48 protein-coding genes and 1 tRNA gene (1 of these 49 only partly in view) are annotated in these 57,671 nt (G+C 60.7%); 6 read left to right on the forward strand and 43 right to left on the reverse strand.

Features of this window, described 5'->3' with window-relative positions:
* Nucleotides 1–12: 12 nt before the first annotated feature.
* The 11 genes from ACTQ05_RS00265 to ACTQ05_RS00315 all read right to left on the reverse strand — a co-directional run bounded on the left by ACTQ05_RS00265 (nt 13) and on the right by ACTQ05_RS00315 (nt 12,437).
* On the reverse strand, nt 13–768 hold the full coding sequence (locus ACTQ05_RS00265; RefSeq protein WP_152067317.1) for a GntR family transcriptional regulator: 756 nt from the start codon (nt 766–768) through the stop codon (nt 13–15).
* Between the two features lie 2 nt (nt 769–770).
* Nucleotides 771–2,747, reverse strand: a complete 1,977-nt coding sequence (locus tag ACTQ05_RS00270) for a RecQ family ATP-dependent DNA helicase (protein ID WP_441537674.1) — start codon at nt 2,745–2,747, stop codon at nt 771–773.
* Nucleotides 2,748–3,167: 420 nt separating this feature from the next.
* Nucleotides 3,168–3,887: a GntR family transcriptional regulator gene (locus ACTQ05_RS00275; protein ID WP_441537675.1), complete on the reverse strand. Its 720-nt coding sequence runs from the start codon at nt 3,885–3,887 to the stop codon at nt 3,168–3,170.
* Between the two features lie 142 nt (nt 3,888–4,029).
* Nucleotides 4,030–5,037, reverse strand: a complete 1,008-nt coding sequence (locus ACTQ05_RS00280; RefSeq protein ID WP_441537676.1) for a YitT family protein — start codon at nt 5,035–5,037, stop codon at nt 4,030–4,032.
* 206 nt (nt 5,038–5,243) lie between these two features.
* On the reverse strand, nt 5,244–5,873 hold the full coding sequence (locus ACTQ05_RS00285) for an HAD family hydrolase (RefSeq protein WP_154518552.1): 630 nt from the start codon (nt 5,871–5,873) through the stop codon (nt 5,244–5,246).
* Between the two features lie 155 nt (nt 5,874–6,028).
* On the reverse strand, nt 6,029–7,012 hold the full coding sequence (locus tag ACTQ05_RS00290) for an SIS domain-containing protein (RefSeq protein WP_229770738.1): 984 nt from the start codon (nt 7,010–7,012) through the stop codon (nt 6,029–6,031).
* A gap of 198 nt (nt 7,013–7,210) precedes the next feature.
* A complete protein-coding gene (locus tag ACTQ05_RS00295; protein WP_154518549.1) occupies nt 7,211–8,044 on the reverse strand; it encodes a PTS system mannose/fructose/sorbose family transporter subunit IID in 834 nt (277 codons plus the stop codon).
* Nucleotides 8,045–8,057: 13 nt separating this feature from the next.
* Nucleotides 8,058–8,852, reverse strand: coding sequence for a PTS mannose/fructose/sorbose/N-acetylgalactosamine transporter subunit IIC (locus tag ACTQ05_RS00300; RefSeq protein ID WP_154518546.1), 795 nt, complete (start codon nt 8,850–8,852; stop codon nt 8,058–8,060).
* A 36-nt stretch (nt 8,853–8,888) separates the two neighbouring features.
* The gene (locus tag ACTQ05_RS00305; RefSeq protein WP_427719486.1) at nt 8,889–9,812 is read right to left on the reverse strand and encodes a PTS mannose/fructose/sorbose transporter subunit IIAB; all 924 of its coding nucleotides are present in this window, start codon (nt 9,810–9,812) and stop codon (nt 8,889–8,891) included.
* 183 nt (nt 9,813–9,995) lie between these two features.
* The gene (locus ACTQ05_RS00310) at nt 9,996–11,078 is read right to left on the reverse strand and encodes a DMT family transporter (RefSeq protein WP_427719488.1); all 1,083 of its coding nucleotides are present in this window, start codon (nt 11,076–11,078) and stop codon (nt 9,996–9,998) included.
* Between the two features lie 366 nt (nt 11,079–11,444).
* A complete protein-coding gene (locus ACTQ05_RS00315) occupies nt 11,445–12,437 on the reverse strand; it encodes an SIS domain-containing protein (protein ID WP_441537677.1) in 993 nt (330 codons plus the stop codon).
* A gap of 206 nt (nt 12,438–12,643) precedes the next feature.
* Between ACTQ05_RS00315 and ACTQ05_RS00320 the strand changes: the two genes are divergently transcribed.
* Nucleotides 12,644–13,366: a GntR family transcriptional regulator gene (locus ACTQ05_RS00320; RefSeq protein ID WP_427747834.1), complete on the forward strand. Its 723-nt coding sequence runs from the start codon at nt 12,644–12,646 to the stop codon at nt 13,364–13,366.
* A 21-nt stretch (nt 13,367–13,387) separates the two neighbouring features.
* On the opposite strand, the gene ACTQ05_RS00325 is transcribed toward ACTQ05_RS00320, so the two are convergent.
* The 9 genes from ACTQ05_RS00325 to ACTQ05_RS00365 all read right to left on the reverse strand — a co-directional run bounded on the left by ACTQ05_RS00325 (nt 13,388) and on the right by ACTQ05_RS00365 (nt 25,588).
* Nucleotides 13,388–13,978 carry a GNAT family N-acetyltransferase gene (locus ACTQ05_RS00325; protein WP_118238204.1) on the reverse strand — a complete coding sequence of 197 codons (591 nt, stop codon included), beginning with the start codon at nt 13,976–13,978 and terminating at the stop codon, nt 13,388–13,390.
* A gap of 78 nt (nt 13,979–14,056) precedes the next feature.
* Nucleotides 14,057–15,082: a threonine aldolase family protein gene (locus ACTQ05_RS00330; protein WP_441537678.1), complete on the reverse strand. Its 1,026-nt coding sequence runs from the start codon at nt 15,080–15,082 to the stop codon at nt 14,057–14,059.
* 45 nt (nt 15,083–15,127) lie between these two features.
* The gene (locus ACTQ05_RS00335) at nt 15,128–15,991 is read right to left on the reverse strand and encodes a phosphatase PAP2 family protein (RefSeq protein WP_441537679.1); all 864 of its coding nucleotides are present in this window, start codon (nt 15,989–15,991) and stop codon (nt 15,128–15,130) included.
* 56 nt (nt 15,992–16,047) lie between these two features.
* Nucleotides 16,048–19,680 carry a transcription-repair coupling factor gene (gene mfd / locus ACTQ05_RS00340; RefSeq protein ID WP_441537680.1) on the reverse strand — a complete coding sequence of 1,211 codons (3,633 nt, stop codon included), beginning with the start codon at nt 19,678–19,680 and terminating at the stop codon, nt 16,048–16,050.
* A 185-nt stretch (nt 19,681–19,865) separates the two neighbouring features.
* Complete coding sequence (locus ACTQ05_RS00345) at nt 19,866–20,912, reverse strand: zinc-ribbon domain-containing protein (protein ID WP_441537681.1); 1,047 nt, start codon at nt 20,910–20,912, stop codon at nt 19,866–19,868.
* Between the two features lie 118 nt (nt 20,913–21,030).
* On the reverse strand, nt 21,031–21,696 hold the full coding sequence (nth, locus tag ACTQ05_RS00350; RefSeq protein ID WP_441537682.1) for an endonuclease III: 666 nt from the start codon (nt 21,694–21,696) through the stop codon (nt 21,031–21,033).
* A gap of 63 nt (nt 21,697–21,759) precedes the next feature.
* Nucleotides 21,760–23,562, reverse strand: a complete 1,803-nt coding sequence (locus ACTQ05_RS00355) for an ABC transporter ATP-binding protein (protein ID WP_441537683.1) — start codon at nt 23,560–23,562, stop codon at nt 21,760–21,762.
* A 127-nt stretch (nt 23,563–23,689) separates the two neighbouring features.
* Nucleotides 23,690–25,045, reverse strand: a complete 1,356-nt coding sequence (locus ACTQ05_RS00360; RefSeq protein WP_441537684.1) for a DNA recombination protein RmuC — start codon at nt 25,043–25,045, stop codon at nt 23,690–23,692.
* A 120-nt stretch (nt 25,046–25,165) separates the two neighbouring features.
* A complete protein-coding gene (locus ACTQ05_RS00365; RefSeq protein ID WP_441015560.1) occupies nt 25,166–25,588 on the reverse strand; it encodes a hypothetical protein in 423 nt (140 codons plus the stop codon).
* Between the two features lie 26 nt (nt 25,589–25,614).
* Here ACTQ05_RS00365 and ACTQ05_RS00370 point away from each other — a divergent pair, with 26 nt between their 5' ends.
* Nucleotides 25,615–25,800 carry a hypothetical protein gene (locus ACTQ05_RS00370; RefSeq protein ID WP_154518490.1) on the forward strand — a complete coding sequence of 62 codons (186 nt, stop codon included), beginning with the start codon at nt 25,615–25,617 and terminating at the stop codon, nt 25,798–25,800.
* 239 nt (nt 25,801–26,039) lie between these two features.
* On the opposite strand, the gene rbr is transcribed toward ACTQ05_RS00370, so the two are convergent.
* The 14 genes from rbr to ACTQ05_RS00440 form a co-directional block, all read right to left on the reverse strand.
* A complete protein-coding gene (gene rbr, locus ACTQ05_RS00375; RefSeq protein WP_441537685.1) occupies nt 26,040–26,579 on the reverse strand; it encodes a rubrerythrin in 540 nt (179 codons plus the stop codon).
* A 113-nt stretch (nt 26,580–26,692) separates the two neighbouring features.
* Nucleotides 26,693–27,598, reverse strand: a complete 906-nt coding sequence (locus tag ACTQ05_RS00380) for an adenine glycosylase (RefSeq protein ID WP_441537686.1) — start codon at nt 27,596–27,598, stop codon at nt 26,693–26,695.
* A gap of 21 nt (nt 27,599–27,619) precedes the next feature.
* Nucleotides 27,620–28,105 (reverse strand): RrF2 family transcriptional regulator, encoded by a 486-nt coding sequence (locus ACTQ05_RS00385; RefSeq protein WP_154518481.1) that lies wholly within the window; start codon nt 28,103–28,105, stop codon nt 27,620–27,622.
* 342 nt (nt 28,106–28,447) lie between these two features.
* A tRNA-Asp gene (locus tag ACTQ05_RS00390) sits at nt 28,448–28,525 on the reverse strand.
* Between the two features lie 412 nt (nt 28,526–28,937).
* The gene (locus tag ACTQ05_RS00395; protein WP_441537687.1) at nt 28,938–29,405 is read right to left on the reverse strand and encodes a YfcE family phosphodiesterase; all 468 of its coding nucleotides are present in this window, start codon (nt 29,403–29,405) and stop codon (nt 28,938–28,940) included.
* 94 nt (nt 29,406–29,499) lie between these two features.
* Complete coding sequence (locus tag ACTQ05_RS00400) at nt 29,500–30,216, reverse strand: LytR/AlgR family response regulator transcription factor (RefSeq protein WP_154518646.1); 717 nt, start codon at nt 30,214–30,216, stop codon at nt 29,500–29,502.
* A gap of 72 nt (nt 30,217–30,288) precedes the next feature.
* Nucleotides 30,289–31,632 carry a histidine kinase gene (locus tag ACTQ05_RS00405; RefSeq protein ID WP_441537688.1) on the reverse strand — a complete coding sequence of 448 codons (1,344 nt, stop codon included), beginning with the start codon at nt 31,630–31,632 and terminating at the stop codon, nt 30,289–30,291.
* A complete protein-coding gene (locus tag ACTQ05_RS00410) occupies nt 31,629–32,816 on the reverse strand; it encodes a glycosyltransferase (protein WP_441537689.1) in 1,188 nt (395 codons plus the stop codon). Before ACTQ05_RS00410 ends, ACTQ05_RS00405 begins: the two co-directional genes overlap by 4 nt.
* A gap of 170 nt (nt 32,817–32,986) precedes the next feature.
* On the reverse strand, nt 32,987–34,246 hold the full coding sequence (locus tag ACTQ05_RS00415; protein ID WP_427795252.1) for an MFS transporter: 1,260 nt from the start codon (nt 34,244–34,246) through the stop codon (nt 32,987–32,989).
* Nucleotides 34,247–34,348: 102 nt separating this feature from the next.
* Entirely contained in the window at nt 34,349–35,293 is a 945-nt protein-coding gene (locus tag ACTQ05_RS00420) for a zinc dependent phospholipase C family protein (RefSeq protein ID WP_441054625.1), read from the reverse strand.
* 92 nt (nt 35,294–35,385) lie between these two features.
* Nucleotides 35,386–36,120, reverse strand: coding sequence for a LytR/AlgR family response regulator transcription factor (locus tag ACTQ05_RS00425; RefSeq protein WP_154518631.1), 735 nt, complete (start codon nt 36,118–36,120; stop codon nt 35,386–35,388).
* Nucleotides 36,121–36,159: 39 nt separating this feature from the next.
* A complete protein-coding gene (locus ACTQ05_RS00430) occupies nt 36,160–37,545 on the reverse strand; it encodes a sensor histidine kinase (protein WP_427728891.1) in 1,386 nt (461 codons plus the stop codon).
* Between the two features lie 117 nt (nt 37,546–37,662).
* Nucleotides 37,663–38,940 carry a metal-dependent hydrolase family protein gene (locus tag ACTQ05_RS00435; RefSeq protein ID WP_154518625.1) on the reverse strand — a complete coding sequence of 426 codons (1,278 nt, stop codon included), beginning with the start codon at nt 38,938–38,940 and terminating at the stop codon, nt 37,663–37,665.
* A gap of 131 nt (nt 38,941–39,071) precedes the next feature.
* A complete protein-coding gene (locus ACTQ05_RS00440) occupies nt 39,072–40,523 on the reverse strand; it encodes an APC family permease (protein WP_154518622.1) in 1,452 nt (483 codons plus the stop codon).
* A 723-nt stretch (nt 40,524–41,246) separates the two neighbouring features.
* Between ACTQ05_RS00440 and ACTQ05_RS00445 the strand changes: the two genes are divergently transcribed.
* Nucleotides 41,247–41,879 (forward strand): C39 family peptidase, encoded by a 633-nt coding sequence (locus ACTQ05_RS00445; protein WP_441537690.1) that lies wholly within the window; start codon nt 41,247–41,249, stop codon nt 41,877–41,879.
* Nucleotides 41,880–42,189: 310 nt separating this feature from the next.
* On the opposite strand, the gene arcC is transcribed toward ACTQ05_RS00445, so the two are convergent.
* Complete coding sequence (gene arcC / locus ACTQ05_RS00450; protein ID WP_006235166.1) at nt 42,190–43,152, reverse strand: carbamate kinase; 963 nt, start codon at nt 43,150–43,152, stop codon at nt 42,190–42,192.
* Nucleotides 43,153–43,754: 602 nt separating this feature from the next.
* On the opposite strand from arcC, the gene ACTQ05_RS00455 reads away from it, so the two are divergent.
* The 3 genes from ACTQ05_RS00455 to ACTQ05_RS00465 all read left to right on the forward strand — a co-directional run bounded on the left by ACTQ05_RS00455 (nt 43,755) and on the right by ACTQ05_RS00465 (nt 46,301).
* On the forward strand, nt 43,755–44,171 hold the full coding sequence (locus tag ACTQ05_RS00455; protein ID WP_154518619.1) for a DUF3830 family protein: 417 nt from the start codon (nt 43,755–43,757) through the stop codon (nt 44,169–44,171).
* A gap of 5 nt (nt 44,172–44,176) precedes the next feature.
* A complete protein-coding gene (locus tag ACTQ05_RS00460) occupies nt 44,177–44,698 on the forward strand; it encodes a hypothetical protein (RefSeq protein ID WP_271758658.1) in 522 nt (173 codons plus the stop codon).
* A 241-nt stretch (nt 44,699–44,939) separates the two neighbouring features.
* The gene (locus ACTQ05_RS00465) at nt 44,940–46,301 is read left to right on the forward strand and encodes an ATP-binding protein (RefSeq protein WP_441537691.1); all 1,362 of its coding nucleotides are present in this window, start codon (nt 44,940–44,942) and stop codon (nt 46,299–46,301) included.
* Here ACTQ05_RS00465 and ACTQ05_RS00470 read toward each other — a convergent pair.
* The 8 genes from ACTQ05_RS00470 to dnaX all read right to left on the reverse strand — a co-directional run.
* A complete protein-coding gene (locus ACTQ05_RS00470) occupies nt 46,298–46,480 on the reverse strand; it encodes a hypothetical protein (protein ID WP_427729279.1) in 183 nt (60 codons plus the stop codon). The two genes, ACTQ05_RS00465 and ACTQ05_RS00470, sit on opposite strands and share 4 nt — an antisense overlap.
* Before the next feature lie 191 nt (nt 46,481–46,671).
* Nucleotides 46,672–50,211 carry a pyruvate:ferredoxin (flavodoxin) oxidoreductase gene (gene nifJ / locus ACTQ05_RS00475; protein ID WP_441537692.1) on the reverse strand — a complete coding sequence of 1,180 codons (3,540 nt, stop codon included), beginning with the start codon at nt 50,209–50,211 and terminating at the stop codon, nt 46,672–46,674.
* Between the two features lie 477 nt (nt 50,212–50,688).
* Nucleotides 50,689–51,627, reverse strand: a complete 939-nt coding sequence (locus ACTQ05_RS00480) for an FHA domain-containing protein (protein WP_441017335.1) — start codon at nt 51,625–51,627, stop codon at nt 50,689–50,691.
* A 3-nt stretch (nt 51,628–51,630) separates the two neighbouring features.
* The gene (locus tag ACTQ05_RS00485; RefSeq protein ID WP_441537693.1) at nt 51,631–53,472 is read right to left on the reverse strand and encodes a serine/threonine protein kinase; all 1,842 of its coding nucleotides are present in this window, start codon (nt 53,470–53,472) and stop codon (nt 51,631–51,633) included.
* The gene (locus ACTQ05_RS00490; RefSeq protein ID WP_441083519.1) at nt 53,469–54,371 is read right to left on the reverse strand and encodes a hypothetical protein; all 903 of its coding nucleotides are present in this window, start codon (nt 54,369–54,371) and stop codon (nt 53,469–53,471) included. The genes ACTQ05_RS00485 and ACTQ05_RS00490 overlap by 4 nt, the downstream gene beginning before the upstream one ends.
* 243 nt (nt 54,372–54,614) lie before the next feature.
* Complete coding sequence (gene recR / locus ACTQ05_RS00495) at nt 54,615–55,211, reverse strand: recombination mediator RecR (protein WP_099432550.1); 597 nt, start codon at nt 55,209–55,211, stop codon at nt 54,615–54,617.
* A gap of 13 nt (nt 55,212–55,224) precedes the next feature.
* Complete coding sequence (locus tag ACTQ05_RS00500; protein ID WP_427719331.1) at nt 55,225–55,545, reverse strand: YbaB/EbfC family nucleoid-associated protein; 321 nt, start codon at nt 55,543–55,545, stop codon at nt 55,225–55,227.
* A gap of 221 nt (nt 55,546–55,766) precedes the next feature.
* Nucleotides 55,767–57,671 carry the 3' portion of a DNA polymerase III subunit gamma/tau gene (gene dnaX, locus ACTQ05_RS00505; RefSeq protein ID WP_441537694.1) on the reverse strand. It continues 591 nt past the right edge of the window, so 1,905 of the gene's 2,496 nt are visible here — the last part of the coding sequence; its start codon lies off the right edge, out of view — the gene reads right to left on this strand; the stop codon is at nt 55,767–55,769.

Consider the following 57,671-nt stretch of genomic DNA (forward strand, 5'->3'; position numbering starts at 1 on the left):
TATCTATGGACGTTATATGTCGAACACGTAGCGCGACCCCACGATCTTTTGGCGCCCGAGCAGCAAGGGCCGCTCGTCCGCATCGGTAAAGTACGCCTCCATATAAAAGAGCGGCTCGCCGACCGGCACCTCCAACAGCGGGGCCGTCTGAGCATCAGCGAGCGCGATCTCCACGGTACAGGGATCGGACTTGAGCGGTGCGCGGCCCGAATGCACGGCAACGAGCGCAAAAATCGAATTGTCGGCGAGGTCCTCGTCGGCAAGCTGCTGCAGATAGGGATGGTCGGCCAGCACAAAGGCGTTGTTCTCGAGCATGACGGGCACGCCATCGGCCGTGCGCACGCGCTCGACCACGATGAGCTCGCAGCCGGGTTCCACGCCAAAAAACGCCGCGTCCTCGCGCGTCGCCGCAACCACCGTGCGCGACACCAGGCGCGCTCCGGCCGCCATGTCGTTGGCAGCGCAGGCCTCGGTAAAACTCTGGACGTCGCCTTTCTGGACAATCTTGCGCTTGAGCTTGGGCGCACACACAAACGTGCCCCTCCCCTGCTGACGGTTGAGATATCCCGCGCGCGACAACTCCTCAATGGCGCGACGCACGGTAATGCGCCCCACGCCGTAGGACTTCGCGAGCTCCATCTCGGAAGGAATGCGCGAGCCGGCAGCGTACACGCCGCGCGCGATCTCGCCCTTTAGGTCGTCCATAACCTGCTGGTACAGCGGCACGGCGGACACGTCAGTACGGTCGGTCTTGCTATCGGCTACCATCGTTACGCTCCATCCCGTGCATGCTCGGATTCAAACTCTTCAATCGCCGCCATAAACTGCTCGCCAAAGGCGTCGGCTTTTTTCTCGCCAATGCCGTTGACCCGGATAAGCTCGTCGCGCGTCTGAGGGCGCAGGCGGCACAGACCGCGCAGCGCCTTATCGGAGAAGACCATGTACGGCGCCATCTCCAGCTCGGTCGAAATCTCCTTGCGGAGTGCCCGCAAGCACTCGAACAGCTCGGCATCGTCGCCCACGCGCGGGCGCTGATCCAGCTCGGCCTCCTCGCGCAGCAGATCCACCGCACGGAGGGCGCGGGCCGAGGCCTTGCGCTTGGATGCACGACGCTTAACGGTAAAGGCAAACGCCTCGTCCTCGACCTCGCCGGCACGCGGGCCCAGTCCCACGACCGGGTACTGTCCCTGTGAGGTTGCCAAATAACCGCGGCCGCACAGCTGCCCGATGATGTCCTTGATGCGCCCGACCGATTCGCTCGACAGCTCACCGTAGCCGCGGTCCTCGTCCAGATGCATCTGGCGAATGCGCTCGGTGTTGCCGCCGTGGAGCACGTCGGCGATCAGCGACTTGCCAAAACGCATGGGACGCGTAGCCACATAGCGCACGGCGGCGCGGGCCATATCGGTGACGTCCTCGACCTCGAACTGCGTGAGGCAGTTGCTGCAGTTGCCGCAGCCCTCGGCTTCGTCCGTGGCGGCACCGCTAGCACCGGCTGCGGCGGTATGCTCGGCCGCAGCCTCGTCGCCAAAGTAGCGCAGCATGTATTCGCGCAGGCAGCCGGTGGTATTGCAGTAGCCCTCCATCTGGCTGAGCAGGCGGTATCGATTCTGGAGCGCCCACGCGCGTTGCTCGTCATCGAGCGCCTCGTCGGCAGCATCGCCGCGATCGATCAAAAAGCGACGCATGCGAAAATCATTGCCGTTCCACAGCAAATGGCAGCTGGCTGGGTCGCCATCGCGGCCGGCGCGGCCCGCCTCCTGGTAGTACGCCTCGATGCTCTCGGGCACGTTGTTGTGAATCACGTAGCGCACGTTGGGCTTGTCGATACCCATGCCAAAGGCGTTGGTGGCAACCATTACCTGGATATCGTCGTCGATAAAGGCGCGCTGGCTTTGCCGGCGGGCGTCGTTGCCCATGCCGGCATGGTAGCGGCCAACGCGAATGCCGCTGGAGCCCAGCGCCTCGGCAAGCTCGCTTGCCAGCGCATCGACGGTCTTGCGAGTCGAGCAATACACGATGCCGCTTTCGCTCGAATGTGCGATCACATAGTCGCGCACCCACGCGGCCTTGGCCTTGTCGCCCATCTCCTCGCAGCCAAAGTAGAGGTTCTTGCGATCGAAGCCCGTCACCACCGTCGCGGGGTTTTGCAGGCCGAGCATCTGCTGAATGTCCGCACGCACGCGCTCGGTCGCCGTAGCGGTAAAGGCCGCCACGATGGGGCGCTGCGGCAGGGAATCGATGAACTCGCGAATCTGCAGGTAGGCGGGACGGAAATCCTGGCCCCACTGGCTTACGCAGTGGGCCTCGTCAATGGCCACGAGCGGCACGCCAATGCCGGCGGCGGCCTCCCGCGCAAAAGCTAAAAAGCGCGGCTCGAGCAGACGCTCGGGCGCCACGTACATAAGCTGGTAGCGGCCCTCGCGCGCCCGCTTGAGCACGGTGTTTTGCTGGGCCGGAGTAAGACTGGAGTTGAGATAGCTGGGTCGCGCACCCGCCGCGAGCAATGCACGGGTCTGATCCTCCATAAGCGACAGCAGCGGACTCACCACAAAGGTGATGCCGGGCAGCATGAGCGCGGGCACCTGGTAGCAAATGGACTTGCCGGCGCCCGTGGGCATAACGCCCAGCGCATCGCGGCCAGCAAGGATCGCATCGACCATGCGGTCCTGCCCCGGGCGAAACGAGGTGTAGCCAAAATAGGCGCCGAGCGTATCGAGCGCCATCTGCTGCATGCTATCGGTCATGGTTTCCTAACGTCCAAGTCATCTGCCGCCGATTATACGCCGCCACGCGGACCGATGCCGCACGGCTGCCGGCCACGGGCAATGTAATCCGATGGGAACGAGCGTGGATAATCTCCCACTTTGAACCCGTCACCAAGCAAAAAACGGGAGATTATCCACGCTCATTCTGCGGGTAGTCATTGGGGACATTCTTGACAAGCGCGGAAACGTCGCTGGTTGAGCATAAGTCAGCGAAAACGCCCCTAAGCGAGCAAGGTGACGTGAAAGAGGAGGGAAGCGTACTTCGGTACGCGACCGACGATTGAACGTCAGATTGCCGCTTAGGGGCGTTTGCAGCGTCGACCGGTCCGCCGTTCGTTAGAACGGCGGAACCAAAGGCGTAGCGTCGAGCCGTTACACGGTTTGGTAAAACCGCGTAACTTATATGACCATGACGTAGCGGCTACCCACGTAGTACTGCTTGCCGAGCAAAACCGGCTCGCCATTGGGACCGGTAAAGCCGGCACGCAGGTTGAGCAGCGGATCGTGCGGAGCGATGCCCAGCTCGGCCGCCTGCTCGGCATTGGCGCGAACGGCCTCGACCGTGCGGTAGCCAACCGAGACAATCGGCGTTCCACCAACACGCTCGACCTCGGCAAAAATCGACTTGTCCTCAAGATCGGCCGTCAACAGCTCACGGTAGGCGTCAAAGGGCACAAAGATGTTCTCCTCAAAGATAGGCTCGCCGTCGGCCGTACGCACGCGCTTGATATGCAGCAGCAGCGCATCCTTCTGCAGGCCAAAGAACTCCATCTCGTTTTGGCGCGCCGGAACGATCTGGCGATCGATCACATGCGCGCCGGCCTTCATGCCATTGTCGGCACACAGCGCGGTAAACGTCTGCAGCATCGAGGCATGAAACTGGCGGTTGATGTGCGGCGTGGAGACAAACGTGCCACGGCCTTGCTGTTTAACCAGATAGCCATCGGAACATAGCTCCTCGACGGCGCGGCGCACCGTAATACGGCTCACCTCGTACTGCTCGGCAAGCTCAAGCTCGGACGGGATACGCTCCTTGGGTGCATAAACACCCTTCTCGATCGAATCCTTGATTTCGTCGTAAATCTGCTGGTACAGCGGCGCATTTTTGGGTGCAGGCATATCTAATCACTCTTATCGAAATATCGGAATAACAAATACGTATATAACGTCTAGTTTTATGTTACCTCATAACGATAAAACGATACACCCTCCCTACCAAAAAGGGACAGGATTGAGCAGAGCCGGCAAAATGCCAAATACCTTACTTGCCGTCGTCCTGCTGCAAGCTGTCCTGTTCGCTGAGGCGCACCTGCCTGCTGGCCATGCGTGCGGGCTTGTCGGGATCGGGAACGGCCGTGGGCATGGGTTCGTCGACATGACCGCCCCACCAACCGCCCACAAAGTTGAGCGTGTGGAACACGTTGATCACGGCGCCGGGATCAACCTCGCATACCAGCCTGATAATGTCCTGGCTCTCGTAGGTCGAGACAACGGTGTGCAGCAGGTACATCTTCTCGCGGCTGTATCCGCCGACGACCTCGGCGCAGCTCATGCCGTGCTGAAAATGGTTTACGTAGGCAGTCATGACCTCGTCTGCCTTACGCGTCGTGATCTGCAGCGTCACACGATCGTAGCGATGATAGAAACTGTCGATGGTCTTGGTCGAAATAAACTGAAACACAATGGAATACGCCGCCTTGTCCCAGCCAAACATAAAACCAAAGATTGCCAGGATAAAGCAGTTAAAGCCAAAGATGACGCCCCAGATGGTCTTGCCTGTGTGGTTGGAGACCCATAACGCGATAAAGTCGGTGCCGCCGGTGGATGCGCCGGACTTAAGCGCGATGGCAGCACCCAGGCCCGAGACCACGCCGCCAAAAATGATGAGCATGATCTTGTCGCCCAAAAATGGAGCGAAGTGAAAGACGTTGAGGAACAGCGACGAGAGCACGACCTGCATCATCGAGAAGATGACGAAGCGCTTGCTAATGCCGCTCCAGCATAGGAGCGCCACGGGGATGTTGAGTGCGAGCATACCGAGCGAGATGTCGATGTGAACGCCACCTAGCGAGGTAACGCGATCGAGAAGGACCGCGACGCCGGTAAAACCGCTCGGAAGCAGGTCAGCGGGCCGAATGAATGCCTGGATCAGAAATGTCTGGAGAACGGCAGAGACCGTGACCGCCACGGCAGTAATGGCACGGCGGACGATGGTGAGGCGGCCGAGTACGAGCACGCGGTCCGTGAGCTGATCGATGGCATCCGCCACGCAGGCTCCTTTCGAAGGCAGATATAGTTGTGGGGCATGCCCGCGATTGTAGCATGGAGCGTGCGGGGGCGCCTCAATTCACCCTCTCTCGACAACCATCAGAAGGACCGTGAGGCCGCTCAAAAGAAAAACGCCGTGAAGAGAGCGATCCCTTCACGGCGAATTCGGCATTTGCCCAGATAAAACCTGCCAAAATAAACCTGTCCCTAAATGGCAGGTAGGATGTCACACAGATTGTCAATGACAACGTCGGCGGCAGACTGGTCCAGGTTGACGCCCTCGTGCGGACGCAGCGCCAGGACGCGGGCGCCAGAGCGCTTGCCAGCCTCGATGCCCAGAGGCGAATCCTCGATAACCAGGCACTCGGCAGGCTCCACCCCCAGCGCCTCCATGGCACGCTGGTAGATCTCGGGGTCGGGCTTAAACGCACTGCACTCGTGACCGCTGATGGTGTAGTCCAGCACGTCGGCGATGCCGGCAATCTCCACCAGCTCGTCGATCAGCTCGCGATAGGACGAGCTCGCGATGGCACACTTCACACCGCGCTCATGCAGCTCACGCATCACCGGCTCTGTCTGCTCGTTGAGAAGCTCGGCATACGGAACGGGGTGGTGCGGGCTGTAGACCTGCTTGTACTCCACGCGCAGGCGCTCACGCAGCTCAACATCGTCGGGCACCAGCGCCTTCCAAATGGCCGGCTCGTTAGACCCCGAAAGGTCGGGGATCTCGTCAAAGTGGAACCCCTTCTCTTCCATAAACGCCACGCGGCGACGGTTGTAGAACCACTCGGTATCGACCAGCACGCCGTCCATGTCAAACAGCACTGCCTTGATCATACGCTCCTCCTTCCACCTGCCAAAAAGGGACAGGTTTATTTTGGTAGGTTTTATCTGGGGTTTGCGGCGCGACAAACACGCCCCAAAGCAAAAAAGGGGACGGGGCGAAAACCCCATCCCCTCTCAATCAACCCGTAAGGTCTACTTACTTGTGATTAGTAGGAAAGCTTCCACATGTAGCGACGCATGGTCAGCGGGTGCTGACGGGCCTCGGCGATCTGGTTGCCGTACTCGCGCATAACGGCGAGGTGCAGCAGCGGGTTGAAGTAGGTGACGACGCTCGCGGGCACGGCGTCAGCCAGGCCGTAGTCCTTGGAGTCGATCAGAGCGACCTTGGCGCCCATGCGCTCAAGGAAGGTGAGGGCGCGGGCGTCCATCGGACGGGTAGCGCCATCGGACATGAAGAAGACGTAGGGCTTACCCTCGGTGGAAACCTCGAACGGGCCGTGGAAGTACTCGCCGGTGTTGTAGGCGGCGGCGTCGATCCACTGCATCTCGGTGAACAGGAAGGCGGCGTGAGAATAAGCCATCTTCTCGGAGGCACCGGAAGCCATGAAGTAGATCATCTTGTCGTCCTTGAAGTCCTCGGCGAACTTCTTGGCGAGCTTCTTGCAGGACTGAGCGGCGTTCTCGCAGAGGTCGAAGACGTTGGTGAGACCGGTGATCATGTCCTCGTAGTGGTCATAGCCCTCGGTCTGCTGAAGGATCTCGAGAGCAAGAGCGATGGCATAGCCGGGCTTCTCGCACTTGGCAGCATAGTTGGCGTGGAAGCCGTGGATGATGACGTGGTCGGCGTCGACGGTCAGAGCGGAGCCGGCCTTGTTGGTGAGGGAGACGACCGGGCAGTTGTGCTTCTTGGCGGTCTTGTTGGCCTCGACGGTCTCGGGCGTGGAGCCACCAAGGGAGCAGGTGATCACGAAGGTGTGCTCGTTGACCCAGGAGGGCGTGTCGTAGTTGAACTCGTTTGCGGTGAAGATCTGAACGTTCAGCTTGTCCGTGTTGTTGGCCAGGAAGTACTTGGCGGGGTAAAGGTCGGACATGGAAGCGCCGCAGCCAACGAAGGCGACGCTGTGGATCTCGTGGTTGGACAGGACGTCAGCGACGATCTGCTTAGGGAGGTTAAGGTCGATCTCGTACATCTGACACATTCCTTTCGATTTTTGCGGCGCCACTTTGCCGGGCGTGCGCAGGATTACCGTGATTTGGACCGAGTCGCCGGCCCATTGAAGATGTGACATAGGGACTGTCCCTTTGACACATTTAGGGATGGAAGCCTGCCTGGGGTATGGGATGCCAGGCAGGCTCCCCGGGGAAAGCGGTTAGACGCTTGGGCGCGACTAGGCCAGGATGCCGGCCGCGGAGAGGGCGATGCCGCCCACGATGGCGATCACAAGAAGCCAACCGGTGTTGACGTTCTTCTTGATGAGCCAGTACATAAGGCCGGTGAGGCCAAGGGAAATCATCTGGGGCATCATGCCGTCCAGGATGTCCTGGATCACGACGGTGCCGTCAGCGAACTGCAGCGGGGTGGTGGCGCCGATCAGCGTAGCGATCATGCCGCCCACGGACATAAGACCCACGATGCCGCAGACATACATGAGCTTCTCCATGAGGTCGCCGCCCTGAAGCTTGCTCAGGTACTCGTGGCCGCCCTGATAGCCCATCTTGGCTGCGAACCACGTGATCAGCACGGAGGGAACGATGGAGATGAGCATGGCCAGGATCGGGCCCATGATGGAGCCCTGCTGAGCAAGCTGAACGCCCAGACCAAAGGCGATAACGCGGATGGTGCCCTGGAAGAAGGAGTCACCAATACCGGAAAGCGGGCCCATGAGGGAGGTCTTGACCGCGTTGATCGAATCGGGATCGAAGTTCTCGGGATCCTTGGCGTACTCCTCCTCCATAGAGGCGGCGAGGCCCAGGACGAAAGCGCTCGTCTGCGGAGTGCAGTTGTAGAACGCCATGTGACGGCGATAAGCCTCTTTCTTGGCAGCAAGCTGCTTGGGGTCGGACTCATCCGGATAGAGGCGATCGAGCGTGGGAACCATGCCATAGAGGAAGCCCATGTTCATCTGACGCTCGTAGTTCCAAGAGGCCTGGATGGCCCAGGAGCGCCAGAAGAACTGGCTGACCTTCTTGTTCAGGGACACGTCCTTGGTTGCGGTTGCCATAGTGTGTTCCTCCTTAGTCTTCGTCGTCTTCGAGCGGATCGTAGTCGGAATCGACACCGGCGGCTGCATGGGAACCGTTGAACTTGAAGCCCATGAAGACGACAGCCAGGCACACACCGATCAGAGCGACCGCGATGACGGACAGGTTGAGGTAAGCGGCGAGCAGGAAGCCGATGAACAGGAACGGAGTCATACCCTTCTTGATCATCATGGTGAGCAGCAGGGCCAAGCCGTAGGCGGTCATGATCTTGGTCGAAACGTTAAGACCAGTGGACAGCCACTCGGGGACCATGTTGACGATGGCCTGAACCAGGTCGGTGCCAACAAAGACGGCGAGGAAGATCGGCAGGAAGTACATGACGGCGTACAGACCAGTGCCGACGCAGATGTGCATACGGTAGGCGGTCTTGAACTTTCCGTTATCGATCGCGCTATCTGCCACATGGGTGAGGGCGGCGATGATGGAACGGAACACGATGCCGAGGAGCTGACCCAGGACGGCGACCGGGATGGCGATCGTCATGGCGGTCTCGGCGGAAGCATCGGTCAGGCACGCAAAGGCAGCGGCCACGATGCCGCCCAGGACCATATCGGGCGGAACGGCAGCACCGACCTGCACCAGGCCCATGGACACGAGCTCGACGGCGGCACCGACGGCAAGGCCGGTGGGCACATCGCCCAGCAGCAGACCGACGAGCGTAGCGCCAACGAGGGGCTGCTCGAAGTTAAGACGACCGAGCAGGCGGGAGTCCCACATGCAGAACACGCCGACGAGGCCGACGAGCACCGCACTGATGAACGTATTCATACCCTTCTCCTTTCAGTCAGGCAAAAGCCTGGTTGACTACAGCTTGGCGTCGATGTCGACGCTCTGATACGTGGGGGTCTGCTGGACATAGAGCTTGATGCCCATGTCGAGCAGCTGGTTGATGTCGGCCTTCTGGGTGGCGTCGAGGAAGACGGAGCTGTCCTTGCCGCCGACCTGATCGGCACCGTCGTGGTTGGCGGTGGCGCCCAGGTTGATGGCGTCGAGCTTGTAGCCCTGGCAGAACTGCAGCATCTCGGCAGTGTTGCCAAAGACGAACATGACGCGCTCGCCGAGGGTGTTGAGCTTGTCCATCTTGGCGAGGGCACGCTCGACGGTGAAGACGTTCAGGCGCACGCCCTGGGGCTTGGCCAGCTTAAGAGCGCCCTTCTTGATGTCATCGTTGGCGGCAGCGTTGTCGACGACGATGATGCGCTCGGCCTGAACCTTGGTGGTCCAGGTAAAGACGACCTGGCCGTGCAGCAGACGGTAGTCAAGACGTGCGAGGACGATCTTGGCGGGACCGGAGCTGTGACGGGACGCCTTGGCCTTCTTGGCGGGAGCCGCGACGGCCTCGACCGGTGCGTTGGGGTTGGTCAGACCAGTGCGGGCCTCGTTGATGAGGGCCGCGAGCTCGGTGCCCTTGACGGGGGCGGGGCTCATAGCGAGCGTGAGCGCCAGCGGGATGTTGAAACCGCTGACAACCGTGAACTTCGTGCCGTTCTTGGAAAGCTCGACCATGCTGTTGTTGACCGAGCTGCCGAGCATATCGGTCAGCACATAGACGGTGTCGTCCGCGTTGAACGTGGCGATCATGGCGTCCACCTTATTGGTGATGGGCTCCTTGTCGTCACGAGCAAGCGACACGACGTGGACGTTCGACACGTCGCCGAGAACCATCTCGAGCGTGTCTTTGGCGCCTGCGGCCAGGCCGCCATGAGATGCGAGAATGATCTGATTCATCTTGCCTCCTCCTTTTCGTTATGGTCATTATAACGTCTTATACGCTACTTACATTAATAATTACTATAAAGACCGTTCGCGGTTAAAAATCGACCGTTTACGGGTTTAACGTACTCGAAACGTTGGGGCTGGGTAGGCGGGCACTGGCTGGATAACCCCAGGTCGGATGCCGCACGCAATTCCCTATCGCACGAAGTACCAGGGACTTTCCTGTACGGTGGGCTCCAGCGCGATGCCGGTGCGTTCCTTAAACAGATCCATGTCCTGCGATTTCTCCGTCCACCACGCGTTGGGCTTAAAGGTCATGCTCTCAATGACATGGCCGACAAACACACTGTTGCGCAGCTTGGAGAAGTCGGTGTTCATGATCAGGATGGACGCGAGCACCAGCACGATGCCCAGGACCTTGATCGCGCCGGCGGGCTCGGCGTAGACACCAATGCCCAGCAGTACGGTGACAACTGTCTCGAATGACATTACGACGGGAACTTTCGACGTCTCGAGCCCCATGGACAGACCCTGCATATATAAGATGTAAGCCACGGCTGTGGGGATGAGTCCAAAGCCAAGGAACAACAGCAGCAGCTGTGGCGACATTGCCGCGGCGACATCCGGCCACGGAGCCGCGATAGCTGCCATAACCGCACCGCCAAAAACAAAGCCCCAAAACGTGACAGCCAGCGGGTGGACCGTCTTGGTTGCTATTCGGCTAAACACCGCGAGCGACGCACCGCAAAGGCCTGCAATCACACCCGACGTGACGCCCCAAACCGAAAAATGAAAACCGGAAAGGTCGCCATTGGTCACTGCAAGCACACAGCCAACGATGTTAAAGACAATGGCAACGAGCTTGTTAGGGGTCACGTCCTCGCGATAAAGCACGCGGCCGAGCATGACGCCAAACACCGGCGAGGTGTAGAGCAGCACCGAGGCCGTGGACATGCCCACCTCGCCCATGCACTCGTAATAGCAGGTGTTGGCGGCGGCCAAACCGACGATACCGACAAGCGCGCAGGGAACAAGCTCTTTAGGGCTTGCCTTGAACAGGGCCAGGGGACCCGATGCTTTTCCCTCACGAGCACCTCCCTGGCAACCCATGAACGCCAAGACCGGAGCCATTAAGACGGCACCCGACAACAGGCGAAAGGCCGCCATGCTCTGAGACGAAACACCCATGGCCGAGATGCCGTTTACAAAGATTCCGATGCTGCCCCACATAAGCGCGGCGATCAGCACCAGCACATAGCCCAGATTGCTTTTCTTCAACGCAGCCTCCTCGGTATTGTTTCCAATATGTTTCATACTACGTTATAGTCGTTATATACATTTTTCAAGCCACAAATCGCCGAACGGAAAAATCTGCTCTCCCACATACTCATTGGGGACGTACTTAAACGACTAGGACTGTCCCCAACTGCCGGCAGAAAAGGAACGTCCTCAACTGCCACATCTGGACCAAGGCGACGCCGATGCTTTGGCAACGTCAGCGAAAACCCGCCAGAGCGAGCAAGGTGCCTTGAAGCGAAGCGGCATTGACCTTCTGGTCATGCCGCTGAAGCTGAAAGGCAGATTGCCGCTCTGGCGGGTTTGCAGCGTCGAGCCGTTACGCGGTTTGGCAAAACCGCGTAACTCCTAGTAGTCAAGCTTCCACATGTAGCGGCGCGTCATATAGTCCTTGTGGGTGACGGCAGAGAGCGCGCGCATGTAGACGTTGTTGAGGATCGGCGCGAAGATCAGGTGGTTGAAGTACTCGCTCACGCTGTCCTTGATGTCGTTGAGGCCGAGCTCCTTGGCGTCGAGCTGATAGACGCGCTCGCCACCGTACTGGTTGACGAAGCGGGTGCCGCGCTCGTCGTTGCAGCGGCTGCGGCCGACGCTGATGAGCTGGAACAGCGAAGTGCGCTTGTCCAGGATCTCGAAGGGGCCATGGAAGAAGTCACAGGTGTTGATGGTGCAGGAGTCGATCTGTAGCATCTCCTGCACGTTGCAGATGCTAAAGACGTAGGCGGCACCAAAGAGCGGACCTTGAGCCATCACGTTGATGCAGGGCTTGTCGGCGTTCTGCTCGGCCCACTTGGCAGCGAGCGGACGGGTGTACTCGACGGCCTTGCGATAGATGGGGTCGACCAAGTCGAAGGCGGCCATGGCGGTCTCGTACTCGGCATAGCCCTCGGTCTGCTGCGTGAGCTCCATGGCGATCATGGTCACGACGGCGGAGTTGGTGCGGCCCATGCAGGACTCGTCGACGGCCAGGCTGTCGTACTGAATCTTGTAGTCGCAGACCTCGGTGAGGGCGGACTCGTCGACATAGATGGCGATGGTGCTGGCGCCGCGGTCCTTGGCGACCTGGGCGGCGACGATAGTCTCCTTGGTGCCGCGCATGGACACGACGACGGCCAAGGTGTTCTCGTTAACGTAGGCAGGGGTGGCGTGCACGAACTCGTTGCTGGTGTAGCTGGAGCTCACGACCTGCGTGGCCTCGTGCTCCATAAAGTACTGGGCAGGATAGTTACCGCCGTTGGATCCGCCGGCGCCAATCCACACGACGTGCTTGATGCCGCCCTTGTCTGCCTTGTCGGCCAAAACCTGGGAGACGACATCTTTAACCTGTTCCTGAGTAGTCATCGTGCATCAGCCTTTCTTCTCGTTTGATGCTCATCACAGGCATACAAGTTACATACATGTTTTGGTTATGTCGACTAGTTGTATGCTATATTTGTCTTAGAAATTTTGCTGCTGTGGTTTTCGGTAGCTCGCTACCAGCAGTTTTATTGTTTTATTAAATACATGCTTGCTTAGGTAAGCATACAGGTTAGATATAGGTTGGCAATATGGGCGTCACATCTAAAAAGAAACTGACCCAATACGAGCGCTTGGCGGGCACGCTGCGCGATCGCATCGCTGCCGGCACGTATGCGCGCGGAGACAAGCTGCCGTCCGAGATGGAACTCATGGACGAATCGGGGCTGTCACGCAGCACCGTACGCCACGCCCTTAAGGTGCTCGTTGATGAGGGCCTGGTGCGCACCGAGCGCGGGCGTGGCGCCTTTGTGGCCGACACGCCCGCGCTCCACGAGAACAACCTAGTGTTTTCGAGCTATACCAAGCAGGTCGAAGGCCAGGGCATGAAGCCCACCACGCGCACCGTGGACTCGGGCTTTGCCAAGGCGGCCGGCAGCATAGCTAAGTTCTTTGACGCCGCCGTGGGCAGCAAGCTCGTCAAACTTGTCCGCCTGCGCTACCTGGACGACGCACCGCTGTGCCTGGAGACCACCTACCTGCCGCCAAGCTTCGAGACGCTCATCGATCGCGATATCAACGGCTCGCTCTACGCCACGCTGCGACAGGAGTTCCATCGCGCACCGGCACAGGGGCATAAGACCTTTGAGGTGTGCTACGCCTCGCAAAATGAGGCGTTTTTGCTCAACGTTGAGCGCGGGCAGGCGCTGATCCTGATCACCGACTACGTCTACGACACTGACGGCCGACCGCTCCATGTCTCCAAGCGCATCCAACGCACCGACCGCGCCAAATACACCGAACCCATCGGCTAACCTGCCAAAATAAACCTGTCCCTAAATGGTAGGTTTGGGGAGGTCGGGGAACCAGGTTGGTTTGGGTTGGTTGGGCGTGCGCTCGGCTAGGACCAGCTCCATCCAACACATGTCGTACCAGCGACCGAACTTTTGGGCGCAGCGGTCGAAGGCACCCACCAGGCGATACCCCATATGGGCATGGAAATCCTGACTGTTGTGCGTCAGATACTCGTCGTCCTTGTCGTGCGGCACGGCGATGAGCGCGCACATGTTGGTGATGCCCATCGCGATCAGGCATTGCTTGAGCGCATCGTGCAGCTTGCGGCCCAGCCCGCCGTGGCGCACATCGCGCGCCAGGTAGATCGACGTCTCGACCGACCAGTCGTATGCCTCGCGGCTGTTGAGCGGACTCACATAGGCATAGCCTACCGGACGCCCGTCCAGCTCCATCACCAAATACGGGTAGCGCTTGAGCGTACGCTCGATACGCCCGGCGAACTCCTCAACGCTCGGAACCTCGTATTCGCAGGTAATCGCCGTCTGGCGCACATACGGCTCATAGATGGCAAGCAACGCCGGCGCATCGTCGGGCGTCGCCAGGCGAATCGTCGGCTCGGACATTTCGGTCATACAACCCTTCCCCCTCAAAAACAAAGGCTGCCCTGCGCCAAGCTCAGGCGCAGGGCAGCCCCTTGTCACTACATCAGGCTACAGGACAGCCGCCAACGCGTCGATGTCCTCCTGCGTCGTGGCCCAGCTGGTGCAAAAGCGCACCACCGTGTGGGTCTCGTCGTACTTTTCCCAGTACTCAATCGAGGCATGCTCGCGAATGCGGGCCATGTCCTCGTTGGGCAGAATCACAAACTGCTGGTTGGTCGGCGTCTCCAAAAAGAACTGGTAGCCGCGCTCGTGCAACACGCGACGAAGCGCCTGAGCCGTCTCGATCGCCTGGCGACCAATCTCAAAATACAGGCCGTCGGTAAAGAGCGCCTCGAACTGCACGCCCGTCAGGCGGCCTTTGGCAAGCAGCGCGCCATGCTGCTTGATACGCGGAATGGGATGCGCCGGGGCGTGCATACCGCAGAACACCACAGCCTCGCCGCAGAGCGCGCCGCACTTGGTACCGCCGATGTAGAACACGTCGCACAGCTGCGCCAGCTCGGGCAGGGTAATGTCGCACTCATCGGCCGCCAGCGCATAGGCCAGGCGGGCGCCATCCACAAACAGCGGAATCTCGCGCTTCTGGCACACTGCGTGAATCGCCGCGAGCTCGGCCTTGGAGTACAGCGTGCCGTACTCGGTCGATAGGCTCACGTACACGGCACCCGGGGACACCGTGTGCTCGTAGCTCTCGTTTTCGTAGAACACCTGGATATAGTTCTCAAGGTCCTCGGCGTGCATCTTGCCCTCGTAGCCGGGGATGGTGAGCACCTTGTGGCCGCCAAACTCGATGGCGCCCGCCTCGTGGCAGGCGACGTGGCCGGTCTCGGCAGCAACGACGCCCTCGTACGGCGCGAGCAGCATGTCGATCACCGTCGCGTTGGCCTGCGTGCCGCCCACCAGAAAAAACACGTCGGCATCGGGGGCCTGACAGGCCTCGCGGATAAGCTGCTTGGCACGCTCGGTATGTGCATCGGTACCGTATCCTGGCTGCGGCTCCATATTGGTGTCGACGAGCGCCTGCAGCACCGCCGGGTGTGCGCCGTGGGAATAATCGTTGTTAAACGCGAGCATGGCAATCCTCTCTTACCGGGTATCGGCCAGATGATTCAAACGGAGCTATTGTACGCCGCTGGGATAGGCAATGCGCGCGGCAAGGCACTCAAGTGCCAGCACCAGAGCAAAACCGCAGCTCACATCACTCAAAAAGTGCGCTCCGATCACGATGCGGCCAAACGCGACGAACGCCACAACCACAGCCGCCGTCCAAAAGACCACACGACGGCGCGACGGCTTTTCCTTAAAGGCCGCTGCGGGAAGCCCGGCGAGCATAAGGCCGATCGCCGCGTGCGCCGCGTGTCCGCTCGCAAACGACTTAAAGCCGTCCTTGACTACACCGGCGGCAATATAGGCCCGCTTGTCGGGGTTGCCGATCACCCACCACGGCTGAAACTCGAGCCCCGGCGTCACCTCGACCACGCGCATGCGCGGGCGCGACCACAGCGGCTTGACGATCACGTTGAGGATGATGGCCTGAGCGACCCACACGGCAAGCACCATGAGCGCCCAGCGTGTGAGCTCGTCGGGCTCGGTCGTGCGCGTGAGGCGATAGACGATAAGGTTGGCGACGATGACCAGCACAAACGTCAGCACCAACTGAGCCACGATGAGTTTGCCGCCAACCCTCAGGGACGAAACGATCTCGTAGCCGGTCAGGCCAACATTGACGAGGATGCCGAGCACGGCGAGCCATTTGCTCCCCCTGGAGTCGGGACGCACCGCGCGCACGAGCATAACGCCCGCGACGCTCGCCGTCAGCTCAAACGGCAGCTCGCCGGTCGCCTCGATAAAGCGGCCGTACACGCTGCCGATGTTGAACAGCGCGCTCGAGATCTGATAATCGAAGAAACTGCCCACGCCCAGGCAGAGGGCAAGGATAGCCGCGATAGCAGCGGCATCTTTTTTATAGATGTACCCGAACATGCTTTCCTTTCGATGGAACCAGATTGCCCAAATGGGGCGTTTACGGCGTCGACCCGTTAGTCATCGTCGGACGTGCCCAGCTGCTGCAGCAGCATGAGTGCCGCGGCCACGGGGCCGGTGCCGTCGTTGGCGTCGAGACCGCGACCCAGGCCGCTGCCCGCGCCGGCGCCCGCCTTGTAGGGCACCGACAGTTTGCGGCTCTTGGGGAAGTTTACCGCGCCATAGCGGGTCTTAAGCTCATAGGCCACCTTCTTGGGAACGTCGACGCCCAAAAACGTGATGCGACCGCCACTGAGCGTAACGCTCTCGAGCCCCAGGCGCTCGCCGCGAATGCGGATTCGCGCGCGATTGAACAGGTTGAGTCCCGCCAACGGCAGCTCGCCATGCGCGGCCTCGGTCTCTTCCTGCACCTCGTCGATGCTCTCCAGGTCCCCGGCCGCCGCAAGCTTACGGTATACGAGCACGCGCTGATCCACCGCCGGCAGGTACTCCTCGGACAAGAAGTAGTCGGCCGGCAGGTTGATGCCCACGCTCGCCGCCTCCACACCGGCATCGTCGTCGCCGCGCGCCTCGGCCACGGCCTGACCCAGCATCTGCGTAAACAGGTCAAAGCCCACGCTCGACAGGTTGCCGTGCTGCTCGGCGCCCATGAGCGAGCCGGCGCCGCGGATCTCCAGGTCGCGCATGGCGATGCGCATGCCGCTGCCCAGGTCCTGGAACTCGGAGAGTGCGGTCAGGCGTGCCGTAGCCTCCTCGGTGAGCGGCAGCTCGCCCGGGAACATAAAGTACGCGTAGGCTTGCGTGGAAGAACGGCCCACGCGGCCCTTGAGCTGGTAGAGCTGTGCCAGGCCCAAGCGCTGCGAATCCTCGATGATCAGCGTGTTGGCGGTCGCGTTGTCTATGCCGCTCTCCACGATGGTCGTGGCGATGAGCACGTCGATCTTTTTGGTCGCGAACTCGATCATCACGTCCTCGACCTCGCGCGGGCTCATCTTGCCGTGCGCCACGCCCACGCGCGCCTCGGGCGCGGCCTCGTGCACGCGTGCCACGGCGTCGTCGATGGTCTTGACGCGGTTGGACACGTAGTACACCTGGCCGCCGCGGCCCACCTCCAGGCGAATCGCCGCGCTCACCACGTCGGGGTCGTACTCCCCCACGTGCACGATCACGGGGCGGCGCCCGGTCGGTGGCGTGGTGATCAGGCTCATGTCGCGCACGCCGCTCGTGGCCATCTGCATGGTTCGCGGAATAGGCGTGGCCGAAAGCGTGAGCACGTCAATCTGCTCGCGCAGGTTCTTGAGCTGCTCCTTGTGCTGCACGCCAAAGCGCTGCTCCTCGTCGATGATCACCAAACCCAGGTTCTTGGGGTTCACATCGGCCGAAAGCAGGCGGTGCGTGCCAATGAGCACGTCGATCGTGCCCTCGGCAAACGCCTTGAGCGCGCGCTTCTGCTGCGCCGGCGTGCGAAAGCGGCTGAGCACCTCGACCTCGAGGCCAAACGGGGCAAAGCGCTCAAAGAAGGTCTCGTAGTGCTGTTGGGCCAGAATGGTCGTGGGGCAGAGCACCATGACCTGACGGCCGGAGTCCACGCACTTAAACGCCGCGCGCAGGGCGACCTCGGTCTTGCCAAAGCCCACGTCGCCGCACAGCAGGCGGTCCATGGGCTTGGGCGCCTCCATGTCGGCCTTAATATCGGCGATGGCCTCCAGCTGGTCGCGCGTCTCGTCGTAAGGAAAGCTCTCCTCCATCTCGATCTGCTCGGGCGTGTCGGGCGGGCAGGCGACACCGGTAATCGACGAACGGCGCGTATACAGATCGACCAGGTCAAACGCCAGCTTTTTGGCGTTCTTGCGCGCCTTGTTGGTGGCACGCGTCCAGTCGGCGGTGTTGAGCCTAGTCAGGCGCGGCTTGTCGCCGTCGGGACCAACATAGCGCGTGATGCGGTCGACCTGCTCGAGCGGCACGTAGAGCTTGTCGCCGTCGGCATATTCCAGCAAAAAGTAGTCGCGCTCCTTGCCGCCCACTTCCTGGCGCGCGATCTCGCTAAAGAGCGCGATGCCGTGGGTAGCGTGCACCACGTAGTCGCCCGGCTTAAACGGAAACGTGATCTGCGTAATGTCCACCTTGCGACGGCTGCGCGCGCGGTTGGCGTCCATGCGGGCATTGAGATCGGCGATCGAGAACACGGCTAGGTTGGCATCGGGCACCACCACGCCCTGCGGCAGGGCAGCATCCACAAAGGTCACGCGTCCGCGCGAGATGGTGGGTACGGCAGCACCGGCGGCAGCCTGGGCGGCGCCCGCCTCGAGCGAGCGGGCGTTGAGCGCGTCGGCCTTGCGCTCGCGAATTGCAGCATGGGCCTCCTGGCGGGCAGCACGGTCGGCAGAATCTGCCGCTGCCACGCGTACGCGCTCGCCAATGACGCCGGCGTTTTCGGGGGCGGCCGTCAGCGACTCCTCAAAGGTAATGCCCTCGTCGCCAAAGGTAAGCTCCATCGACTCGCGCGCTCCGCGGTCGGGAATGGCAAACACGCAGGCATAGCGCTTGCCCACGACTTCCTGAACACGCGTCATAAAGCGGTTGTCCGAGCCTGCGATAGCCGGCTGCTCAATCTTGAGCTCTGCCGTAACCGCACCGCCGGCGCGGATCAGGCTCACGTAGTTCAGGCGCTGCTGAGCACCAAAGTCGAGCTGCTGGGCGCGCACGTACAGGCCGTCCAAGCGGTCAATCCCCGCCTCGCCGGCGCGCGCCTCGATATCCTCGTAGGCACGCAGGCAGTCGTCGAACAGCGAGCGCGGCTCGGACAGAACCACAAGCGCCTTGCCGCTCACGTGCGCCAACGGGCTCACGGTCTGGCCGTACATCACCGGCAAAAAGCGGTCGAGCTCGGGTGTGACGATACGCGCATCAACCATCTCGAGCAGCGCCGCCAGCTTGCTGTCGCTCTGGCTTGCGCGATAGAGCGCCACGTGCATGTTGTGAACGGCTTCGTCGGTAAGCGCCAGCTCGCGGCACGGGAAGATCTCGATGCTGTCCTCGTTGCCGATGGTTTGGCCCGTAGAGCTCACCATACGGCGAATGCGATCAATTTCGTCGCCAAAGAACTCAATGCGCACGGGCGCTTTCTCTTGTGCGGGGAATACCTCGACGGTGTCGCCGTGCACGCGGAACAGGCCGGGTGCGTCGGCGGCGCCGGCATTGGTGTAGCCCATGCCCACCAGGCGCTGCGGCACTTCGTCAAAAGGAATCTCCTCGCCCACCGCAAAGGTCGTGGACTCCCAGTAGCGGCTCTCGACTGGCGGCACGCAACGCAGCAATGCACGGGCCGAGGCAACCATGATGCAGTTGTCCCCGCGCACGATACGCCCCAGAGCCTCGCAGCGCTGCGCCACCACGGCATCGTCGGGCGCCTGCTCGCGCCACGGATAGTCCTTGCGCTCGGGAAAGCGGCACACGTGCGCCAGGCCCACGTAGGCGGCAAGGCTGCGCGCGGCGCGATCGGCCGCGTCCTCGCCGCTCACAATGTAGACCGTAGGGCGCGGGCGGCGCGCAAACTGAGCAGCCGCCATAAGCGTGCGGCCCGACTGCGACACGGCCAGCGTCACATCCTCGCCGGCGTCGAGCCCGGCCTCGACGGTCTGCAAGGCCTCGGCAGTGTAGAGCTGCGCGGCTATACGGTGAATGAGCATGCTGTTCCTCCGGCATCGCAACGCCAAAAGCCCGCCGGGGCAAGCTCGGCGGGTCGTGCGTCAAAGATCATTGTTTGTCATGGTAGCGCATGGAGAGGACTCCAGCTCAAGCGTACGCCCAGCCCCGCAAAAAACGCCAGACGGACGAGCCGCTTGGCGTTATCAGAGTGAGCCATACGCCGAGTCTAATCGTAGACGCCCATTTTAAGCAGTGTGAAGGTCGGAGCGCCGTCACCCTGCGCGACGCGGACCGTACAAGTCTCGATACGGCCCCTAGATGCGTCCGCTTGAATTGCAGCGATGAACTGATCCTTTGGCAGGCCGTAGGTGCTCTCGGGGATGTCGGAAGGAAGTAACGAACCGCCAGCACTGTAGACCTCATAGGTGAGCTCGTAGATGTTATCGCCAAGGTCAGTCGCGCCCGTAACGATGGCACACGCTGGGTTGTAATTTCCCTGGCCGTATTCCTGCTTCAAATACAGGTACCCGTCATGTGCTTCGGCCGAATCAGGAATCGCCTGCCCCTCCGGCGTTCTGTCATACGTCATATCGGCATCGGAAAGCGTCAGGCCCGTCAAGCGGCTGAGTTCCCTATTGACCACATCAGTCGCCATACGCTGGCGATTACCGTTGTCATAGTCGCCTTTCTCGATTCGATACGGCGCGTTGTCAATAAAATGGCACCAGATAAACTTGACCAGCTTATATTTCTCGTCATCCGAAAGCCCATCAGTCGAATCGAAAGTACCCGTCTGATACCAGTCCCGATCGAAGTGCCCCTCCGTAAAGTTCGACAGAAACAGGTTTGCGGCGGCATAGGTTGCCTGGTCATTGAGGTCGACCTTTACGCTGCTGCCCGTCTGCTCGGGCCCTTCCGCCTCGTCCTCGTCGGCGGCAGGCTTCTTCTTGGCGCTTCCCTGGTCCTCACGCTCGGCCGAACCCTCGTCGGACCCCAGCACCGTAATCTGCGACGAGTTGCCCTGCCCAAGCGGACCCAGTACGCCGGTCAGCGCCAGGGCGGCACCGCCGGCAACGAGCACGCCCGCCACGCACATGCCGACAATCACCGCGCGCTTATGCGACTTCTTCTGCACGGGAGGCATCCCTGCCGCCGGCATCGGTGCGGGCTCGGCGGGCGCGGCAGCCGGGGAGGCAACGCCGATGCGCGCCCCGCAGTTCGTGCAATATTCAGTTCCATCGGGCATCTCGGAACCACACTTGGTGCAAAACATATTCGAGCATCCCCTCACAACAAACGGCATCTGTCGCCATCATATTGAGCCTTCGCGGCCCAAATGTGTTGCGCAACATTGGCCACAGCCTTCGGACGCCGGCAAAACGCGGTAGCCCCTACCCCGTCACGCGCACGCTGGGGCACAAATCCGCCAGCGGGCACTCGTCGCACTTGGGCTTACGGGCATCGCAGATCTCGCGGCCAAAGGTGATCCACTGGTGGTTGACCGACTCCCAATACTCGTGCGGCAAGATCTTGAGCAGATCCTGCTCGGTCTTGAGCGGCTCTTTGGCGTGCGTCTTGGGACTCAGCATCAGACGGTGCGCGATGCGGTTGACGTGCGTATCGACCGCGATGCCCTCGACAATGCCAAACCCCACGTTGAGCACGATGTTCGCCGTCTTGCGCCCAACGCCCGGCAGCTTGACAAGCTCCTTCATGTCGGCCGGCACCTCGCCGCCGTAATCGGCGACGATCATCTGCGCGGCCTCAACGGCGTGCTTGGCCTTGCTCTTATAGAAGCCGAGCGACTTAATGGTATCTGCCACATCGGCAACGCTCGCCCCCGCCATGGCCTCGGGCGTGGGCCACTGGGAAAACAGCTTCGGCGTCACCTTGTTGACCTGCGCGTCGGTCGTCTGCGCCGAGAGCAACACCGCTATGAGCAGCCTATAGGGATTCTCGTGGTCCAAAAAACACTCAACCGGGCCATAGCGACGGTTAAGGCGCTCGCACACCTCAACGGCGCGCTCGCGCTTGGCGGCATTGGTCTCGCGTGGCATAACGACTCCTCGGATCAGCGGCATAACTTACCTATGGGCACGATTGTCCCACGTATGGGGTCTTTACGCCTCCAAAAATGCGCCGGTCTGGCGGCCCCACAAGCTTGCGTACTCGCCGCCTGCCTCGACAAGCTGCGCATGCGTACCGTCCTCGACAATCTCGCCGTCCGCCAGCACCACGATGCGGTCGAGCGCCGCCACGGTGGACAGGCGATGTGCCACCACAATGGAGGTGCGGCCGCGCATCAGGTTCTCAAGCGCCTCCTGCACCAGCGCCTCGGACTCACTGTCCAGGGCAGAGGTCGCCTCGTCGAGCACCAGAATCGGCGCGTCGGTGAGGATGGCACGGGCGATGGCCACGCGCTGGCGCTGACCGCCCGAAAGCTTAACGCCGCGCTCGCCCACCATGGTGTCAAAGCCCCGGGGCAGGCGGTCGATAAACTCCAGGGCATTGGCCAAGCGGGCCGCCTCACGGATCTGTTCGTCGGTGGCGTCGGGGCGGCCGTAGGCGATGTTCTCGCGAATGGAGCGGTGAAACAGCAGCGCCTCCTGCGGCACGTAGGCAACCTGGCGGCGCAGGCTCTGCTGCGTGCAGCGCGAGACATCCTGACCGTCCACGAGTACGCGACCGCCCTGTACGTCGTCCAGGCGCAGCAGCAACTTGGTGAGCGTCGTCTTGCCCGAGCCCGATTTGCCCACCAGGCCCACGCGCTGACCCGCCGCCACATGGAGCGTCAGGTCGTCGAACACGCTCTCGCCCGCCGCGGCGTCACGGTATGCAAAGTTCAGGTGCTCAAAATCAATCGCGCCCTCGCCCACCTTGAGCTCGGGAGCGTTCTCGTCGTCTGCCACCAGACGCGGCTCGTCCAGCACGCGCGTCATCTCGGCCGCATCGCCCAGCGCGCGGTTAATGCGCTGCATCATGGAGCTTACGTAGTTCAGACGCATGGTGAGGTTGTACGTATAGGTAAAGATCATGACGAGCGAGCCGGCCGAGATGCCAAACCACGCGTTGCCGCCCACGACGAACACGCTCACCACGGCCATGGTGATGACGATAAGGCCCGAGGTCGTAAAGTTGCGTTGCATCATGGCGTGCATCGAAACCGTTTCGGCGTCGCGCGCGGCGCGGTCGGCGCTATCGAACAGGTCGCGCTCAAAGTCTTCGCGCCCGCAGGTCTTGACGGCCAGGATGTTCGTGACCGCGTCGGAAAGCACGCCCGACAGTTTGTTCTGCGCGGCGGACGTCGCGGCCGAAAGCGGCATGATGCGCTTATACATGAGCCAGACAAACGAGATGTAGACGACCATAATGCCCACCAGGATCACGGTAAACGTCGGCACCACCGGAGCGAGCGCCGCCACCGTGCAGACAACCGAGGTGATAGTGGGAATGAGCGAATACACCGTCACGTCCACCAACCCCGTGTAGCCGCTCATAAAACGGCTCGTCTGGCTCACAAGCGATCCACCAAAACGGCTGGTGTGGAATGTCATGGATTGATTGGAGAGCGTGTCGAAGCACAGGCGCGCCAAGTGATAGTTACCCGCAATCTCGAGCTTGTAGACGGTGTAGTCCTGCAGCTTGGAGAGGATTTGGCCCACTAGGTTAACGAGCACGAGCGCCAGAATGTAGGGGCCAAAGACCTCAAACACCCGGTCGCCCGCCACGGGGCCGGCCTGGACGCGGTCGACGATAAGCGCCATCACGTAGGTGTTGGCAAACGTGAGCAAAAAGATGTAGCCCGCCGACGAGAACACCGAGAGAAAGACGATCAGCGGCTGCGTGCGCGTAACGTCCCAGAAACGCTGTAGCGTGCGGCGCACGGTTGAGCGTTTGAGCGGACTGGTGCTTCTCTGTGACATGGGCTTCCTTTCACATATGGCGGGGCTAAACGTCATTGTTGCATACTAAAGCGCACTTCAGGCAAGCACGATGCGAAAAGCAGCGGGGCGCCCGCGTTTGCGCCGGCGCCCCACCGTCTTGTTGTAATTATTCCTCGTCTTCTTGGTCTGTGGGAAGGCCCGCGGGCGTGAGTCCCAAGATCTCATCAGCTTGGTCGGCGTCTTCCAGCGCGTCGATGTCCTTGAGTTTGCGCTCCATGACGTTGGTGCGCGTGGTGATGATGCCCTCGACCGTCTTTCCCGCGGTCTCGATTTGCTGCTGGGCGCGGCGCAGCGCCGCCTGATAGCGCGGCAGCTCGGCCTTGACGGCAGAAAGCACGCGCAGCACGTCATCGGTGCGTTTTTGCAGCCTAAACGTTTGGTAGCTCATCTGCAGGCTGTTGAGGATAGCCGCCATGGTGCTAGGGCCGGCAACGTTGACGTGATAGTCGCGGCCCAGGGTCTCGATAAGTCCCGGACGACTGACAACCTCGGCGTACAGCCCCTCAAACGGCACGAACATAATGCCAAAGTTGGTCGTTGCCGGCACACTCAGGTACTTTTCGCAGATGTCCTTGGCCTCGCGCTTGACCATGGCGTCGAGCGTCTTACGCGCAGCGGCGACGGCCTCAGCGTCACCCGACTCTTGGGCGTCGAGCAGATGCTCGTACGCATCGCCCGGGAATTTGGAGTCGATCGGCAGCAGCACGGGATCGCCCTCGTCTACCGGCAGCTTGACGGCAAACTCAACGCGCTCCGAGGCGCCGGGCTTGGTGGCGACGTTTTCCAGATACTGGTCGGGCGTAAGGATGTCCGCCAGGATTGCACCCAGCTGCACCTCGCCCAAAATGCCACGCGCCTTTACGTTGCCCAGCACGCGCTTAAGGTCGCCCACGCCGGTGGCGATGGACTGCATGTCGCCCAGGCCCTTGTACACGGCCTCGAGCTGGTCGCTCACCTGCTTAAACGATGCCGACAGGCGATCGTTGAGCGTGCGGGAGAGCTTCTCGTCCACCGTCGCGCGCATCTGATCGAGTTGCACGTTGTTATCTTTGCGGATAGCACCCAGCTGGGCATCGACCGTCTCGCGCACCTTGTCCAGGCGGTGCTCGATGCCCTCGCGGTTGGCACCGAGTTGTTGGGCCGTCTCGCGGCGCAGGTCATCCATCCGGTCACCAGCTTGCGAAAACTCGCGTGCGATGTTCAGGTAACGTTGCTGCTCCACGGCCGCATCTGTCGTCTGCTGCTGCGCGATGGCATTGGCCGTGCGGCGGGTTTCTGCCAGCGCGACGTTCAGGGCATCGAGCGCGTTGTTGGCCTGCTCGAGTGCCGCCAGCGCCTCCGCACCGCCATCGCTGCGCTCTCGCAGCTCGGCGCGAAGGCCCTTGAGCTGCAGGGCGCAAGCCACAGCCACTCCTACCGCTACCAAGGCGATCACGACCAGCACAATATCAACAGCAGACATAGACTCCGCCCAACAAACCCAATCGATCATCAAACAAAACCGCGATCAATCTTACCCTGTCATATGCAGCGCGTGGCCGGCGGCGCATCAAGTTACCTTTGCGCTATGAATACTGGCACGCTAACTCTCCCAGCCGGCGCGGATGGTTGTTACGACATCGCCCAGGCGCTGGCCGAGAGCTGTCAAATGTTGGAGCACTTCGCTGGGCGAGGCGCCGTTGAGAATGCACGTGAGGGCATATGAGGCCAAGAAGATTGCCGCGAGTCCCAACGGGATCAGCACGATCATCGCCAGCGTACGCAGGCGCTGGGCCCAGCGACGGCGACGCGCACGACGCTTGTCGAACGCAAGCTCCTGCGCATATGAATCTTGCTGTACGGAATAGGCTCCTGGGTCCACCTCACCCGCAGGCGATACCGCGGGCGCGGCGTTTTGCGCAGGAGGCTGGACGGCTGCCCCTTGCATTTGCATCTCCATAAGCCGCTGCTGTTGGCGCAGCATGCGCTCGGCTTGTTGCTGCGGGGTCTCAAGAAACAGATCCATGTTGGCCTCCTCAATAGGAGCATTCGATGCTTGCGCCCAGCATCCCGCACCATCGCGGCCGCGGCAATGAAATCCGCGGCAATAGCCGCAAAGATTCTTTTGTCAGAAAACTGTCGAAAAGTTCAACAACTCCCCTACCAGCACTTTCTTTGAGCTTTTTTCGCCAGCAATCTTTTGCCCTCTCGCCCTTGCGCCATCCGACCAAAACCTAACCAAAAGCTTGACGGAAATTGTGAAGACAGGGACCCCACACAAAAACGTGCCGCCCCAAAAGGGGCGGCACGCAAACTTCTAATCAGCTTTTCTGTAGCGAGCACGCAACGACCCAACGCCGGGGCGCGGGGAGGGAGGCCGGATTGCCTTCCCTCAACGCGACCCTGCGAAGCCGTGAGCGGGGAGGGAAGGCAATCCGGCCTCCCGCCCCGCGCTCCGCAGCAGCCAGCGCCAAGCGCTAGTAGTTCACCACCTGCTCCTCAAAGTACGCCTTGGGATGGTTGCAAACCGGGCACACCTCGGGCGCCTTGGCACCAACATGCAGGTGCCCGCAGTTCAGGCACTTCCACACCTTTACGCCCTCGCGCTCAAACACCTCGCCCGATTCAATGCGCTCGACGAGCTTGTTATAGCGCTCCTCGTGAGCCTTCTCGACAGCGCCAACGCCACGGAACTTCGCGGCAATCTCGTCAAAACCCTCCTCTTCGGCGGTCTTGGCGAACTCGTCATACATCGTGGTCCACTCGTAGTTCTCGCCCGCGGCGGCATCGCGCAGGTTGTCCAGCGTATCCGGAACAGCACCGTCGTGCAGGTACTTAAACCACAGCTTGGCATGCTCGGACTCGTTGCCCGCCGTCTCTGCAAAGATATTCGAAATCTGAACGTAGCCGTCCTTTTTGGCCTTGGATGCATAGTAACGATACTTGGTGTGCGCCTGGGACTCACCGGCAAAAGCGGTCTCGAGGTTCTTCTTGGTTTGAGAATTCTCAAAATCCATAGGTGTACTTCCCTTCAATACGCGCCGCCCATAGACTTTGAGCGGCATTGCCTTTAGGATACCCTCATGCCGAGAATCTAAACCTTACTATCCTGTTCTGCAAATTCGCGTCATCACACACTCAGCCAGCGCTCGCCTTCGGCACGACAAAAGCCTTCGCGCTCCAGGTCGGCAAGAATGCCCGCAATAAAATCGCAACCAACCGGTTCGCGACCCGCTGCGGCCTCCATCTTGTTAACGCCTGCAACAGCTTCAACAAGCGTTATGCCCGCCTGCTGTCCGTCGCGAGCTGCAAGCAGCATGCGCACGATATGGGCACGCTTTTGCCGACGCGAGCCCTCAAACTTGGACTGGCGGCTGTAGCCCGCCGAGCGCCTAGACGGATTGGGCAGCGTCTTTTTGAGATACGCGCCGTAATCCAGCAGCGCGTAATACCACGCGCGCGGCGTATCGGCATCGTCGAGCGGCACGGCAAAGGGAGCGACCTCATCCGCCGCCGCACCGGGCGCCGCCGGGCAGGCCGCCTGGATCAACGGCACCAGCTCGCGATCGGGAACAGACGGAACGTCAGGAAAAAAGTGATGCAAAAAGACCGTGCGCACATTGGTCTCCAGGTACACTCCCGGAAGATCAAACGCAAACGACCGAATGCCCTGCGCCGTTGCGGGCCCAATACCGGGCAGCGCGACCAGGTCGCGTGTATCACGCGGAAACTCCCCATCCCAGTCCTCCACGAGTCGCTGCGCGGCCTTATGGAGCGCCAAAGCACGGCGGTTGTAGCCCATGCCCTGCCAAGCGTCCAAAACATCAGAAGGAGCGGCCTGGGCGAGAGAATGCACGGTCGGAAAGCGGTCGAGCCATGCCGGCATGCGCGTCTCTACGCGTGGAACCTGCGTCTGCTGCAGCATGACCTCGGAAAGCCAGATGATGTACGGGTCGCGTGTGCGGCGCCACGGAAGGTCGCGATAACGCAGAACCCCTTCCGAACGAATCATCGAACGAAAGGGGTCCTGAATCATAGCTATGCTCCTTATGCGGCGCTACTCCTCCCGGCAAGCACACGCGCAAACGGCATACTCGGGAAAGGCGTCGCGGTCGGCGAACTTGGGATCGACGGCGGGGAACTGGCGGCGAGCGACGACATCGTCCAGCGAAACGGAATCGAGGTAGTCACGCATCAGCGCCTGGGCCCCAGCCCACAGGGGATGATAGCAGCACGTGCCCCTGCGCGCACAGTCGCCATCGAGTGCCGTGCAATCATTCATAACCATAGGGCCCTGAACGGCCTCGACGACCTGACGGATAGTGACCTCGCTCGGGTTGACCTTAAGACGCATACCGCCGTGGACGCCACGCAGGCTCTCCACAATACCGGCCTGAACCAAACCGTGTTGGATCGAACGGGCAAACGAATACGGAACATTGACCTCTTCGGCAGCAGTGCGAACAGAAAGCAACCGCTCCGGCTCCTCGGCAAGCATCGCAAGCATGCGGAGGGCATAATCAGTCTTCCTCGATATGTCCATGTTTCCCCTTTCAAGGAATACGAACAGCTCGAACGGGCTCCGGGGCCGAGCTTACGTCGAGACGCTAAATAACCGCCGGGACAACCAAATAGTGAACTAGATGTCCGCTGAAGGTCGAATCCAAAGCAAATTGCATCAGATTAGGCCTGCAGTGGAATTTAGTATAACCTAACCCCCCTGTTTCGTTGAACGAGTGTTGCGCAACAAACCCCCCCCCGTTTAAACCGATATACTTAATTCATTTCCGCATTTCGGAAACAAGGAGCAGAATGAAAGGGACGGCCGAGCGGTTGTCCTATTAAACGCAAAAAGCCACGTCCGAAGACGTGGCTTTAATTGCGTTGGCGGGAAGTACGGGGCTCGAACCCGCGACCTCCGACGTGACAGGCCGGCGCTCTAACCAAACTGAGCTAACTCCCCAGGCAGTCGTTCGCGTTTGTTTCCGCTCGCGTGCGCTGCGGGGATTAGTATACACAGAAGTCTGTTCGCCGCGCAACAACTTTTTTGAAAATATTTTTTGGGTCCCTCCGGGAGGGTCTCCGGGGCCGGCTGGCGCGGGTTAAGTTTGCTGCTCTACAGTCCTGCGCAAGACGGAAAGCACATTAAGTGCTTTCCTTTGCGTGCGGAACTCGCGACAAACGTAACCCGCGCCAGCCGGCCCCGGAGACCCTCCCTGCCGTCACTATGTTCAACCAGTTTTGCGGGCGTGCGCCGCTGCGCGGCTAGCCCGCGTGCTCCTCGGCGGGGTTGGTCTGATTGTTCTTGTTGAAGCTCGGCCTTTGGCTCAAATGGAAACGGGAGATGCATTGTGCATCCCCCGTTTTTGTTGCGGTTAATCTAAGTCAATAAACTTGACGCTTAAGACCTTGCCGTCCTTGACGAGCATTCTGGCCATGGTGGGGCCTCGGGTGCCTCTGGGGTAGCTAGCACTGCCGGGGTTGAGGACCAAGCAGCGGCCTACTTGAGTTTCTTTGGTTACGTGAGTGTGACCGTTGATGGCTACGTCCACGGATCCCACCGGGAGGTCTTCGCGGTAGTGGGCTACGGCAAACTTAAGGCCCTCGTAGCTAAAGAGCGCCAGACGGTCCACTTCGGGGCCGTAATCACGGTAGTAGTCGTTATTGCCCAGAACCGCTCGCACGGGGGCAATGGTTCGCAGATGTTCGTAGTCCATCTCCGACGTAAGATCGCCGGCATGGATAATCAGGTCCGCGCCGCTCAACTCATTTAAAAGCGCGGGCGACAGATAACCGTGGGTGTCCGAGATGATGTCGATGCGCTTGGCGCTTGCACTGTTCATGGGATCCCTTCCGCAAAACGATTTGGTGTATTCATACAAAAAGCCCCGCGGCTCCGCAGACGATTTTGGTCTACAGGGCTGCGGGGCCGGTGTACTAGAGGCTCAGGGCCTTCTTGAGCGGTACGACGCGACGGCGCGAAACCGGTACGCGTTCGTCGACGCCCGTAATGCCCAGCTGGATAGCGCCCGAGGGAACCGTCTCGACGTCGGTAACACACGCCAAGTTAACGATATAGCGGCGGTGAACGCGGAAGAAGCCAAAATCACAGAGCTTGGCCTCGAACTGTGCCAGCGAGGTCGTCGACAAAAAACGGTCATCGACGGTATAGATACAGGAGTAATCGTCCTTGGCCATAATGAAGCGAATGTCGTCCACGGGGATGAGCACCTTGCGGCCGCCCTTCTCCACCGGGATGCGCTCGATGGTCACCTTGCTGTCCGCAACGGGCTTCGTGCGCTGCATGACCTTCTCGATTGCACGATCCAGGCGGGCTTCCTCTACCGGCTTCATCAGATAGTCGACGGCATCCACATCAAACGCCTCAACCGCATGATCGCTGTACGCGGTCACAAACACGATCGCCGGCGGATTCTTAAGCTTATGCAGCGCCTCGGCAAGTTGCAGACCCGAAGCGCCAGGCATCGAAATATCGAGGAACACGACATCAACGCGACTCTCCATAAGCATCTCGATGGCGGAGCGAACGCTCGACGCTTCTGTGATCGTGCCGATCTTGCCCGTCTGCTCGAGCAAGAAGCGAAGTTCCGAACGGGCCGGGGCCTCATCATCCACAATCATCGCACGCAGCATGGGGATAAAACCTTTCGTCAACAAACTACATCGGGCATACGCCAACCGGCGTTAAGCCCGTGACCAATTATTCTACTCTTGAATGTCGAAGATGCTCTCCGACAAATCGAGATGTAGGAGCACTTTAGCGCCCTTACCCGGCGCCGATTCGACGCGCGTATAGGAGTGCGGCCCATAAAAGCGATGAATGCGCTCCGAAATATTGTGCATGGCAACGCCGGCGCCGCCACCCTGCGGGGAGTTGGCGTCGGGACGGGCAGAGCGCTCGTCAAACAGTCTGGCAGCGATGCCCTCGTCCATGCCCACACCGTCATCGGCCACCGAAATCAAAATCGCATCGTCACCATCCCTGCGCACCGTCACGTCAATCTTCAGCGCACTGGCATCACCCATGCCGTGACGCACGGCGTTCTCGACAATCGGTTGGATCACAAATGCCGGAACCAGCGTGTCCTCGACGTCCTCGGACACGTCAAAGGTCGCCAGCACGCGATCCTCGCCAAAGCGCGCCTTCTCAAACGTCAGGTAGCGCTTGGTCTGTGCGACCTCGCGCGACACGGGAATGAGCGAGCCCGAATTGTCGAGCGTTGCGCGATAGAACGAGGAGAACTCGCGCAGCAGCTCGCGGGCGCGCAGCGGGTCGGTACGCGTAAACGATGCGATGGTGTTGAGCGTGTTGAACAGGAAGTGCGGGTTAATCTGCGCCTGCAGGGCACGCACCTCGGCACGGGCCGTGAGCTCCTTTTGCACCTCGAGCTCGTGAATGGCGAGCTGCGTGGACAGGATTTCGGCAAAACCCGAGGCGAGCGCATACTGGGTACGGTCAACGGCACGCGGGGTCTTGTAATAGAACTTGAGCGTGCCGACGGTGCGGTCGCCCACCTTGATGGGTGCGATGATGCCAGCGGGGACCTGGTTGTGTGAGCCATCCGAACCCACCACGTCCACCACACGGTTGAACGACTGGACGATACCGTGTTCGATGACGTAGCGCGTGACGAGCGTACGAATGGGAGAATTGGGCAGCAGCTTTTCCTCAAACTCGCCCGCGCAGGCCAGTACGTTGCTCTCGTCGGTAACGGCAACTGTCATGGCGCGTGTCTCGGGCAAAATGCGCTGGCACACCAGACGTGCTGACTCCTGCGTCAGACCGCCTTTAATGTCCTCGAGCATGGCCGAGGCCACCGAGAGCGTCTCCTCGGTGTACTGCGAGCGAACCGAATCGGGATTGAGCGTCAAAAAGAAAAAGATACACAGGAAGATGCATAGCAGCGTACAGGCGACCACGGTCGCGATTGGATCGATTCCAGTCGCCAGGGCAAAAACAAAGTACACCAGCACACAAATGGCGCAGGATACGGCAATGATGCGAAAGATTGACATTGAACTATCGCGCTGGGCGCGGCGGTCGATCATTCAGTCCCCTCCAGGATGCTGGTCAGCTGGGCGTCACGCCAGAGCCCATCCATAATCTTGGGCCAGAAGCTCTGGAAACGCAGGTAGCTTGCGGCGTTTTGGCGTGCGTAGGTCCTGGCCTCGTCAATACCGTGGCGCCAAATGCGTAGGTATCCCTCGTGCTCGCGGGTAAAAATGCTGCGGACCATGGCAGTCTTACGCACGCGATCGTCAAGCTCGCGCGAAATCCACGGGCCCGGATAGGGCATGAGAGACGCGGCTGTAACGGGAATGAGCTCTTTCTGATGCGCGGCAAACGTTAGCTTGGCACGTTCGTAGTACCAACGGTACACGTCCTGCATAAAGCGCGGCGAGCGTTTCTCGGACTCGGGCGGTAGATGGCGTACGGTCCACTCGTTATCAAACCATACGTCGTAGCCAAATATGCGCATATTAAAGAGGTAGTCCAGGTCCTCGCCACGAGTGATAAACGGGTCAAATGCCACGCGGGTAAAGGCGCGGGCATGGAGGGCCATAAGGCCGCCGCACACATAGTTTGAACGCGAAATACGGGTGCCCGAGAGCGCCTTTTTCATCCAGCGATTGAACTCAATACGCTTGGTCCACCAACGGTGGCAGATGCCCACCTTGTCCGTGGGGGCCAGCGGCGATCCTTCTCGATCGTAAAAGTAGCCGCTCTTAACCAAGATTGGCAGGCCCTGACGCGTCTGCTGCCCCAACGCGTAAGTCGCGCGTTTCATAAAGTCGGCATCGATGACAGTCTCGTCGTCATCCAAAAAGATGACGGCATCGTGACCCAGCACGGCGGCACAGGCAAGTCCCATATTGCGGATGGCGCCATAGCCGCGCAGGCTCACGCATTCTCCCGAACCCTTGGGCGCAATCTGCGCTACGCGGTCGGCGATACGCGATGCCTGGGTATTGGTGACTACGGTAACTTTGAGCGTAGGGTGCGCGTCGACGATTTCGCGTACGCGCTTCGACACATCCGCCGTGGCCGAGATGGGACAGACCACCAAAAGGATGATTCGCGGAATATCGCGTACCTGCTCGAGCGAAGCAAGACAGCGATCGAGCTCGGGATTGGCGGCGTTGAGCTTCGTCGAGTGGTCATAGACACCGGGAGCGTTTGCATGGGCATCATCGCCCGCCCAATATGTTGGAATCACAACCGTGGCGTTCATGCCTTCCCTCCCTGCAACACAAAAACGAGGCGCCGCCAAACACAGGCGACGCCCCGCGACCTAGCTGATTCCATCATACCCACTTGGGCAAATCATTGCTCGCAAGTCGCAATGTTTATTGCGGATAACCCCAAAAGAGTACCGCGGACAGGCACAATATCCGCTCGCTCCTATGCGGCATGCTCTGCCGCTCGAGTCATGCGAGACAGGCGGGCCAGCAGCATAAAGCCAACGATCAGCAGCACAGCAATGGAAAGAACGCCCAGCGACGGGTTGCCGGTCAGCGAGGTGACGACCGACACCAGAAAGGTGCCCATAACGCTTGCATAGCGCCCAAAGATGTCAAAGAAGCCGTAGTACTCGTTGGACTTTTCCTTGGGGATGATGCGGCCAAAGTAGCTACGGCTGAGTGCCTGCACGCCACCCTGGAACAGGCCGACCATAATGGCAAGCACCCAGAATTCAAAGGCGGTCTTGAGGAAAAACGCGGCGAACAGCACAATGCCCATGTAGGCGGCGACCGCCACCAGGATCATGTTGAGCGTGCCCACGCGTCCGGCGAGCTTGCCGTAGATGATGGCGGACGGAAAGGCCACGAACTGTGTAACGAGCAGGGCCAGTACCAGCTGGGTCGAGTCGATGCCCAGAGCCGAACCGTAGCTGGTTGCCATGGAAATGACCGTGTGTACACCGTCGATGTAGAAGAAGAACGCGATCATGTAGACCAGCACGGTCTTGTTGTGGGCGATCTCGCGCATGGTGTGTACGACCTCGGAGAACACGCCGCCCACGATGTGGCCGATGGTGTCCTCGGGACCGCGCTCACGACCGTACTTTTGCTTATAGGTGCGAATGAGCGGCAGGGTAAAGATGAGCCACCAGGCACCAGTGATGACAAACGACAGACGCGTTGCCAGCATGGTGGGGACGCCAAGAGCGGGACCACCCATGATGAGCGCCAGGCAGATGATGAACGGCACGGTGGAACCGATGTAGCCCCAGGCATAGCCCGAGCTGGACACGGCGTCCATGCGCTCGTCAGTGGTAATGTCGGGCAGCATGGCGTCATAGAACGTCATAGAAGAGTTAAGGCCGATGGTGCACAGCACGTACACGGCCAAAAATGCCATGGCGGACATTGGGATAGCCTGCGCCAGGCAAAGCACCAAGCCCGTGAGGAAGAAGCCCAAGAAAAACTTGATCTTGTTGCCGGCGTAATCGGCAAGCGCGCCCAGAATGGGCATGAGCATGGCAATGACCAGCGAGGCAATCGTCTGCGCGCTACCCCAAGCGACCACCAGGTCGGCCGAGGAAGCACCGGTATTGATGGCGTTAAAGTAGATGGGCACCACCGAAGTGTTGAGCAACACGAGGGCCGAATTGCCCACATCGTACATAACCCAGTTACGCTCGAGCTTGGTGTATTTCATGGACAGGGACCCTTCGTGTTCGCCCGATATGCAGCTAGTTCATCGTACCCCAATTGTCCAGAACCGCCGGTAAGGATTCGGCAAAGGGGGCACGCACGGGCCCTATTCCTCGCGGTCGAACTCTTCGTCAGCGCCGAGCACGCGACCGCTGTAATTGACGTGGTTGGTCACGGCCTCCATATCGCCGGTCTCGATAAAGCGGGTGACCGTGCACTCGTAATCGACCAGCGCGCGGTCAAAGACCTCGGGGAAGCTCTCGTTCGAGACCTCATCGGTAAAGGGATTCTTCCACGTCAGATGGCCCAGATTGCCGGTGCGCTCGGGCGGCTCGGTCGTCACGCGGTGAGCAAGGCCATCGAGCAGGGAGTAGTCGTGCACCAAGCCCTCAACCAGCGAGATCGCGCGCGTCTTTGCGGAGCCGGCCGGCTCAATCGCGCGGTAAAGTCGCTGCATGTCGGCAACGGCGGCACCGTACTCCCCCGCTGGGATATCGATACCGTACACACGCCCGGCAACATAGCTCATCAGCACGCCGGCCACACGATTGATGCGGTCGGTGGTGACGATCTCGCCCGCCGGCGGATAGTCCTCGACCGTGGCCCCATCGCGCTTGAGCTGCAGCATCAACACGTCCAGGTCACTTTCGAGCACCGCATGGACCTGGCTGCCCGAATCCCCCAGCTCGGGATCGGACTCGACAATGCCAAACTGCTGCTCGTAGACAAAGGGGTGGGCATTACGGTCGAGCACGTAGTGCGACAGCAGGCCCAGCGCAAAGGCGCGGCCCAAGTTGGCATCGCGCGGGAGCAGATGGGACACGCCGTCGCGCAGGCACGAGAACTGGCGCGACATGCGCGAGCGATGCATGGCCTGCGCCAGCAGCGTGCAGTCGGAAACGCGCGGCGTCAGGATGTGGAAGAAAAACGGGTCGGGACCCTGGTTGCCCAGGATAAAGGCAATGCGTTCCTCGTCGGACGTAATGACGCCCTGCGGCAGACGATCGATGCTTTCCTCGCCAAACAGATGATGCGTAATAAGCGCAGGCATAATGATCCTTTCGATTTCATTCGATGTCACCCATTATGCCCACCGCGCGCCCATGCCAAACCTGCGTCGGCAAACGATGGCATGCGGACCGTCTACACAAGCCCCAGGCGCGCCTTAACCTCGGCAGCGCGACGACGGGACACGGGCACCGTCGAGGTTACGCGATCGAGCCTGAGTTCCATAAGACCCGTAGAACCGATCTCGACATTGTGCACGTCTTCCAAATTGACCAGATAGCTGCGGTGGACACGGATAAAGCCCTCGGAGGCCAGGCGCCGCTCGAGCGATGAAATCGACTCATTGATCAGATATGTTCCCTCGGCGCAGACGGCGTTGCAAAAATCGGCGCGCGCCTCAAAGTAGCAGACATCCGCCACGGGAATGAACACCTTTTTACCCCCACGATCCACCGTCAGGCGCAAAGGCTGGCGCGGAGCATGGACGACACGGCGAGCGCCCAGGGCGGTCTCGATCTTATCGAGCGCCTTTGACAGGCGAGCATCCTCGACCGGCTTTACGATGTAATCGACGGCATCGAGGTTATAGGCATCGGCCGCATACTCGGCAAATGCCGTCACAAACACCACGACCGGCGGTGTCTTTAAGTTCTGAAGCGTCTCGGCAAGCTCAATTCCCGAGCGACCGGGCATGGTAATGTCTAAAAACAGCACGTCGGGCTTGTTCGACAGAATCGATTCCACGGCTTCGGTGACATTGCCCGCCTCGGCAATCTGGCCCACACGCGCATCCTTTTCCAACAGATAACGTAGCTCAGCCCTAATTGGAGGCTCGTCATCAACCACCAAGATGTTCCAGCCTTCGGACATATGCGCTTCCCCTCTTTTTTCTCTCAATCCAACCGCGCGCTACACCGTTAGCGGCGCCGGCTCATGCGGCTCGCCGTTCAACTCAACGATGACCTGCGTTCCCACGCCCTCCTGGGACTTCACGCGCATGCCGGAATCTTCTCCGTAAAAGAAATGGATGCGCTGAAGCACGTTGAAGAGCGCCAGGCCGCAACCTCGCTTGACGGAGCCGTCGGCGGTAATGCTTTCGGGCTCCTCTCGGCGATGCTGCTCAAACAGATGCGCGCAGACTTCTTCGCTCATACCGATGCCGTCATCTTCGACGATGATCTCCAAGCCGTCATCGGTCTCAAAAGCCCTAACACGAATGGAAAGCGGCTCGGTCTCGCGCTGCGCATGCTTGATGCAGTTTTCGAGCAGCGGCTGCAAGATAAACGGCGGCACCAGGCTGTCGCGCACCTCAAAGTCGATGTCGACCGAAACGCGCAGACGGCCGTCGCCATACCGGGCCTGCATAAGATTGATATAACGGGTGCCCTGCTCCACCTCGTGCTCGAGCGTGGTGAGCGTATCGGAGTCAGAAAGCGTCTGACGATAGTAGTTGGAAAAGTCGATCAGCAGCGATCGCGCCTTGTCGGGCTCGGTTCGAACGAGCGAAACGATCGTGCTAATGGTATTGAATAGAAAATGCGGATCGACCTGCGACTGCAGAGCGCGGAGCTCAACGCGGGCCGTGAGCTCATCCTGGCGCTCGAGCTCAAAGCTGGCGAGCTGCGTGGAAATGAGATCGGCGAAACCCGAGGCAAGCGCCGTCTGGCGCATATCGATGCTGCTCAGGCGGGGGTAATACAGCTCGAGTGTGCCCACGCAATGACCACGCACGCTAAGCGGCGCGACAATACCGGCACGCAGACGGGGAAAATAGCCGCCCGTCTCATTGGAGGCATCACGCGAAAACACGCTCTGCTCGCCCGTCTCAATCACGTTGAGCGTGGTCTTGAGCACTACCGGGGTTCCGGCAGGGCACTTTGCCGAGTCCTCGCCCCAGCTTGCCAGCACCTGCCTGCCGTCAGTAAAGCAGATGGCAGAAGCGATGGTCTCGGACAGGATGATTTTAGAGGCACCCAGGGCCGCTTCGGGCGTAAGGCCGCGCGACGTGTAGGCAAATATTTTTGATGCGATGGCGAGCGTGCGGTCGGTTGCGCTCGATGTGAGGTCATCGGGGACCACAAAGACATACGAGAAGAAGAAGCACAGCATGACCAGGCCGGCAATAACGACAACGCCTGGAACGGGATTGGGATTATCGGTTAAATCCCAGATAAGCAGCAAGATAAGCGCCGGAACGACAACACCGAGTAGGATGGCCTGGACCACATGCTGGGCCGTACGAAAGACCTTGGTAGAGTTGTAACTCTTGCCCAGAATCAGCCTATTGAGATCCACCGTCATCCCCTCTTGTCCGTAGTACCGATAGCAATAAAGAGGGCCGCAAGCGACCCTCTCCATTGCATTATGCAATCAAAAACTGTGTTTTACATCCAGCCATCGACTAACGGTAGCTTAGGCGCTGTACTTGTTTGGCTCGCCGAAGGTGCCGGCCTCGACAATCCAGCCGTCCTTCATGATGACGTCCATGTTGTCGGTGTTGAGCACGTGGATGTCGGCGGCGACGTCACCGTTGACGACCAGCAGGTCGGCGCACTTGCCGGCCTCGATGGAACCGGTCTCGTCCTCGATGTGGCACATCTTGGCACCGTTGAGGGTGGCGCAGGTGATGGTCTCGACCGGGGTGAAGCCGATCTTGTCGACGAACTCGTACATCTCCTCGATGGAGCAGGTGCCGTACGGGGTGACGAAGGAGAAGGAGTCAGAGCCGATCGTCATGACGACGCCGCGCTTCTTGGCCTCGCGCAGGCAGTCATAGTTGCGCTGTAGCTCCTTCTCGACCAGGGTACCCTCGTACTTGTCGTGCAGCTCGGGGACGTAGACGGGAGGATAGGTGGCGTACCAGGTGGGCAGGAAGGCGATCGTCGGGGTGAAGAAGGTGCCCTGTTCGGCCATGAGGTCCATGGTGCGCTCATCGATATCGAAGCCGTGAATCAGCTGCTCGCAGCCAAAGCGAACGGAATCGTAGGCGGCGGCGTGGTTGTTGTAGCAGTGGCTCCACACGGGGATACCGACCATCTTGGCCTCTTCGACCACGGCCTGGATCTCCTCGGAGCAATAGTGCTGGTCGCGACCGGAGTCCCAGCGCCAGATGCCGCCACCGGTAGCCCAGATCTTGATGGCATCGGGGTTCTCGCGCAGGCGACGACGGACGGCCTTGCGCAGATCCCAAGGACCGTCGACCTGGTCGCCCCAGGGATGGGATTCCTTGTTGAGCTCCTGGGTGCAGTGGTGGGAGTCACCGTGACCGGCAACACGGCAGAAGCCGAGGCCGGTGGCCAGAACGCGCGGACCCTTAAAGACGCCCTTGTCGATGCAGTCGCGAATCTGGATACCAAAGCGGCCGATCTCGCAGACGGTAGTGAGGCCGTGGGTGAGGCAGTCGTAGGCCTGCTTGACGGCGACGGCCTGCTTCTCGAGGAGCGGCTGCATGACCCAATCGGTGTCATCGTCGGTCAGGTTGCCCGAGAAGTGCAGGTGGGTGTCGATCAGGCCGGGAAGGACAGTCTTGCCGGCGGCGTCGATAACCTCAACGCCCTCGGGAAGGTCCTGCATAACACCGGCGTACTCGATCTTGCCGTTGTCGTCGACGAGAACGAGGGAGTTCTCGACCGGCTCGGCACCGGTACCGTCGATGAGCTTGCCGCCAACGATTGCATACTTAGTGGACATGGTTCCTCCTTATGGATCCATATAGTGGGTGAGGCCGTGTTGGGTTAAGGCCTCACAAAGCTACCCAAGTGATGCCGGGTTCGGTACGCGGGAGAGAGGGCACCGCGCACCCAATCCGCCCCGGCTCGGCGTTACTTTTTACGGGAATTGGTGAAAGCCATGAGAGCCAGGCCAATAGCCAACCAGCCGATCACGATGCTCCACTCCACCATGTTGAGGGAGGCGGGAGAGAACGGAATCACGAGCAGGCCGATGATGATGGCGCAGGCAGCGACGGCGAGGCAGATGCCAAACTTGCCGCCGGGCACCTCGTAGGGACGAGGTAGGTCGGGCTCGGTGAAGCGCATGCGCAGGCAGGCAAGAGCGACCATGCCGCAAGAGAAGATGAAGGCGAGAGCCGACACATTGGTCAGAGGGATGAGCATGTTCTTGCCCAGGAACGGACCGACGACGGTGATGATGGCCAGAACGACGCAGGCGAGCTTGGGAGCGCCGGAATTGGGATCGACCTCGGCAAACTTCTCGGGCAGCTGGCCCTTGCGGCCCATGGCGAGCATAATGCGGCTCGTGGCGCCGTAGAAGGAGTTCATCGGGCCCATGGGTCCAAGCGTGGCGATGACGAGCATGGCCAGGTACAGGAGCATGTTGATGCCCTTAAGACAGGCAAGCGCGGGAACGGGGCTCTTAACAAACTCATGCCAGTCAAGGATAGTGCCGAACGAGTAAATGCAGACCATGTAGAAGCCGCCGGCGGCCAGCAGGGCCAGGGAGATGATCTTGCCGAACTTGTTCCAGTTAAGGCCCTCGGCTGCTTCCTCAGCCTGCTGAGGAATGGTGTCGAAACCGGCGTAGAAGAACGGGGTCAGAACCAGGACCGACACGATACCGGCGAACAGGCTGGTGCCCTCGGTGGCGGCCTTACCGCCGCCAGCACCGGCGACCTGGGAGAACACAGGCATGGCGTTGTTCGGCGAGCCGGTGAACAGCGAGACGCCCATGGCGAGTAGCATGCCGCAGAGCAGGGCCTTGGTCAGGAAGGCTTGGAGCTTGGCGGCCGAGCTGGCACCGCGGAAATTGAGGAAGATGACGTAGACTGCAAAGCCGAGCGCGATCAGCGTCGGGAACAGGTAAACGTCGGCGCCCAGGATGGTGTAGAGCTTGATGGCGCGCAGCCACTCAAGACCGGGCAGGCTACCGAACATCTCGGACACGAGAGTCGAAATGGCAATGGCCTCCCACGGGCACAGGATGCCGTTGCCCAGGGCCAGGAGCCAACCGGTGATGTAGCTCAGTGTACGGCCAAAGCTACGATCGACATACTCGACGATGCCGCCCGAGATGGGGATAGCAGCCGTAAGCTCACCGAAAACAGCTCCGACGGGCACGAGGAAGATTGCACCCAAGAGGAATGCAATCATAGCGGGAACGGGACCGCCGCCCACGACCATCCAGTCGCCGACCTGCAGAACCCAACCGGTACCGATGATGGCACCGAAACCGATGGTGAAGAAGTTCCAGAGCGAAAGCGTTTTCTTCATGCCGCCGGTATCCTCGACTGCAACTTCTGCGTTCTTGTCCGCCATTGTTCCCCTCCTTTCCTTTCTGACGCCCCTTGGCGTCACCCCTTGCACGGCCTGTTTTGCCGCGCACTTTTTATTTCATGGCTTTAAGATACGGCCTTGGCACAGCAACGCCACTCGTAGCTCGACCGAAGGCAGAACTGCAAAACGAGCGGCGCCGTTTTTGGGACGAACGGCGAGGGGCGCCACTCGGTGCGGGCGTCCGTTTTGATGACGCGACCCAATCGCTCGCGGAGGGCGTCGCTTTATGACGCCAGGCTCGCTCCCGTCCATGCCGCTTACCGAGGTTTTGGTGTATGTCCTCATTTGCTGCACGTCTTTTTTGTAGGATGGACGGGTTATACATGAGACGAGGCGGTGCAAATGGCATACGAATACAACGGCGGCGAACGACAGCGAAACGTTCGCCTTGCCGGGCGTACCACGCCAGCATCCAGGAGTGTTTCTGACAACGACGGGCCGCAGCGTCCGCAGGATCGCCCCTCGTCGTCTATGCCGCAGAATACCAGCACGCGTCAGGCGGGTCGCCCATGCTCGGGCACCCGTCAACGCCGGGCCGAAGTGCCTCGGCGGCAGAAAATCGATCGGCGAAAGTCTGACAATCACATCAGCCGTTTCTTTTCGAAGCCCCGCGGCGGACGCGGCGCAAAGCAGCCACGGCCGCTGGGACGCGGCCGGGCCGCCAATCCGCAGATTCATCGTCTCTGTCTTGCCCTGTGCTCCATCATGGCATGTCTGGCATTTGTGTATCTGGGGTCGTGTGCCTCGCATGGCTCTGCCGGCCTAGAGCCCACCGCCGAGGAAAAGCTCCTCAAAGCCCCAGTCGCACCCGGCTACTCGTTTGCTTTTTCGACCCAACGTTCGCAGTGGAGCGCCGGCACCATGCCGCATATCTACCAGATCGACCCCGCATGGTCGGAGCTGCCCTACGCCGGCGGAACTATCCGCCAAAACGGCTGCGGACCCACCTGCCTCACCATGATCTACATCTTTAAAACGGGGCGCACCGATATGACACCGGTCGATATGTGCGCCCTTTCCGAGGCGGGCAACTATGCCCCCACCGGTGCCACCGAGTGGTCGTTTATGACGAGCGGCGCCGCGCAGCTGGGGCTTAACGGGACGCAGCTCTACAACGACCGAGACTCGATGGCCCAGGTCTTGCGCTCGGGTGCTCCCGTAATCGCCGTCGTGCGTCCCGGCACGTTTACCAACGTGGGTCATTACATCGTGCTCTACGGCATTGACGACGCCGACCAAATCGGTGTCTACGATCCCAATTCGCCCAGCCGTAGCGCCCGCCGTTGGGGCATCGTAGAAGTCCTCAACGAAATCGAAGCCATGTGGGCCTACTACTAGTCATTGGGGACAGACTTAAATGGCCAATACTAGTCATTGGGGACAGACTTAAATGACCAGCCATTAAATGACTAGCCACTGGGGACGTCTTTGCAGACGACCGCTCGCGCTGCCGAAAAGGACTGTCCCAAGATGCCGGCAGAAAAGGAACGTCCCCAAGTGCCGGGTTTTCGCGGTCTTCAGCGCTTCTCATGAACAGTCACCTCAATAGCAAAAGCCCCGCAGTCGGAGCGGACTGCGGGGCTCATGAAGAGAGGCTAGTTTGTGGGCGCTTTGCCTGGCGCCCACAAGAGAGGCAACAGAGTAGAGACTACTCGTGGATGCGGGTACCGGAGAGGCCGGCCATGGTCTCGGCGGCCTTGTCCAGGGCGCCGATAATGCAGGTGCGGCCCTTGCGGGAACGGGCGAACTTGATGGCAGCACGGACCTTGGGCTCCATGGAACCCTTACCGAACTGGCCCTCGTCGGCCAGGCGCTCGGCCTCGTCGGCGGTGAGGTCCTCGAGCTCCTCCTGGTTGGGCTTGCCAAAGTTGATGGCGACATGCTCAACGGCGGTCAGCAGGAACAGAACGTCGGCGTCGCAGTCCTCGGCCAGCAGCTCGCCGCCCAGGTCCTTGTCGATGACGGCGGGAACGCCCTTGTAGCAACCCTTGTTCTCGTAGTCGCGGACGACGGGAATGCCGCCGCCACCGCAGGCGATGACGATGAACTCGTTGTCGAGCAGGTTGAGGATGGAGTCGGCCTCGACGATCTTCTTGGGATCGGGGGAGGCGACGACGCGGCGCCAGCCGCGGCCGGAATCCTCGACGAAGACCTTGGAGGGATCCTCGGCCATGAACTCCTTGGCCTGCTCCTCGGTGTAGAAGGGGCCGATCGGCTTGGTCGGGTTCTTGAACGCGGGATCGTCGGGATCGCACTCGATCTGGGTGACGACGGTGGCGGCGTGCCAACGCTTATAGCGCTTGTGCATCTCGCGGCCGATGCCCTGCTGCAGGTGATAACCAATGTAGCCCTGGGACATGGCGCCGCACTCGGGCAGCGGCATCTCGGGGGTGCCGATGGCGTCGTGGGCGGCGGCGAAGGCATTCTGGATCATGCCGACCTGCGGGCCGTTGCCGTGGGTGATGATGATCTCGTTACCCTGCTCGATGAGACCAAGGAGTGCGTGGGCAGTGTTGCTCACGGCCTCGATCTGCTCGACGGGGTTGTTGCCGAGGGCGTTGCCGCCAAGGGCGACGACAATACGATCGGGCTTGCCAAGAGGCTTAGACATTGCTGGAATCCTTTCTGTAAAAGGCCTACATCCCATTAATAACCCACGTCCGTGCAATACGCGAGTTTATTAAGGTTTATATTCTCTTTATCGCTCATTTTATTCATTTTGAAAACAGTTGAACGGTGAACGGTCGTTTTTACCCGTTCAGCGTAAAAATGCCCAGCTCAAGCATATCTAAGCTATTTACGTGCGACTTTATTTTGATAGAGCAGGGATTAGACCAGATTATGCAAACTATATCTTTGCTAAACACAAAACAGACAGCGCAATATCTTACTCACACTATACGAGATTCTATACATTTTTAAGACGAGTATGCAGCCCTGCAATAACATAGCGTTTTTCATCCAACTTAGGGAATAGACGAGCACCTTTACCGCGCGTCGGCCGGCAGCCGGCGAGCCGTCTCGTCGATTGCCGCTTCCAGAAATTCAAAAACTGATATTGCGCGCGCAATTACGGCATGGTACTTTAGCGAAGAACAGCGCGGGCTGGGGCGACAGAGATCTGTCGTGAAGTTTGGGTTCGGCGACCCCGCTGCTGTCTTCTCCTTATCCGCCAGCGAACCCCTTGAGCGACGGATTGAGGAGGTCCTTACTATGACAAAAATGCTCAAGATCACGCTGAATGGCGAGACGTTTCTCGCCGACATGCTCTGGGACAAGGCTCCCGAGGCGTGCAAGCTGTTCGAATCGTCCTGTCCGGTCGAGTCACGTATCTTTTCGGCCAAGATCTGCGATGCCGAGGTAACCTATCCCGTATCGGGCCCCATCGCCAATTACGAGCACATCGAGAACCCCGTCTTTCACGAGCCAGCGGGCGCCGTGAGCTGGTATGGCGGCTGGTCGTCAATTTGCATCTTCTTTGACGTGTGCGAGCCCTTTGGCACCTGCAACATGTTCGCCCGCATCTGCGAAGCCGACCGCGAGCGCTTTGCCGCCGCCTGCCGCAATGTCTGGGACAACCAGGGCATGTACATTAAAAACGAAATCGTCGAGATCGAAACGGAGGCCTAAAGATGATGGATATCAACACCCTGCTCGCACTCGACCTTGCCGAGTACACCACTGCACTTGAGGCCCTCGCCGACCAAATGATGCTCGAGGAACCCCGCGATATTGACTACATGCGCCGCCGCAAGCTCGACACAGGCCGCGAATTCGCCGTCTGGAACTTCACCGTCGGCTACTGTATGAACGCCGCCGATGCCCTCTCCCTCTTGCGTGCCCAGGCCAACGAAAACGCCAACGACGGCACCGCCGACCTCGCAACAATCAACAACAGTGCCGCGCGCCTGTGCGACTGGTTCTCGGGCGCCTTCGACGTCACCGGCAAAATGGACGACACGACGGCAATCCTCGCCCACAGCCGCGACCTCTACGCCCAGGTAGAGACTCACGAACAGTTCGCGGCCCTCACCCGCGCCACCGAGCGCTATCTGGTCCAGCTCCAATTTTGGGTCGACCGCCAGATTCCCTGGCCGGCTATTAGCGACCTCGTCCACGGCTACCGCCTACGCACAGAGAGCGGCGAGACAAGGTAAACCGACCAGGAAGGCCAACAAAGTCCCATCGCGGAACCAAAAGTAAGAATCAGAGGGCTGGAGACGCACACAGCAGCGTCTCCAGCCCCTTCGCAAAGTAGAGCGCTGTTTCAGTGGCTTTGAGACCTTATCGGACCTTTGCTATCTTCCAATTTTTGTATATTTACGCACGCTATTATCCGCAAATTTTTGTATTATTTTAGGCAATTCTATCTGCCAATTTTTGTCATTTGGGGGTTTTATGCTACGCCGTAAGGTCACTGATAAGCTTTTGAGCTGGAAGAATACCTCCAATAAGGCATTACTTGTTACTGGTGCGCGTCAGATCGGCAAGAGCTATGCGATTCGCGCGTTCGGAAAAAGCAACTACGCTTCGTATTTTGAGGTCAATTTACTACTCAATGTCGAGGCAAAGAATGTGCTTATTGGCGCAAAGAACTCCGTTGACTTTATCAACCGCGTAGCCCTTCTTGCGAATGCGCCGCTTGTTGAGGGGGACACGCTTGTCTTTGTCGATGAGATTCAGGAGTATCCGCAGATCGTTACACTGATGAAGGCGTTGGTCGAGGATGGGCGCTTTAGCTATGTCTTCTCGGGGTCTATGCTTGGGACTGAGTTTAAGGGGATCTCTTCTTTTCCGGTGGGGTATGTCGAGCACATTGTTATGCGCCCAATGGATTTTGAAGAGTTTTGTTGGGCAAACAGCGTCAGCGAGAATGTGCTTGCCGGTATTCGCAGCTGCCTTGTCGAGAAGCATCCTGTCGAAAACTATATTCATGAGGCGATGCTCAAAAACTATAGAGCATATATCATTTGCGGCGGCATGCCGGAGGTCGTTCAGAACTATATTGATTCGGGTTATTCGCTCGTGAGCACACGTGAGCTTCAAACTCAGCTGGTCGATCAGTACAAAAGCGATATCTCAAAATATGCATCGACTCGAGCGTTTAACGTTCGGTCGATTTTTGAGCAAATTCCCGTTCAGCTTGAGGCGGAGTCCCATCGCTTTGTTGTTTCGTCTCTGGGTGAGGGAGCTCGCCTTAAAAAATATGAGCAGGATTTCCTGTGGCTTGTTAACGCAGGTGTTGGATTGATGGTCGCCAGGGTGACGGAGCCACGGAGTCCTCTCAAGAGGACGGAGAAAACGACAGCCTTCAAACTATACGAGTCTGATACAGGCATGCTCGCATCGCGATACCCCGGTAGCACTGCACGCGCTGTCTATCTTGATATGAAAACTCCCAACCTTGGTGGTCTCTATGAGAACGTGGTCGCGCAGGAACTCGTTGCCCTCGGGGCGGATGCATGGTACTACCAAACGTGTGAGGTCGGTGAAGTTGACTTTGTGATCGAAGGCGCCCACGGGCATGTTGTCCCAATCGAGGTCAAATCGGGCAAGAAAGTTCGAGCGCATGCGGCCCTCGATCGTCTGATGAGTGCAGGCGAGTACAAAATTCCCGAGGCCGTTGTACTGAGCCACGAGAATCTCAGCAAAGAGGGCAAGGTTCTGTACGTTCCAATCTACATGACGTTTTGTCTCGATGAGTTTATGGAAAAGGATGACCCCAATAACGATTTCTCGTTCGCACCCATATCTCTCTAGCCATTTGAATCCGCAATCCAGCCCCGCCCACGCATCAATGCATTTCCCAAGGTGCTGCGCGTTTCGCGGCAAAGCCGCGAAAAAGCAAAGGGATAAGAAGCGGCAACAGCCAAATCCTCCATCCATCCCCAAAGTAGCGCGACTTTCGCGGCAAAGCCGCGAAACAGCGAAAGGGGCAAAAGGCCCCCTCAGCCACGTCCTTCATTCAGCCCCACAATCCGAGGACGTAGTCGTAGCAGGATCTGAGGGCTAACCTTCGCGGACATTCCGCAGGACGAAAGAACCCCCGCCGCACGTAGTGCGCAGCGGGGGTTCTTTCATGTCCGAGGACGTCCGCGAAGGTTAGCCCTCAGATCCTGCGGTGGGAGACCTAGGCCTCGTTGTACACCGTCTTAAGCTTCAGCAGGTGAGCGTAGCGGTCCATAGCGGCCTGCTCGTTCTCCTTGAAGAGCTCCTCGGCGCGCTCGGGGAAGGAGCGCGTCAGCGAAGCGTAACGGGCCTCGTTCATCAGGAACTCCTGATAGCCGCCCGCGGGCTCCTTGGAATCGAGCGAGAACTTCTTGCCGGCAGCAGCCTCGGGGTTGAAGCGGAAGAGGTTCCAGTAACCGCACTCGACAGCCTTCTTCATCTCGGCCTGGCAGTTCTGCATGCCGCCCTTCTTGATGGAGTGCATCTCGCAGGGGCTGTAGCCGATGATGAGGGACGGGCCGTCGTAGGCCTCGGCCTCGTGGATGGCCTTGAGAGTCTGAGCCGGGTTGGCGCCCATGGCGACCTGCGCCACGTAGACGTAACCATAGCTCATAGCGATCTCGGCCAGAGACTTCTTCTTGGTCACCTTGCCGGCAGCGGCGAACTGAGCAACCTGGCCCAGGTTCGAAGCCTTGGAGGCCTGTCCGCCGGTGTTGGAGTAGACCTCGGTGTCGAAGACGAAGACGTTGACGTTGTGGCCAGAAGCCAGGACGTGGTCCAGACCACCGAAGCCGATGTCGTAGGCCCAACCGTCGCCACCGAAGATCCAGAAGGACTTCTTGGTGAGGTAAGCCTTGTCGGCGAGGATCGCCTTGGAAGCGTCGCAGCCGCACTTCTCGAGCTCGGCAACGTAGGCGGCAGCAGCAGTCTTGGAGGCCTCGGCGTCGTTGACGGAGTCGATCCAAGCCTGACCGGCGGCCTTGAGCTCGTCGGACGGACCATCGGCAGCGATGAGCTCCTGGGTGGCGGCGATCAGCTTATTCTGGACGGCCTCGTAACCGATGGCCATGCCCAGACCGTGCTCAGCATTGTCCTCGAACAGGGAGTTGTTCCACGCCGGGCCGTGACCGTCCTTGTCCTTGCAGTAAGGAGCGGTGGCAGCGGGGTTGCCCCAAATGGAGGAGCAGCCGGTGGCGTTGGAGATGAACATGCGGTCGCCGGCGACCTGGGTCACCAGACGTGCATAAGCGGTCTCGGCGCAGCCGGCGCAGGAGCCGGAGAACTCCAGGTAGGGCTGCTTAAACTGGCTGCCCTTGACGTTGGCCGCGATGAGCTCCTTCTTCTCGGAGACGTTCTTGACCATGTAGTCCCAAACGGGCTGCTGATCCATCTCCTGCTCGGCGGGAGCCATCTCGAGGGCGCCCTTGGGGCAGACCTTGACGCAGTTGGTGCAGCCCATGCAGTCGAGCGGGGACACAGCCATGGTGAACTTCATGCCCTTGGCCTTGGGACCCATGGCGTCGAGCGTACGGGTAGCCTCGGGCGCGGCGGCAGCCTCGTCCTCGGTCATCGCGAACGGACGGATGGTAGCATGCGGGCACACATAGGCGCACTGGTTGCACTGGATGCACTTGGTCTCGTCCCAGTGAGGAACGACCACGGCGACGCCGCGCTTCTCGTATGCGGAGGCGCCCAGCTCAAACTGACCGTCGGCACAATCGACAAAGGCAGAAACGGGCAGGCTGTCGCCATCCATGCGATCGATGGGCTCGAGCAGGTTCTTGACCTGCTGGGCGATAGCGGACTTGGTCTCCTCGGAAAGCTCGACAGGAGCGGCGTCCTCGGCGGTAGCCCAGTCGGCCGGAACCTCGAACTTACGGAAGGCGGTAGCGCCGGCATCGATGGCCTTGTGGTTGGCGTCGACGATGGCCTGGCCCTTCTTCATGTAGGACTTGGTAGCCGCGTCCTTCATGTACTGCAGGGCGTCCTCGGCGGGCAGGACCTTGGCCAGCGCGAAGAAGGCGGACTGGAGCACCGTGTTGGTGCGCTTGCCCATGCCGACCTTGGCGGCCAGGTCGATAGCGTCGATCAGGTAGACGTTGACGTTGTTGTTCGCGATGTAGCGCTTGGCCACGGCGGGCATGTGCTCGGCGAACTCCTCGTCGCTCCACTGGCAGTTGACCAGGAAGGTGCCGCCAGGCTTGACGTCGCGGACCATCTTGAAGCCCTTGACGATGTAGCTGGGGTTGTGGCAAGCGACAAAGTCGGCCTTGGTCACGTAGTACGGCGAGCGGATCGGGGAATCACCAAAGCGCAGGTGCGAGACGGTAACGCCGCCGGTCTTCTTGGAGTCGTACTGGAAGTAGGCCTGAACGTACTTGTCGGTGTGGTCGCCGATGATCTTAATCGAGTTCTTGTTGGCGCCGACGGTACCGTCGCCACCCAGACCCCAGAACTTGCACTCGATGGTGCCGGGAGCTGCGGTGTTGGGCGCATCCTCGGCCTCGGGCAGGCTCAGGTTGGTCACGTCATCGACAATGCCGATGGTGAACTCGCGCTTGGGCTCGTCCTTCTTGAGCTCCTCGAAGACGGCAAACGCGGACGCGGGAGGCGTGTCCTTGCTGCCCAGGCCGTAACGGCCGCCGACGACCTTGATACCCGTCTTGCCGGCCTCGTAGAGAGCGGAGACGACATCCTGGTAGAGCGGCTCGCCGATGGAACCCGGCTCCTTGGTGCGGTCCATGACGGCGATCTTCTGGACGGTCTCGGGGAGAACGTCCACGAAGTGCTTGATGGAGAACGGACGGAACAGGCGAACCTTGACCAGGCCGACCTTCTCACCGTGAGCGTTGAGGTAGTCGATGACTTCCTCGAGCACGTCGCAGAAGGAGCCCATGCACACGACGACGCGATCGGCATCGGGAGCGCCGTAGTAGTTGAACAGGCCGTAATCGGTGCCGAGCTTCTCGTTGATCTTCTTCATGTAGCCCTCGACGACGGCAGGGAGCTCGTCGTAGACCTTGTTGCAGGCCTCGCGGTTCTGGAAGAAGATGTCGCCGTTCTCATGGCTGCCGCGGGTGTGCGGGTGCTCAGGGTTGAGCGCGTGGTCGCGGAAAGCCTGGACGGCGTCCATGTCGCACATCTCGGCAAGATCCTTGTAGTCCCACATGGCGACCTTCTGGATCTCGTGGCTGGTGCGGAAGCCGTCGAAGAAGTTGAGGAACGGGGTCTTACCCTCGATGGCGGCAAGGTGAGCCACCGGCGAGAGGTCCATGACCTCCTGGACGTTGCCCTCGGCGAGCATGGCGAAACCGGTCTGGCGGCAGGCCATGACGTCGGAGTGATCGCCAAAGATGTTCAGGGCGTGGGAAGCGACGCAACGCGCGGAGACGTGGAAGACGCCCGGGAGCTGCTCGCCCGCGATCTTGTACATGTTCGGGATCATCAGGAGCAGGCCCTGAGAAGCCGTGTAGGTGGTGGTCAGAGCACCGGCGCCCAGCGAACCGTGAACGGTACCGGCTGCACCCGCCTCGGACTCCATCTCGACGACCTTGACCGGGGTGCCAAAGATGTTCTTGCGACCCTGGGCCGCCCACTGGTCGACATGGTCGGCCATCGGGCTGGACGGCGTAATGGGATAAATTCCCGCTACCTCGGTGTACGCATACGAAACATATGCGGCCGCCTCGTTGCCGTCCATAGACTTAAACTTACGCGCCATATACCCCTCTCCTCTCATATAGGTATACAGGCCCCGGCGATTACCGGGATGTTGGCGTGATGGGATTTTCGCTGTTGCTTCCAGTCATCTGACAGGCGGACTCAGCAGCAGGTACATGGCGTGGAGAGAAGGCATGCCGAGGCGAGGAGGGCTGCACGCGCCCCACAGGCCCAGCTACCCGTCTTGCACATGATCGAGCGCCGCAAAGGCCGCATGCCGGATGCTCCCGGGCACGCCCCGGTGATGGGAAGCGCCCGCAACGGAAATCCGCATGCGGGTTTATTGTACCCCGCCGTCAAGTGTAATTTCGACAAATATAGGCGGGCGGTAAAGGTTTACCCCGAGCGACCATCAAGGGCAAAAATTATCCTTCCGTCACCGAGGGACCAAATGGCAGTTGCGGTGAAATAGGGACTGTTTTTGCCGGCCGCAGTCTTAAACAGTCCCTATTTCACCGCAACTTATTTAGGAGATGAGTCAGAGGGCGCCGAGGAGGATGGCGTAGGTTGTGGATTCTCCGAGCCTGAGCTCGTCACCGGGGTTGAGCTGAGCGGAGCGGCCGGGCTCGACCTGGGTGCAGACGTTCGTCGCGCCGTTTACCACCACAGTTCCGTTGGTGGACGACAGGTCCTCGACGTACCAGACATTTTGGTCATCGCACCACACGTGGGCATGGCGAGCCGAAACGTCATCGCCCACATCGGTGATATCGCCCTCCCCCGTCGCCAGCGCACCGATCTCGACGCCCTCCTCACTCGGCTGAATCCAGCGCGGGGTGCTCACCACGTAGCCGTTTTGCACGCGCAGCAGTCCCAACGGGTGCGCAGGCGCCGCCTCGCGCTCGCCCGTGACCGTCGAGGTGCTCAGCGAGCGCGGCGTCGACGTGGCTCCGCCACAGGTCGCATGAGCGTAGTCGAGGGCATAGGTCACCGACGAGCGGACATCTGCCGAGCAGCCCACGGCGACAAACAGCACCAGGATGGCCTCGGCGCGCTCGGCGGGCATGAGCTCAGCCGCCTGCGACAGGCGCTCGAGCGCATTGCGATAGAGATTCGTGTCCTGATGGCATTCCTCGAGTGCCCGCACCATGGGCTCGCCAGCGGGGCCGCACACCATGTTGGTCACGGCCGCGGCGTCCATGGGATTGCGGCGGCGCAGGGCCAGCTGCGACATAATGCGCGCGGCCGAGGTACCGTAATCGGCAAAATAACGTTCCTGCAGCGTGCCAACCGGCGCGCGCACGATAAAGCGCGAAACCCAAGAGCGATCGGCAGCACGGCTCTGCGGACTACGGCCGTCGACGAGCGGGCGGCTCGAGAGCACCAGGCCGCACAGTTCGATATGGCTCAGGTGCGCTGCGCGCTTAAAGATGTCAAACATTGCCCCGCACGGGGTGAGCTCAGCTTGAGAAGCCATGGCTTAGCCCTCCTTGGTCGCAGAGATAGTGTCGGATGCTTCGGCCGGCCCGCCAAAGGCGCGAGCAGCCGCGGCTCCGCCGGCAAGCGGCGTCGCCATGGAAATTTTCGCACGTCGCGCTGACACGACGGGAAGCTCGAAGGCAAACCCCATCGCCAGCAAAAACCACGTGAGCGCATAGGTTGCAATTAAGGCGGCAACGAAGCCGCTCGCTACGGCGCGCTGGGAAAACACGGTGCATGCAACCGCGATCAGCACCGGAACCTCGCAGGCAGAAAGCGCCAGTACGCCATGCAGGAACCCCGTGCGACGATCGTGTGCCATGGCGCCGGCAGCGATGCCCACCATGCCCGGCGGTGCCAACGCCAGTGCGGCGATAATGGCCGGCAGCTTCCCGGACCACATAAGCGGTCCCACGACGAGCGTCACATGGGCGCCCGACGCCAACAGCGCAGCTGATACCACGACCACAGCCCAAAGCACGCCGCATACCGCCGTCGCACCAACCATCGCCGCACGCCGGGCCGTGTGCCCCGATACCTCCATCGGGCACGGCAAGAGCGGCTCGGCGCGAAGCGAGCGGGCGACATTTTGCGCATAGTGGTCGCAAAATGCCGAGAGCGCCGCCTCCACCGCAGCCGGCTCGGGACGATCTTCCTGATGGCAGGACAGGCAGGCCATGACCACGTCGAACAACTGGGCATCGACAAACGCCAGCGCATCGCGCAGATCCTCGGAATTTGGATCGAGTCCCAGCTGCTGAGCCTGTTCGGCCGCGGCAAGTGCCACATCGGGCTCGCGTCGCAGCAGTTGCGTCAAGTCGCAGCCGGGCGCGTGGGCGCCAACGGGATAATCGGGCAGCGTATCCATCTTGAGGCGATAAGGGCTGGCGATATCGCACGTCTTTTTGCGCGAGCCCGAAGTACCCGACGCACCCGGCGCTACTTCGTACGGCGCGACACCGGCGATGAGCTCGTAGACCGTACTCGCCGCTGCATAGACATCGATTGCCGGCGACATGCGAAGCATGCGCAGGTCGGGAATATCGTCGGTGAGCATCTCGGGCGGGGCGTAGGCCACCGTCGCGCGGCGCAGCGTGGCATAGCGCTCGGTAAACGACGCCTTGCCGCCGGTGCCGGCCACCGCAGAGGCGGGCTCGAGCGCCAGCGAAGAGCCAAAGTCGATCAAGCACAGGTCGAAGGTGCCTTCGGCAAGCTGTCGGTCGAGCGGCAGGCGCGCCGTGCGCACCATAATATTAGCGGGCGAGATATCGCGATGGACGAACCCCTCGCCTACCAAGCTCATGCGGCAGAGCAGATCGAACAGGTCGCGACCCAGGCGCGCCGCCAGGAGCGGCGACAGACGCCCGGCATCGTCCACGGCAAGGCGCGAGCGCAGGCGGGCGAGCGTCTCGCCCTCGACCCACTCCATGACAATCGCGGGCACGCCGTCAACCTCGCCCCATCCATACAGGCGGGGAAAGCCTCTAAGGCCCGAAAGGGCGCGATGGCATTCGTATTCCTCGCGAAACGCCGCCTTGAACTTGGTGACCAGCGCCTCGTGGGCGACATCGTCATCAAATTCGTCGCGCGTTGGCAAGATGAGCTGCTTGAGTGCCACGGCCTCGCCCTGCGCGTTGACGGCACGCGTCACACGGCCGATACCGCCGCGGCGCATGGTGGCGTCATCGGCAAACAGCATCGTAAAACGGCGCAGGTAGGCGGGAAGCTCGTCCGGGCCCAGCGCAATGGCGGGCTCAAACCCTCCAACGCGCGCCAGGCGCAGGCCCACCATAGGGTCACGGCTGAGCGACTGGGTTGCCACAGAAGCAAGGCTATTCGTCATAGGGCGATCGCCGCCACTTTGGTATTGAAGTTGTTGAGCGCGACGTCGTCATCGCCATAATGCCCCACCCATTGGCACAGATTGGTGTAGCAACCCCATAGGTTGGCGTATTGCTGATACCACTTTGACTTGGGAGAAAACGTTTGCCGGCCAAACTCGGCACGGATGACAAACATATCGTTGGTCAGGCTATCGCACGGTCCGGTATCGCCCGTAGCGTTATAGGTCGAAACCACGCTGTTGGCGCGGGCGACATAGCCATCGAGCATGTTGTATTTGGTCACGAGCCAGCTGTGAATACTCTCCTCCTCGGCAGCCGAGAGACCACCCGAGCCCGTGTCGCCGCCGGCACCGCCGTCCGTCGAGCCATCACTCGAAGATCCACCGCCAGAGGCGGAGCCCGAACCGGAACCGCCGCCCGACGAATCGGAGCTGGAGCCAGACGAACCCGAACCGCCGGGCTGGCCTGCCTGTTGGGCGTCCTGCCCCTTCTGCTGCTCGGCCTTATTGACGACAGAAGCCACACTGTTGTTGGAAAGCTTCGTAATGACCTTGGTGTTGGTGAGCACGATGGTCTTGCCGTTTGCCAGCGTAACCTCGTTGTCCGATGTTTCTGGACTGTCCGCATCGTCGCCACCGAACACAACATGCGAGACCACGCTCGCCCACGCATATCCGGTTGTCGTTCCCAAGTCGCTTTTGGCCTTGCGCCCAATATGCAGCTCGCGCTCAGCATGCGCCTGTACCATGGACGGCACCGTCATGCCATAAGCCGAAACACCGGCTATGACCAGCACGAGCGAGCAAGACAGCAGCACGTACGCCCGAGGCGCCAGGCCCAGCCGGCGTCGAATGCGCACCGCGGCGCCATGCTTTGTCTGAGTGCTAGCGGGCCGCATGCGTTCTCCTCCAACAAAAACACGCCGCTTAAAAGCGGCGCATTCTTTCATATCCACATTTGAGTGTATCAGCGAACCCAAAAGGTTGTGCAACGAATGGGCAAATACGAGGTGCGAGTGGACCCATCCACGCGATAAGCGGATGAAAAGCAGGTTTGTTGTACAACAAATGCATGAACGCGTGCCCAATTATGAGCGCCCCGTGCGGCAGGCCGACGGGACATGCCGCGGAGCTGACGCCGCCTAGATCGCACGACGGGCCTCGATAGCACGGCCGAGCGTAAGCTCGTCAGCATACTCCAGGTCGCCTCCCACGGGCAGGCCGCTCGCCAGACGCGACACCTCGACGCCCAGAGGCTTGATGGTGCGGGCAAGGTAGCTCGCCGTGGTCTCGCCCTCAATGTTGGGGTTGGTGGCGATAATGACCTCGTGGATGTCCTCGTGGCCCAAGCGCGCCAGCAACTCGCGGATGTGCAGCTGCTCGGGGCCGATCTTGTCCATGGGGCTGATCACGCCGCCCAGCACGTGGTAGAGGCCGTGGTAGCTGCCCGTGCGCTCAATCGCCTGGACATCGCGCGGCTCACCCACCACGCAGATGCGGGTGGTGTCGCGCATCGAGTCTTGGCAGATGGAGCACTCGTCAGCGGTGGCGTAATTAAAGCAGCGGCTGCAAAAATGCACTTCCTGCTTAACCTCTAGAATGGCCTCGGCCAGGCGGCGCGCCTCCTCGGCGTCGGCCTCGAGCAGGTAGTAGGCGATGCGCTGGGCCGATTTGGGGCCAATGCCCGGCAGACGGCCCAGCTCATCGAGCAGTTTTTGCAGACTATGGTTGGCACTCATATATGTGCGCGTCTTAGAACGGCATGCCCGGGATGTTGAGGCCGCCGGCGATGGCGCCCATCTGCTTGTTGGCGAGCTCGTTGACGCCGCGGACGGCCTCGTTGACGGCAGCCATAATCATGTCCTGCAGCATATCGACGTCCTCGGGATCGAGCGCATCGGGGTCGATGGTGAGGTTGACGAGCTCCATCTCGCCGTTAACGGTCACCTTGACCATGCCGCCGCCGGCAGAAGCGTCGACGGTCTGGGACTTGAGGTTCTCCTGCGCGGCGGCAAGCTGCTCCTGCATCTTGCGGGCCTGCTTCATCATCTGCTGCATGTTCATACCGGCCATGATGGCTCCTTTACGTGTGGTCGCGCGACAAGCTGCAAGGGCAGCCGGGCACGGCGGGACTTTCAAACTCAAAAATCGTACCACGGCGCGGGGCAAACGAGCGGGGCGGTCGCGCTAACTCAGTCGATGTACATGTCCTCTAGCGTGACGCGCCGCCCAAGACTATGCAAGGTCGAATTATGCAAGGTCTCACAACTCGGCGTATATACCCGCCCGCATAGTTACTCCACCGGCTTGAAGATGGTGGACTGGCCAAAGACACTACGTATGAGGGCTTTGGCCTCGTCCTCGGTCTGCGGGATGCCCGGGGCTGCGCCCTGGTGACCGAAAGGACTGCCGGCACCGGGGTTGGACTCCCAAGGGGCAGCGAGGGCGTCGTCACTTGCAGGAGCGGACGTCGCAGCTGCGGGAGCTGCGGCCGAGGCGGCAGGGCTGGGCGCAGGCGCCGCGGCAGGCATGTCGAACGGAGGAAGATCTTCCCCGCTCGCATCGCCGGCGAAGCCGCCGACCATGGCGTCGTCGTAGGGTACCTGCTCGGATTCCCATGGCGCAGCCTGTACAGACGGCTGAATCTTGGGAGCAGACGCGCGCTCGGACACTCGGGGCGCGGGCTCGGTCGGGAGCTTGCCCGTGGCAGGAGCACCGGCAGGGTTGTCGGAGCGCAGCCAAGGGGCCTTGGCCAGGTCGGATGACTTTGGTGCAGGCGCGGCAGCGGGCTTGGACGCGGGAATCGGAGCAGCCGGTTTGGGCACGGCGGGTTCAGTCACCGACGGGATCGGTGCCGCTACCGGTGCCGCTTGCTGCTGCGTCGCGCTGGCGCTCAAGGATGCAGGGGCCGCCGAGGACACGGGTTGCGGGTCCGCAGATGCCGCAGCCCGTGCAGATGGAGAATGCTCCTCATGTTGAGGAGCCGGCCTGACACCCCCATCCAGGACATAGTCGACGGTGCGACGACCGAAGACCGCACTGACTGTCGGCAAAAACACCGCCTGTGTATCAGCACGCCCGAGCATCTTGATAGCAAATGCCGTAGGGAACGAGACGGTGAGCTTGGAGCCGTCGTCTGCCGTAGCGCGAGCGTTCAACAGGAGTGCCGCATAAGAAGGTTGTTGGGCCTTGACGCGCTCGACGACCTCGACCCATTTGCGCTGGAGCTCGCCGGCATCCTCGACCGCAGGGGTCTCGGCGGCGCCGGCGGCAGCAACCTGAGCGGCAGTGTTGGGCTGGGGCTTAGGCGCCGGAGCGGTGATAGGCGCGGGGGCCGCAACGGGCTGAGGCGTCGGAGCTGGCGCAGGCCGAGGCGCAGGCGCCGCAGGCTTGGAAGCTGACACGGACGCAGGCTGGGCCGCCGGAGCGGCAGCGCCGCGGTCCCAGGGCATGCCGCCCTGGTGCGCAGACGCAGCGGCGGGAGCGGCAGATGCCGTCGGAGCGGCAGCTCGGGCACCCGAGATCAGCGTCGGTTGTTGTGTCGCCACAGGTGCAGCTGCGACAGCCGCAGGCGCAGCACTAGCAGCAGCCACGCTCGCCGGCACCGCGGCGTTGGCGACCATGGCCTCCAAGCGTGCCACGCGCTCGGCCAGGGCCTCAATGGTCAGATCGGCCTCGGGACGTGCCAGGCGCGTGCAGGCGATCTCGAGCACCAGGCGCACGTCGCTCGCACCCCTCATCTCCAACGCGGCATCGTCGAGCACTGTCAGCACGCGGGCCAGACGGTCGGCCGGATGCCCGCCAAAGGCAGCGGCCTCGGCAGCAAGCGCCTCGGCCTGCTCGGCCCCGCCCTCAAACAGCTCGGCACGGGTACCGGCAACGCAGGCCACATACACGTCGCGCACGTGCGCCACCAGGTCGCGCGTCAGCTCAAGCAGGTCATTGCCCTCCTCGACCTGTGCGCGAATGAGCCCATAGAGTTCAGCAATATCACGCTCGGCGATGGCACGGGCAAACTCGCCCAGGATCTGGTCCGAAACCTCGCCCAAAAGCGAGCGGGCATCGTCCGCATGCACGGCGCCGTTGCCAAAAACGCTCAGCTGCTCCAGCGTGGAAAGCGCGTCGCGCATGCCGCCCTTGGCATGGCGCGCCACGATGGCCAGCGCCTCGTCGTCGTAATCGAAGCCCTCCTGCTCGCA

Source organism: Collinsella sp. LCP21S3_A9 (genome assembly GCF_052118785.1).
GTDB lineage: Bacteria > Actinomycetota > Coriobacteriia > Coriobacteriales > Coriobacteriaceae > Collinsella.

Bases quoted from the DNA above. Each gene is read 5' to 3' on its own strand.
- ACTQ05_RS00265 (WP_152067317.1), bottom strand. From the start codon at position 768: ATGGTAGCCGATAGCAAGACCGACCGTACTGACGTGTCCGCCGTGCCG.
- ACTQ05_RS00270 (WP_441537674.1), bottom strand. From the start codon at position 2,747: ATGACCGATAGCATGCAGCAGATGGCGCTCGATACGCTCGGCGCCTAT.
- ACTQ05_RS00275 (WP_441537675.1), bottom strand. From the start codon at position 3,887: ATGCCTGCACCCAAAAATGCGCCGCTGTACCAGCAGATTTACGACGAA.
- ACTQ05_RS00285 (WP_154518552.1), bottom strand. From the start codon at position 5,873: ATGATCAAGGCAGTGCTGTTTGACATGGACGGCGTGCTGGTCGATACC.
- ACTQ05_RS00290 (WP_229770738.1), bottom strand. From the start codon at position 7,012: ATGTACGAGATCGACCTTAACCTCCCTAAGCAGATCGTCGCTGACGTC.
- ACTQ05_RS00295 (WP_154518549.1), bottom strand. From the start codon at position 8,044: ATGGCAACCGCAACCAAGGACGTGTCCCTGAACAAGAAGGTCAGCCAG.
- ACTQ05_RS00300 (WP_154518546.1), bottom strand. From the start codon at position 8,852: ATGAATACGTTCATCAGTGCGGTGCTCGTCGGCCTCGTCGGCGTGTTC.
- ACTQ05_RS00305 (WP_427719486.1), bottom strand. From the start codon at position 9,812: ATGAATCAGATCATTCTCGCATCTCATGGCGGCCTGGCCGCAGGCGCC.
- ACTQ05_RS00315 (WP_441537677.1), bottom strand. From the start codon at position 12,437: ATGACTACTCAGGAACAGGTTAAAGATGTCGTCTCCCAGGTTTTGGCC.
- ACTQ05_RS00320 (WP_427747834.1), top strand. From the start codon at position 12,644: ATGGGCGTCACATCTAAAAAGAAACTGACCCAATACGAGCGCTTGGCG.
- ACTQ05_RS00325 (WP_118238204.1), bottom strand. From the start codon at position 13,978: ATGACCGAAATGTCCGAGCCGACGATTCGCCTGGCGACGCCCGACGAT.
- ACTQ05_RS00330 (WP_441537678.1), bottom strand. From the start codon at position 15,082: ATGCTCGCGTTTAACAACGATTATTCCCACGGCGCACACCCGGCGGTG.
- ACTQ05_RS00335 (WP_441537679.1), bottom strand. From the start codon at position 15,991: ATGTTCGGGTACATCTATAAAAAAGATGCCGCTGCTATCGCGGCTATC.
- mfd (WP_441537680.1), bottom strand. From the start codon at position 19,680: ATGCTCATTCACCGTATAGCCGCGCAGCTCTACACTGCCGAGGCCTTG.
- ACTQ05_RS00345 (WP_441537681.1), bottom strand. From the start codon at position 20,912: ATGTTTTGCACCAAGTGTGGTTCCGAGATGCCCGATGGAACTGAATAT.
- nth (WP_441537682.1), bottom strand. From the start codon at position 21,696: ATGCCACGCGAGACCAATGCCGCCAAGCGCGAGCGCGCCGTTGAGGTG.
- ACTQ05_RS00355 (WP_441537683.1), bottom strand. From the start codon at position 23,562: ATGTCACAGAGAAGCACCAGTCCGCTCAAACGCTCAACCGTGCGCCGC.
- ACTQ05_RS00360 (WP_441537684.1), bottom strand. From the start codon at position 25,045: ATGTCTGCTGTTGATATTGTGCTGGTCGTGATCGCCTTGGTAGCGGTA.
- ACTQ05_RS00365 (WP_441015560.1), bottom strand. From the start codon at position 25,588: ATGGATCTGTTTCTTGAGACCCCGCAGCAACAAGCCGAGCGCATGCTG.
- ACTQ05_RS00370 (WP_154518490.1), top strand. From the start codon at position 25,615: ATGCTTGCGCCCAGCATCCCGCACCATCGCGGCCGCGGCAATGAAATC.
- rbr (WP_441537685.1), bottom strand. From the start codon at position 26,579: ATGGATTTTGAGAATTCTCAAACCAAGAAGAACCTCGAGACCGCTTTT.
- ACTQ05_RS00380 (WP_441537686.1), bottom strand. From the start codon at position 27,598: ATGATTCAGGACCCCTTTCGTTCGATGATTCGTTCGGAAGGGGTTCTG.
- ACTQ05_RS00385 (WP_154518481.1), bottom strand. From the start codon at position 28,105: ATGGACATATCGAGGAAGACTGATTATGCCCTCCGCATGCTTGCGATG.
- ACTQ05_RS00395 (WP_441537687.1), bottom strand. From the start codon at position 29,405: ATGAACAGTGCAAGCGCCAAGCGCATCGACATCATCTCGGACACCCAC.
- ACTQ05_RS00400 (WP_154518646.1), bottom strand. From the start codon at position 30,216: ATGCTGCGTGCGATGATTGTGGATGATGAGGCCCCGGCCCGTTCGGAA.
- ACTQ05_RS00405 (WP_441537688.1), bottom strand. From the start codon at position 31,632: ATGATCGACCGCCGCGCCCAGCGCGATAGTTCAATGTCAATCTTTCGC.
- ACTQ05_RS00410 (WP_441537689.1), bottom strand. From the start codon at position 32,816: ATGAACGCCACGGTTGTGATTCCAACATATTGGGCGGGCGATGATGCC.
- ACTQ05_RS00415 (WP_427795252.1), bottom strand. From the start codon at position 34,246: ATGAAATACACCAAGCTCGAGCGTAACTGGGTTATGTACGATGTGGGC.
- ACTQ05_RS00420 (WP_441054625.1), bottom strand. From the start codon at position 35,293: ATGCCTGCGCTTATTACGCATCATCTGTTTGGCGAGGAAAGCATCGAT.
- ACTQ05_RS00425 (WP_154518631.1), bottom strand. From the start codon at position 36,120: ATGTCCGAAGGCTGGAACATCTTGGTGGTTGATGACGAGCCTCCAATT.
- ACTQ05_RS00435 (WP_154518625.1), bottom strand. From the start codon at position 38,940: ATGTCCACTAAGTATGCAATCGTTGGCGGCAAGCTCATCGACGGTACC.
- ACTQ05_RS00440 (WP_154518622.1), bottom strand. From the start codon at position 40,523: ATGGCGGACAAGAACGCAGAAGTTGCAGTCGAGGATACCGGCGGCATG.
- ACTQ05_RS00445 (WP_441537690.1), top strand. From the start codon at position 41,247: ATGGCATGTCTGGCATTTGTGTATCTGGGGTCGTGTGCCTCGCATGGC.
- arcC (WP_006235166.1), bottom strand. From the start codon at position 43,152: ATGTCTAAGCCTCTTGGCAAGCCCGATCGTATTGTCGTCGCCCTTGGC.
- ACTQ05_RS00455 (WP_154518619.1), top strand. From the start codon at position 43,755: ATGACAAAAATGCTCAAGATCACGCTGAATGGCGAGACGTTTCTCGCC.
- ACTQ05_RS00460 (WP_271758658.1), top strand. From the start codon at position 44,177: ATGGATATCAACACCCTGCTCGCACTCGACCTTGCCGAGTACACCACT.
- ACTQ05_RS00465 (WP_441537691.1), top strand. From the start codon at position 44,940: ATGCTACGCCGTAAGGTCACTGATAAGCTTTTGAGCTGGAAGAATACC.
- nifJ (WP_441537692.1), bottom strand. From the start codon at position 50,211: ATGGCGCGTAAGTTTAAGTCTATGGACGGCAACGAGGCGGCCGCATAT.
- ACTQ05_RS00480 (WP_441017335.1), bottom strand. From the start codon at position 51,627: ATGGCTTCTCAAGCTGAGCTCACCCCGTGCGGGGCAATGTTTGACATC.
- ACTQ05_RS00485 (WP_441537693.1), bottom strand. From the start codon at position 53,472: ATGACGAATAGCCTTGCTTCTGTGGCAACCCAGTCGCTCAGCCGTGAC.
- ACTQ05_RS00490 (WP_441083519.1), bottom strand. From the start codon at position 54,371: ATGCGGCCCGCTAGCACTCAGACAAAGCATGGCGCCGCGGTGCGCATT.
- recR (WP_099432550.1), bottom strand. From the start codon at position 55,211: ATGAGTGCCAACCATAGTCTGCAAAAACTGCTCGATGAGCTGGGCCGT.
- ACTQ05_RS00500 (WP_427719331.1), bottom strand. From the start codon at position 55,545: ATGGCCGGTATGAACATGCAGCAGATGATGAAGCAGGCCCGCAAGATG.